The 57,671-nt window shown below is 40.3% G+C and carries 49 protein-coding genes (2 of these 49 running past the window's edge); 26 read left to right on the top strand and 23 right to left on the bottom strand.

Translation table 11 applies throughout. The features are described 5' to 3' along the window. The 4 genes from ABFU83_RS14420 to ABFU83_RS14405 all read right to left on the bottom strand — a co-directional run. Positions 1 to 161: the 5' end (the start) of a winged helix DNA-binding domain-containing protein gene (locus tag ABFU83_RS14420; RefSeq protein ID WP_347066941.1), read on the bottom strand. 919 nt of this gene lie to the left of the window's left edge; only the first 161 of its 1,080 coding nucleotides appear in the window; its start codon is at positions 159 to 161; its stop codon lies beyond the left edge, outside the window. A 40-nt stretch (positions 162 to 201) separates the two neighbouring features. Then, positions 202 to 1,008, bottom strand: coding sequence for an SDR family oxidoreductase (locus ABFU83_RS14415; RefSeq protein ID WP_347066939.1), 807 nt, complete (start codon positions 1,006 to 1,008; stop codon positions 202 to 204). A 62-nt stretch (positions 1,009 to 1,070) separates the two neighbouring features. Then, a complete protein-coding gene (locus tag ABFU83_RS14410) occupies positions 1,071 to 1,607 on the bottom strand; it encodes a YfiT family bacillithiol transferase (RefSeq protein WP_347066937.1) in 537 nt (178 codons plus the stop codon). A 7-nt stretch (positions 1,608 to 1,614) separates the two neighbouring features. Further along, positions 1,615 to 3,144 carry a bifunctional GNAT family N-acetyltransferase/carbon-nitrogen hydrolase family protein gene (locus ABFU83_RS14405; protein ID WP_347066935.1) on the bottom strand — a complete coding sequence of 510 codons (1,530 nt, stop codon included), beginning with the start codon at positions 3,142 to 3,144 and terminating at the stop codon, positions 1,615 to 1,617. A 254-nt stretch (positions 3,145 to 3,398) separates the two neighbouring features. Between ABFU83_RS14405 and ABFU83_RS14400 the strand changes: the two genes are divergently transcribed. Then, a complete protein-coding gene (locus ABFU83_RS14400; RefSeq protein ID WP_347066934.1) occupies positions 3,399 to 5,159 on the top strand; it encodes a T9SS type A sorting domain-containing protein in 1,761 nt (586 codons plus the stop codon). Between the two features lie 53 nt (positions 5,160 to 5,212). After that, positions 5,213 to 5,539: a single-stranded DNA-binding protein gene (locus tag ABFU83_RS14395; RefSeq protein ID WP_347066932.1), complete on the top strand. Its 327-nt coding sequence runs from the start codon at positions 5,213 to 5,215 to the stop codon at positions 5,537 to 5,539. 5 nt (positions 5,540 to 5,544) lie between these two features. Here ABFU83_RS14395 and ABFU83_RS14390 read toward each other — a convergent pair whose 3' ends face one another. The 5 genes from ABFU83_RS14390 to metG are packed head-to-tail and all read right to left on the bottom strand — an operon-like array spanning position 5,545 to position 10,303. Next, positions 5,545 to 6,447: a histone deacetylase gene (locus ABFU83_RS14390; protein ID WP_347066931.1), complete on the bottom strand. Its 903-nt coding sequence runs from the start codon at positions 6,445 to 6,447 to the stop codon at positions 5,545 to 5,547. A gap of 7 nt (positions 6,448 to 6,454) precedes the next feature. Next, positions 6,455 to 6,910: an NUDIX domain-containing protein gene (locus ABFU83_RS14385; protein WP_347066930.1), complete on the bottom strand. Its 456-nt coding sequence runs from the start codon at positions 6,908 to 6,910 to the stop codon at positions 6,455 to 6,457. Beyond that, positions 6,907 to 7,536: a chloramphenicol acetyltransferase gene (locus tag ABFU83_RS14380; protein ID WP_347066928.1), complete on the bottom strand. Its 630-nt coding sequence runs from the start codon at positions 7,534 to 7,536 to the stop codon at positions 6,907 to 6,909. The genes ABFU83_RS14385 and ABFU83_RS14380 overlap by 4 nt, the downstream gene beginning before the upstream one ends. Then, entirely contained in the window at positions 7,533 to 8,222 is a 690-nt protein-coding gene (locus tag ABFU83_RS14375; protein WP_347066926.1) for an HAD family hydrolase, read from the bottom strand. Before ABFU83_RS14375 ends, ABFU83_RS14380 begins: the two co-directional genes overlap by 4 nt. Before the next feature lie 20 nt (positions 8,223 to 8,242). Then, a complete protein-coding gene (metG, locus tag ABFU83_RS14370; protein ID WP_347066924.1) occupies positions 8,243 to 10,303 on the bottom strand; it encodes a methionine--tRNA ligase in 2,061 nt (686 codons plus the stop codon). 272 nt (positions 10,304 to 10,575) lie between these two features. On the opposite strand from metG, the gene ABFU83_RS14365 reads away from it, so the two are divergent. The 6 genes from ABFU83_RS14365 (at position 10,576) to ABFU83_RS14340 (ending at position 15,928) form a co-directional block, all read left to right on the top strand. After that, complete coding sequence (locus ABFU83_RS14365; protein ID WP_347070225.1) at positions 10,576 to 11,472, top strand: LD-carboxypeptidase; 897 nt, start codon at positions 10,576 to 10,578, stop codon at positions 11,470 to 11,472. A gap of 8 nt (positions 11,473 to 11,480) precedes the next feature. Next, complete coding sequence (locus ABFU83_RS14360; RefSeq protein ID WP_136403486.1) at positions 11,481 to 11,840, top strand: YraN family protein; 360 nt, start codon at positions 11,481 to 11,483, stop codon at positions 11,838 to 11,840. Between the two features lie 72 nt (positions 11,841 to 11,912). After that, the gene (locus ABFU83_RS14355; RefSeq protein ID WP_136403485.1) at positions 11,913 to 12,572 is read left to right on the top strand and encodes an aspartate kinase; all 660 of its coding nucleotides are present in this window, start codon (positions 11,913 to 11,915) and stop codon (positions 12,570 to 12,572) included. A gap of 98 nt (positions 12,573 to 12,670) precedes the next feature. After that, a complete protein-coding gene (locus tag ABFU83_RS14350; protein ID WP_347066922.1) occupies positions 12,671 to 14,866 on the top strand; it encodes a M12 family metallo-peptidase in 2,196 nt (731 codons plus the stop codon). A 103-nt stretch (positions 14,867 to 14,969) separates the two neighbouring features. Next, a complete protein-coding gene (locus ABFU83_RS14345) occupies positions 14,970 to 15,395 on the top strand; it encodes a hypothetical protein (protein ID WP_347066920.1) in 426 nt (141 codons plus the stop codon). Between the two features lie 71 nt (positions 15,396 to 15,466). After that, positions 15,467 to 15,928 carry a septal ring lytic transglycosylase RlpA family protein gene (locus tag ABFU83_RS14340; RefSeq protein WP_300484890.1) on the top strand — a complete coding sequence of 154 codons (462 nt, stop codon included), beginning with the start codon at positions 15,467 to 15,469 and terminating at the stop codon, positions 15,926 to 15,928. A 1-nt stretch (position 15,929) separates the two neighbouring features. On the opposite strand, the gene ABFU83_RS14335 is transcribed toward ABFU83_RS14340, so the two are convergent. Continuing rightward, a complete protein-coding gene (locus tag ABFU83_RS14335; protein WP_347066918.1) occupies positions 15,930 to 16,373 on the bottom strand; it encodes a YciI family protein in 444 nt (147 codons plus the stop codon). A 1-nt stretch (position 16,374) separates the two neighbouring features. Further along, on the bottom strand, positions 16,375 to 16,842 hold the full coding sequence (locus ABFU83_RS14330; protein ID WP_347066916.1) for a CYTH domain-containing protein: 468 nt from the start codon (positions 16,840 to 16,842) through the stop codon (positions 16,375 to 16,377). A 96-nt stretch (positions 16,843 to 16,938) separates the two neighbouring features. On the opposite strand from ABFU83_RS14330, the gene ABFU83_RS14325 reads away from it, so the two are divergent. Both ABFU83_RS14325 and dinB read left to right on the top strand, forming a co-directional pair. Continuing rightward, complete coding sequence (locus ABFU83_RS14325; protein ID WP_347066914.1) at positions 16,939 to 18,987, top strand: recombinase; 2,049 nt, start codon at positions 16,939 to 16,941, stop codon at positions 18,985 to 18,987. Between the two features lie 31 nt (positions 18,988 to 19,018). Next, positions 19,019 to 20,101 carry a DNA polymerase IV gene (dinB, locus tag ABFU83_RS14320; protein WP_347066912.1) on the top strand — a complete coding sequence of 361 codons (1,083 nt, stop codon included), beginning with the start codon at positions 19,019 to 19,021 and terminating at the stop codon, positions 20,099 to 20,101. 50 nt (positions 20,102 to 20,151) lie between these two features. Here the strand turns inward: dinB and pyk are convergent, their stop codons facing one another. From pyk to ABFU83_RS14295, 5 genes are all read right to left on the bottom strand, one after another. Continuing rightward, positions 20,152 to 21,582 carry a pyruvate kinase gene (gene pyk / locus ABFU83_RS14315; protein WP_136403477.1) on the bottom strand — a complete coding sequence of 477 codons (1,431 nt, stop codon included), beginning with the start codon at positions 21,580 to 21,582 and terminating at the stop codon, positions 20,152 to 20,154. Positions 21,583 to 21,587: 5 nt separating this feature from the next. Then, positions 21,588 to 22,073, bottom strand: coding sequence for an IPExxxVDY family protein (locus ABFU83_RS14310; protein ID WP_136403476.1), 486 nt, complete (start codon positions 22,071 to 22,073; stop codon positions 21,588 to 21,590). A gap of 95 nt (positions 22,074 to 22,168) precedes the next feature. Continuing rightward, positions 22,169 to 22,909, bottom strand: coding sequence for a ribonuclease III (gene rnc, locus ABFU83_RS14305; RefSeq protein WP_347066910.1), 741 nt, complete (start codon positions 22,907 to 22,909; stop codon positions 22,169 to 22,171). Positions 22,910 to 22,916: 7 nt separating this feature from the next. Continuing rightward, complete coding sequence (fabF, locus tag ABFU83_RS14300) at positions 22,917 to 24,170, bottom strand: beta-ketoacyl-ACP synthase II (RefSeq protein ID WP_347066908.1); 1,254 nt, start codon at positions 24,168 to 24,170, stop codon at positions 22,917 to 22,919. A gap of 198 nt (positions 24,171 to 24,368) precedes the next feature. Continuing rightward, on the bottom strand, positions 24,369 to 24,605 hold the full coding sequence (locus ABFU83_RS14295) for an acyl carrier protein (protein WP_019037482.1): 237 nt from the start codon (positions 24,603 to 24,605) through the stop codon (positions 24,369 to 24,371). Between the two features lie 174 nt (positions 24,606 to 24,779). On the opposite strand from ABFU83_RS14295, the gene ABFU83_RS14290 reads away from it, so the two are divergent. From ABFU83_RS14290 to ABFU83_RS14275, 4 genes are all read left to right on the top strand, one after another. Then, positions 24,780 to 25,343: a phosphoribosylglycinamide formyltransferase gene (locus tag ABFU83_RS14290; RefSeq protein WP_347066906.1), complete on the top strand. Its 564-nt coding sequence runs from the start codon at positions 24,780 to 24,782 to the stop codon at positions 25,341 to 25,343. A gap of 1 nt (position 25,344) precedes the next feature. Next, entirely contained in the window at positions 25,345 to 25,821 is a 477-nt protein-coding gene (gene rnhA / locus ABFU83_RS14285; protein ID WP_347066904.1) for a ribonuclease HI, read from the top strand. Between the two features lie 99 nt (positions 25,822 to 25,920). Beyond that, positions 25,921 to 26,850 carry a PfkB family carbohydrate kinase gene (locus ABFU83_RS14280; RefSeq protein ID WP_136403471.1) on the top strand — a complete coding sequence of 310 codons (930 nt, stop codon included), beginning with the start codon at positions 25,921 to 25,923 and terminating at the stop codon, positions 26,848 to 26,850. Positions 26,851 to 26,914: 64 nt separating this feature from the next. Next, positions 26,915 to 28,813, top strand: coding sequence for an amidophosphoribosyltransferase (locus tag ABFU83_RS14275; protein ID WP_347066902.1), 1,899 nt, complete (start codon positions 26,915 to 26,917; stop codon positions 28,811 to 28,813). Positions 28,814 to 29,040: 227 nt separating this feature from the next. On the opposite strand, the gene ABFU83_RS14270 is transcribed toward ABFU83_RS14275, so the two are convergent. After that, on the bottom strand, positions 29,041 to 29,649 hold the full coding sequence (locus tag ABFU83_RS14270) for a superoxide dismutase (protein WP_347066900.1): 609 nt from the start codon (positions 29,647 to 29,649) through the stop codon (positions 29,041 to 29,043). Between the two features lie 119 nt (positions 29,650 to 29,768). Here ABFU83_RS14270 and ABFU83_RS14265 point away from each other — a divergent pair, with 119 nt between their 5' ends. The 4 genes from ABFU83_RS14265 (at position 29,769) to ABFU83_RS14250 (ending at position 38,493) form a co-directional block, all read left to right on the top strand. Then, entirely contained in the window at positions 29,769 to 32,921 is a 3,153-nt protein-coding gene (locus tag ABFU83_RS14265; protein WP_347066898.1) for a UvrD-helicase domain-containing protein, read from the top strand. 33 nt (positions 32,922 to 32,954) lie between these two features. After that, positions 32,955 to 34,151 (top strand): glycine C-acetyltransferase, encoded by a 1,197-nt coding sequence (gene kbl / locus ABFU83_RS14260; protein WP_347066896.1) that lies wholly within the window; start codon positions 32,955 to 32,957, stop codon positions 34,149 to 34,151. 109 nt (positions 34,152 to 34,260) lie between these two features. After that, positions 34,261 to 35,664, top strand: coding sequence for an OmpA family protein (locus ABFU83_RS14255; RefSeq protein WP_347066895.1), 1,404 nt, complete (start codon positions 34,261 to 34,263; stop codon positions 35,662 to 35,664). 63 nt (positions 35,665 to 35,727) lie between these two features. Beyond that, positions 35,728 to 38,493: a PD-(D/E)XK nuclease family protein gene (locus tag ABFU83_RS14250; protein ID WP_347070224.1), complete on the top strand. Its 2,766-nt coding sequence runs from the start codon at positions 35,728 to 35,730 to the stop codon at positions 38,491 to 38,493. Here ABFU83_RS14250 and ABFU83_RS14245 read toward each other — a convergent pair whose 3' ends face one another. Both ABFU83_RS14245 and ABFU83_RS14240 read right to left on the bottom strand, forming a co-directional pair. Further along, on the bottom strand, positions 38,494 to 39,276 hold the full coding sequence (locus tag ABFU83_RS14245; RefSeq protein WP_347066893.1) for an alpha/beta hydrolase: 783 nt from the start codon (positions 39,274 to 39,276) through the stop codon (positions 38,494 to 38,496). A gap of 110 nt (positions 39,277 to 39,386) precedes the next feature. After that, positions 39,387 to 40,679, bottom strand: coding sequence for an aminopeptidase P family protein (locus tag ABFU83_RS14240; RefSeq protein WP_347066891.1), 1,293 nt, complete (start codon positions 40,677 to 40,679; stop codon positions 39,387 to 39,389). A 110-nt stretch (positions 40,680 to 40,789) separates the two neighbouring features. On the opposite strand from ABFU83_RS14240, the gene ABFU83_RS14235 reads away from it, so the two are divergent. From ABFU83_RS14235 to ABFU83_RS14210, 6 genes are all read left to right on the top strand, one after another. After that, a complete protein-coding gene (locus tag ABFU83_RS14235; protein ID WP_347066889.1) occupies positions 40,790 to 41,644 on the top strand; it encodes a ChaN family lipoprotein in 855 nt (284 codons plus the stop codon). Positions 41,645 to 41,697: 53 nt separating this feature from the next. Continuing rightward, positions 41,698 to 42,564, top strand: a complete 867-nt coding sequence (locus ABFU83_RS14230) for a hypothetical protein (protein ID WP_347066887.1) — start codon at positions 41,698 to 41,700, stop codon at positions 42,562 to 42,564. A gap of 177 nt (positions 42,565 to 42,741) precedes the next feature. Beyond that, positions 42,742 to 43,578 (top strand): succinate dehydrogenase cytochrome b subunit, encoded by an 837-nt coding sequence (locus ABFU83_RS14225; protein ID WP_300487549.1) that lies wholly within the window; start codon positions 42,742 to 42,744, stop codon positions 43,576 to 43,578. 20 nt (positions 43,579 to 43,598) lie between these two features. Continuing rightward, the gene (locus ABFU83_RS14220) at positions 43,599 to 45,599 is read left to right on the top strand and encodes a fumarate reductase/succinate dehydrogenase flavoprotein subunit (RefSeq protein ID WP_347066885.1); all 2,001 of its coding nucleotides are present in this window, start codon (positions 43,599 to 43,601) and stop codon (positions 45,597 to 45,599) included. Positions 45,600 to 45,643: 44 nt separating this feature from the next. Next, positions 45,644 to 46,387 (top strand): succinate dehydrogenase/fumarate reductase iron-sulfur subunit, encoded by a 744-nt coding sequence (locus ABFU83_RS14215; protein ID WP_136403459.1) that lies wholly within the window; start codon positions 45,644 to 45,646, stop codon positions 46,385 to 46,387. Positions 46,388 to 46,544: 157 nt separating this feature from the next. Then, positions 46,545 to 47,312 carry an amidohydrolase gene (locus tag ABFU83_RS14210; protein ID WP_347066883.1) on the top strand — a complete coding sequence of 256 codons (768 nt, stop codon included), beginning with the start codon at positions 46,545 to 46,547 and terminating at the stop codon, positions 47,310 to 47,312. Here ABFU83_RS14210 and ABFU83_RS14205 read toward each other — a convergent pair. Together ABFU83_RS14205 and ABFU83_RS14200 are read right to left on the bottom strand one after the other, a co-directional pair. Next, positions 47,299 to 48,912 carry an Ig-like domain-containing protein gene (locus ABFU83_RS14205; protein ID WP_347066881.1) on the bottom strand — a complete coding sequence of 538 codons (1,614 nt, stop codon included), beginning with the start codon at positions 48,910 to 48,912 and terminating at the stop codon, positions 47,299 to 47,301. The genes ABFU83_RS14210 and ABFU83_RS14205 overlap by 14 nt on opposite strands. 78 nt (positions 48,913 to 48,990) lie before the next feature. Further along, positions 48,991 to 49,674 (bottom strand): phosphoribosyltransferase family protein, encoded by a 684-nt coding sequence (locus ABFU83_RS14200; protein WP_347066879.1) that lies wholly within the window; start codon positions 49,672 to 49,674, stop codon positions 48,991 to 48,993. 62 nt (positions 49,675 to 49,736) lie between these two features. Here ABFU83_RS14200 and ABFU83_RS14195 point away from each other — a divergent pair, with 62 nt between their 5' ends. Beyond that, positions 49,737 to 50,531, top strand: coding sequence for a hypothetical protein (locus tag ABFU83_RS14195; protein WP_347066878.1), 795 nt, complete (start codon positions 49,737 to 49,739; stop codon positions 50,529 to 50,531). Positions 50,532 to 50,592: 61 nt separating this feature from the next. Then, positions 50,593 to 52,134, top strand: coding sequence for a glycine--tRNA ligase (locus ABFU83_RS14190; RefSeq protein ID WP_347066877.1), 1,542 nt, complete (start codon positions 50,593 to 50,595; stop codon positions 52,132 to 52,134). A 422-nt stretch (positions 52,135 to 52,556) separates the two neighbouring features. Here ABFU83_RS14190 and thiL read toward each other — a convergent pair whose 3' ends face one another. Next, the gene (gene thiL, locus ABFU83_RS14185) at positions 52,557 to 53,606 is read right to left on the bottom strand and encodes a thiamine-phosphate kinase (protein WP_347066875.1); all 1,050 of its coding nucleotides are present in this window, start codon (positions 53,604 to 53,606) and stop codon (positions 52,557 to 52,559) included. 89 nt (positions 53,607 to 53,695) lie between these two features. Next, positions 53,696 to 57,671, bottom strand: the 3' portion of a protein-coding gene (locus tag ABFU83_RS14180; protein ID WP_347066873.1) for a choice-of-anchor L domain-containing protein. The gene runs 77 nt beyond the window's last position; the window shows 3,976 of its 4,053 coding nt (coding positions 78-4,053); its start codon lies beyond the right edge, outside the window; its stop codon occupies positions 53,696 to 53,698.

Here is a 57,671-nt window from a genome sequence, read left to right as displayed (position 1 = left end):
GAAGTGCCGGGTTTTCGGATACCCAAAGCCCATTTCGACATGGCAAAATCCTGCGCCTGAAACGCACCCATTCGGGATACGATTTCCGTAATATCCAGTGCCGGACTTTGGTGTAACCACTGGTTGTTGAGACGAAGGCTAACGATATCTATTAAGTCCATTTGGGATTGTTTTAGCTATAAATGTACCGCTTTTTTTACATCATAATTCGGCAATCTGGAATTCATATTCTAAAATGTGCTGTACTTTTTCCGAGCTGATGCTTTTTCCGGACGATGGTTTTTCGTGACTGAATTGCGGTAACGGTAATCCGAATTCCAATGCTTTTCGGGTATAATATGCTTCCCGTGTAGGATGGGAAGGCGCGACGGCATTAAAGGTTTCGTTCCAGATTTCTTTTTCGATTATCGCCAGAAGAATACCGATACAATCCGTTTGATGGATAAAATTGATCGGAGCTTCGGGGTTTTCGATATTTTCCTTTCCGGCGAGGAATTTTACCGGATTCCGATCGTTCCCGATCAGTCCGCCAAATCGGACAATAGTCGTCTGAAGATTCGGATTCTCAAGTAAGTAGTTTTCGGCTTCCAAAAGTTGCTTTCCGTTTTCGGTATCCGGTTGCGGAATTGTGGATTCGGTTACCGTTGCATCGGTATCGGAATACACCGAAGTGGAACCTATAAAAAGGACTTTCGTAACCGTTGTTGTGACAATACAGGAAATCAAGGTTTGTATTTTGGCTACAAAATTCTCCCGGTTTTCACCTCTAAGTTTCGGCGGAATATCAATGATGACAATTTCTTTTCCGGAAAGTAAACCTTCCCAATTGCCTTCTACCTGATCTTCGTAGCATTTGATCAAAAAAGGATCGATTTGCGCTTCCTCTAATACCGACAATTTTTCGGGTGAGGTTGTAGAACCGCTCACCGAATAACCGTGTTGGATCAGTGTTTTTGCCAATGGAAGGCCAAGCCAGCCGCAGCCGACAATTGCGATAGAAGGTTTCATGCTGTTGTTTTTATCGGAACAAAGTAACTCCTTTTTTTGGTGACATTTGCTCTGCTATACGATTAAAAAATCCCTTTGTGTTGTAACGCCTGACGGATATGTGCCAAATGATGTCGGGAATGCCAATGGTATAATCCGATGGCTTCTTTTAACGAATAAAGGCGTTGGTGTTGCGGATGAAAATACAACAGATTCAAATCCTGTTCCGACAAATGATCAATCAGATAACTCCAACGACTGTGGACACCTTTGATGATTAGTAAGGAGGCCGAGATACCGTCGTCTTTTCCATCGGGCGTAGCGGCCCAAAGTTGTTCTTCATACGGTCGGATTGCCGGAACATTTTCGGTTAACGTTAGTTTAAAACGGATAAAACTGTTCATATGACTATCGGCCAAATGATGCACCACTTGTTTAATCGACCAGCCATCCGGTCGGTAAATCCAGTTTAGTTCCGTTTGAGGGAGCGCTTTTACCAGTTTTTCCAGTTCCAAAGGTAATTCCCGTATTGTCGTTTTCCATTCCCGTATATGATCCGTATCGATTTCCGTAGGAACGGTAAATTTCCCGATCGGATATTGTAATTGCTCGAGTTCCATTGTGTGTTTATGGTTTTAATTTTTTGATTTGATACAAATCTTTTCTCCGATCTTTCATAATGCGGACACTACCGTGTTCGTGCAATTCTTTCAATAAATCCACATCCACGTCTACTATTAACGTCATTTCGGTATTTGGCGTGGCTTCGGCCTTGATTCCGTTGGTTGGAAACGCAAAATCCGAAGGGGTAAAAACGGCCGCCTGCGCAAACTGTATATCCATATTGTTTACCTTGGGAAGATTTCCGACACAACCGGCGATGGCAACATAACATTCGTTTTCGATAGCCCGCGCCTGCGCACAATTGCGAACCCGTGTATACCCGTTTTGCGTATCCGTAAGAAACGGAACAAACAGAATATCCATCCCTTCGTCGGCCAGTAAGCGGGACAATTCCGGGAATTCCACATCATAACAAATCATAATACCGATTTTTCCACAATCGGTATCAAACGTTTTGATTTGCGAACCGCCTTTCATACCCCAATAAAACACTTCGTTTGGTGTAATATGAATTTTGGAATACATTTCGGATGTTCCGTCTCTTTTACACAGAAAACCGACATTGTACAAATTCCCGTTTTCCAGTAGCGGCATACTGCCGGTAATGATATTGATATTATAGGAAATCGCGAATTCCTGAAATTTTTTCCGGATCGAATCGGTATAGCGCGCTAATTCCCGAATCGCATCGGCTTCCGAAAGATGATTGTAATCGGCCATTAGGGGCGCGATAAACAACTCCGGAAACATGGCAAAATCGCTGGCATATCCGGAAACGGCATCAATAAAAAACTCGGCCTGTTCGAATAGTGCTTCCAGATTGTTGAGCGGTCGCATTTGCCACTGAATCAACCCTAGTCGGATGACACTTTTTCGTGTGTTGATCAGTTGTTGATGTTTTTCATAATAAATATTATTCCATTCCAAAAGCACGGCATATTCCTGCGAACTAACATCGCCTTCGAGGTAATTTTTCATCACCTTGATGACGTGGAAATCATTACTCAGTTGAAACGACAACACCGGATCGTGGATTTCCTTGGCACGTACTTTTTCGATATATTGTTTTGGCGTCATCTCTTTGGCATGTTCGGCATAACGCGGAATTCTTCCGGCGAAGATGATCGATTGTAAATTCAGTTTTTCACAGATTTCTTTTCGGGCATCATACAAACGCCGTCCCAAACGAAGTCCGCGATAATCCGGATGAATAAAAACATCGATACCGTATAACACATCGCCAAAAGGATCGTGAGTGGAAAAGGTATAATTTCCGGTGATTTTTTCATAGGTATGTGTCGCACTGGCCTTTCGGTTATCTACAATTAATGAAAGCGCCGAACCGACCACTCTGTCGTCGACCAGTATTACAAGTTGTCCTTCCGGGAAAATTTCCAGCAGGCGTTCGATTTGCTCTTCTTGCCAATAGGCTTCTTTTAGTTCGCTATAGGCTTCCACCATGGAATTTTTCAGTTCTTTATAATCTTCGATCTGTAGATTTCGTAACTCAACTTTATTGATGGCTTTTTGCATAGGGAGCGTATTTTTTAGAAAGTTACAAAAAATACCGTCTTTTTACAAACGAGCGAAAGGTGTTGCAATAGGAGATTTTCACACAAAAGAGACATTTAACAGGAGGGTGTTGTAATTTTAACACTATGCTAACATTGCGGATAATGCGGGTTTGCGGGCTATTCTGTTGTATTGTAAAAACATTTAACAGTATAGAGTCTTTGAAATTGTATTATTCTTATAAATTTGGTTAAAAAATAATCAAATACTACAACATGAGACTAAAACTACTTATTGCAACAACTCTTATTAGTTTTTGTGGCGCCCATGCCCAGAATTTTAACCAGAGTCAATGGCTTTGGAGTGCTGTAACCGAAAACAGCGGCTTGCAGGAAAATCAACCACAAGGTTTTGTTGACCGGTACGGCAACTATATTATGCTTGGAAATTTCAGAACCGATACGGCAACAATACAGGGTACTACGATACAAAACACCAGTGATGCGGCGGCTCCGGTTAAAGGGGATGCCTATATCGCCAAATTTGATACGAACGGAGTGCTATTAAATGTAAAGCATTTTAGCGGAAGCAAATACGAGCAATTTGCAGCGCTCGCCTATGATGGTAATGATCATTATTATGCTATAGGAAGTTATAACGGGAATATGCAGATTGGGACGACCACTTTGACAAACCCAAACACGTATGGAGATCGCAGTTTTATCGTAAAATTCACATTAGACGGTAATCCGGTTTGGATTAAGGAATTTCCGGAGTATATGGGAGGCGGTTATCTGCAATATAAAAACAACTACCTGTATTTAGCGGCCAATTATTCGTCGGATCAGTTATCTTTTGAGGGGCAAACCTTACCGATGGCCAATTATGCACCGACAATTCAAGGGATGGATAAAAACCTGGTGGCCAAATTCGATGCTAATACCGGTAATCTGATTTGGGTTTCGTCTTCGCGTTATACCGGAACGACCAGTTCGAACATGTCCGACCGAATCGGGGCACAGATGAAAGCCATGGTTGTAGACAACAATGGAAATGTTTATATCGCGGGCGATTTTCTGGCACGTTCGGTAACTTTTGGAAATATTACGCTAAACCGCAGTTCGAGTTCAAACGCAGGACTGTTTTATGTGCGTTACGATAATACCGGAGCGGTAGCTTGGGCAAAAACGGCTACCGTTGGGCCAAGTTCCGACACTAAGGCGTACAACCTTGCGGTAGATTCGGCAAACAACGTATATTTGGTAGGGATGGCCTATAACTCGACAATAAATTTTGATGGAACCATTTTACAGTTCCCTGGAAATTACGGTGGTTATATGGTAAAACACGGTACAGCCGGAAACCTGATATGGGCTAAAAAAGCGGGAATATCAACAGATCAGGCACCGGGAACCAATGCGAGTTCATCGTCAAAGTTTTCGAGATTGTATATCGATGCACAGGATAATATTTATGTAGGCGGAAATTTTTACCGATATGTCAATCTTTCCCCGGATTTTACCTATACTATCGATAATAATTTTTTCAACTTCATTGCCAAATATAATGCACAAGGAACGGTACAGGCGTGTGAGATCTATCCTGCACCGGCGAATGGTTCCTCTAATTTGAAAGTACTGGATTCCGATCCGGATAATTTTACGATTATTTCGACGGCTTCTGTAGACATACAGTTAAACAATCTAAACATTGTAACCAACGATAAACAATCGGTATATATTGCCAAAACAGGAGAATCGGCTCTAGGTCTTGCCGAATTTGGAACCGCAAATTTTGCAGTATATCCCAATCCGGCCAGCGAACGATTGTTTATTAAAAACAAGGAACAATTATCCGATCAGGCACAAATCGCGGTATATGACTTAAACGGGAGACAGATTTTTAAGGTAACAGGAGCTACTATTGGCGAAAAAGGAATTGAGGTATCCAAACTGGCCGCCGGAATTTATGTGTTGGGAATTGAAGATGCATCACAACAACTAAAAGAATATCAGAAATTTGTAAAAAACAAATAACCCTACACTCCCTTTTCCCCGAATTAAAAGTTAACCTATTAAAATTATGAGCCATGAACACATTGAGAAACCGAGTGCTATTGATCGGAAACGTAGGAAGTGATCCGGAAATTAAGACATTAGAAGAAGGTAGAAAACTGGCAAAATTGTCGGTTGCTACGAACGAAGTGTATTACAACGAAAAAGGTGAAAAAGTTACCGATACACAATGGCATGTTGTAAAAGCCTGGGGGAAGCTAGCCGACATTGTTGAGAAATTTGTAGAAAAGGGAAAAGAGGTTGTTTTAGAAGGCAAGCTGGTTCACCGAACCTGGGAAGACAAAGAGGGACATAAACGCTATTCGACAGAAATTGTCGTAAACGAGATTTTATTGCTTTAAACGAATTAGCTGTAAATGTAGGAAGCTACCCGGTAGGTATTGGTATGGGCCTGGATAATTGTTCGGATATCCGGCGAATAGCCGCCGCCCATACTACATTGAACCGGTATTCCTGCGGTATGGCAATGTGAAAATACAATTTCGTCCCGTTTTTTACAGGCATCGAGCGAACAGGCGAGTTTTCCGAGTTTATCGGAAGCCAATATGTCGACACCGCTAAGGTAAAAGATAAAATCAGGGCGTTCTGAGGCAATGAGTTGTGGCAACGTCTGATGTAACAGCGATAAATATGCATCGTCGGCCGTATGATCCGGCAGTGCGATATCCAAATCGGAACGTTCTTTTTTAAAAGGATAGTTCGACTGACCGTGCATCGAAAAGGTAAAAACGGAAGGATTGTGTTCGAAAATCGCAGCGGTTCCGTTTCCCTGATGTACGTCAAGATCTACAATCAGAATTTTTTTTGCCAACTTACGATCCAGTAAATACTGGGCCGCAATAGCCTGATCATTCAACAGGCAAAAAGCCTCACCATGGTCGGCATAGGCATGGTGCGTACCACCAGCGATATTAAAAGCAATTCCGGTTTGTACTGCTTTTTCGGCACCGGTTATGGAACCTTGTACCAATCGTAATTCCCGTTCGACCAATTCGGCAGATAACGGAAATCCTATTTTACGTACAGCCCTCGGATCCAATGTTAATCGGATCAAATCGTTTACATATTCTTTTTGATGTACAGCCAATATTGGTTGCATATCCGGCATGTCCGGTTCAAAAAAAGCATTGTCGGAAACAATGCCTTCATGTACCAATTGTTGTGGTAGTAATTCGTATTTGATCATCGGAAAGCGATGGCCTTCCGGTAGCGGATGTTTGTAAATCGGATGGTAGGCAATCGGGAGCATACCCTTTTTACGGATTTAATTCGTCGATCAATTCCAATAAGTTGAGTTCCGCATCATAACGGGCACTATAGGCAAAAGGCTGTTGGTTAAAAGCCTTTTCGTAAATGTGCAGATCCGTTTCCGGTGTCAGGATATTTTTCAGATTATCTTTATGAATCCATTCCAATATTCCTTCGTTACATTCGGGTGCCGGTTGGTATGGGATTTCGGCCAAATAGACAAAAGTAAGCCAGTTGTATTCCACGGGAGAAACCTCGAAAAGCGTTCCCATATAGGTAAAATGTTCCGGACGAATACCGGTTTCTTCAAATGTTTCGCGTATTGCGGCATCCAAAGGTGTTTCGTTAGGATCGAGCTTGCCGCCAACAGGTACGTAATAGCCTTTAAAGGGTTCTTTAAAACGTTTTAGTAAAAGCAACTCATCATTACATTTTAAGATGATAAAAGCGGCAATTTTTCTCATTTCTGATCCAGTTGTTTTTGTAATTCTTCAAAAAAAAGGCCTACATGATAGCCGTCGGCCAAACCATGATGCACATGTACGGAAACCGGCATTTCTCTTTTTCCGTTGGTTAGCGTCATTTTTCCAAAGGAAATTTTCGGACAACTATCCGGGAACGTAAAACTACGGGCATGTGATAATGACGTAAAGTTTACCCACGGAATGGAAGAAAAATGGATCAGATTATCCATTTCAAAACTTCGGGTAAAAAGCCCCGGCGTTTGACGAACCCTTTCGATTTCGTTTTGTGCAATGGTTTTAAACGTCTGAATATCGCGATCAAATTCGATCAGCGAAAAGCCAAAAGAATGATCTTCCCGCAAGATCGTCGAAGACGCATCGATACGATCGTAAATAACCACCTCATTGTCCTGAATCCGGTAGCGAAAAGCTTCGACAGCATTTACCGCTACGAGCGTTTTGTACAGGTAATAAATAAAAAACGGCACACCGGCTTCCTTGGCGTTATCGTAGGCTTTGGTACAGTCAACCGTTGCGATAAGGCCGAAAAAAGGCTCTTCGAAATTTTTAAAAAATTCGAAGTGTTCTTTTCTGCTCCAGTTGGCCAGGTCTAACTTTTGTTTCACGATACTAAAAGTGGTAGGATATCGGTTAATTTTTCAATGGTTCTAAAGTTGGGATGTTCCACTTTATGATCGATACGTTCGTGCGCCCAGGTGGTGTGGAACGGCACGTGTACGGCATGACCACCAATTTCCAATACCGGTAATACATCCGATTTCAACGAATTTCCAATCATAAAAAACTCCTCCGGTTTTAGATCCAAACGGCTTACCAGTTTTTGGTAATCCAAAGGCTGTTTATCGGACATTACTTCAATATGGTGAAAATAAGCCCCGAGTCCGGAATCGTGTAATTTGCGATGCTGGTCTTTCAGATCGCCTTTAGTAGCAACCACTAAACGGTATTTTCCTTTTAAAGCATCGAGTGTTTCCTCAACACCATCGAGTAACTCGATTGGTTTTTCCAGTAATTCTTTTCCCAATTCGATGATTCGGCCAATGATGGCCACATCGATGGTATTATTTGAGATTTTTAAGGCCGCTTCGATCATCGAAAGAATATAACCTTTGATACCGTAACCATAGGCTGGTAAATTCTGGATTTCAATTTTGAATAACTCCTGCGACAATCCCTGATGGGATAAATAATCTTCCATCAGACCGCAGAATTTTTTTTCGGTTTCTTCAAAATAAGGCTCATTTACCCAAAGGGTATCATCTGCATCAAAGGCTATAACTTTTAGTGCCATTCTATTTTATTTTTAAGGTCTTAGTTAATCGTCGCTCCGTTTTTCACACCATCGGTATCCGGGTTTACAAAAACCAGCTTACCTTCGGCATTTTCCGTCATCAGGATCATTCCTTCGCTTTCGACACCACGTAAGGCTCTTGGTGCCAGATTGGCTAAAACGGTCACTCTTTTTCCGATAATAGCTTCCGGTGCAAAATGCTCGGCAATACCCGAAACGATCGTACGAACATCAATTCCGGTGTCGACTTTAAGTACCAGTAATTTGTTTGCTTTTGGCATTTTTTCGGCCGAAACAATGGTTCCTACACGTAAATCCAATTTGGCGAAATCGTCAAAAGTAGCCACTTCTTTTTGTGGTGTTACCACTTGATTTTCGGCTTTATTGGCCACTTTTGTAGCCTCTAGGCGGTCGATTTGTTTTTGAATTTCTTCATCCTCAATTTTAGCGAATAGCAATTCCGCTTGTCCGATCTGATGACCTGCCGGTACTAAATCGGAATTTTGAGCGATATCATTCCATCCGAAAGCATTGTCAATTTTTAAAATTGATTTTAATTTCTGAGCGGTAAACGGAAGGAACGGTTCGGCTAAAACGCTCAATGCCGCAGCAATCTGTAAGGCTACATACATTTGCGTTTTTACTCTTTCCGGATTTTCTTTTACAATTTTCCACGGTTCTTCATCGGCCAGGTATTTGTTTCCTAAACGCGCCACATTCATCAATTCACCTAAAGCTTCGCGGAAACGGTAGCGCTCAATTGAACTCGAAATAACCGCCGGATAGGCTTTTAATTCGGTTAAAGCCGCTTCGTCTGCTTCGGTTAGTTCGTTAGGTTGCGGAATGATACCGTCGTAGTATTTGTTGCTTAATACCACTACACGGTTGATAAAGTTTCCGAAAATAGCAACCAGCTCATTATTATTACGTGCCTGAAAATCTTTCCAGGTAAAATCATTGTCTTTGGTTTCCGGAGCATTGGAGGTTAAAGCATAACGCAATACGTCCTGTTTTTCCGGGAAATCGATAAGGTATTCGTGTAACCATACCGCCCAGTTTTTGGATGTCGACAGTTTGTTACCTTCCAGATTCAGGAACTCATTGGCCGGAACATTGTCCGGTAGAATATAACTGCCTTCGGCTTTTAACATCGCCGGGAAAATCACACAGTGGAAAACGATGTTGTCTTTTCCGATAAAATGCACCAGTTTGGTATCCTGGTCTTTCCAGTACGGTTTCCAGTCTTTTCCTTCTCTTTCGGCCCATTCTTTTGTGGATGAAATATAGCCAATAGGTGCGTCAAACCATACATATAGTACTTTTCCTTCGGCACCTACAACCGGAACCGGAATTCCCCAGTCCAGATCACGCGTAACGGCACGCGGTTTTAAACCGTCGTCCAGCCATGATTTTACCTGTCCGAAAACATTCGGTTTCCAGTCGTTTTTATGACCTTCCAAAATCCATTCTCTTAAAAACGCATCATATTGATCTAATGGCAGGAACCAGTGTTTGGTTGATTTTAAGATTGGTTTTGTCCCGGTTATGGTTGATTTTGGATTGATTAAATCGGTTGCGTTTAAAGACGTGCCACATTTTTCACATTGATCGCCATAGGCATCTTCATTGCCACATTTTGGACAAGTTCCGGTCACAAAACGATCGGCCAGGAATTGTTGGGCTTTTTCGTCGTATAATTGTTCGGTAACTTCTTCGATAAATTTACCGTTGTCGTATAATTTTCTGAAAAAATCAGAAGCGGTATCGTGGTGTATTTTAGCTGAAGTTCTGGAATAATTGTCAAAAGAGATTCCGAAATCAGCAAAAGATTGTTTAATAATCCCGTTATATTTATCGATAACTTCCTGAGGTGTAATGCCCTCTTTTTTTGCTTTCATCGAAATGGCCACACCATGTTCGTCACTTCCACAAATAAAAGCTACATCTTTACCTTGCTGACGTAAAAAACGCGCATAGATATCAGCCGGGACATATACTCCAGCTAAGTGGCCAATATGAATCGGACCGTTCGTATACGGTAAAGCAGCTGTAATGGTATATCTTTTAGGATTTTGTATCATAAAAAAAAGATTATATTTTGAATGTATTTCAAGATGAAATGCAAAAATAGGCTATTAACCACGAATTTGAATGTTTTTTTCATTCAAATTGTGCAAAAAAGCGTTGACAAATCCTTTAACAGATGTTTATCGGATTGTTTTAAAAACGCTAAATTTGTTAGAAACGATTTCAAATGAAAACAAACCACCTCCATACGTATGCTGTATTTTTGAGATCATTTTTGATTTTACTGTTATTTTTTACAACGACCGATTTATATTCACAACGAAAAATGAAAATTCCATCCTATTTAAAAAAAGGTGATACCGTAGCCATTGTTTGTACCGCAAGAAAATTTTTTCCAGAAGATGCCGAACCCGCCATAGCATTGTTAAAATCGTGGGGATTGGAAGTCAAATTAGGGCGTACGATAGGATTGGATAGTTGTCAGTTGGGCGGTACGGATCGCGAGCGTATCGATGATTTTCAGCAGATGATGGACGATGATAATATCAAAGCGATATGGTGTGCCCGAGGTGGTTATGGAACGGTTCGCATTATAGACGGATTGGATTTTACGAAGTTTAAAAAACATCCAAAATGGATCATTGGATTTAGTGATGTTACCGTTTTGCATAGTCATGTCCATAATATGAAAGTGGCAACCCTGCATAGTATCATGCCGTTTACGGTGCCACGAACGGAAGAAATTTCTAAAGAAACCTTACGTAAAGCGCTATTTGGAGAGAAAATCCGATATGAAGTTCCGGCGAAAGGATATGAAATTAAAGGAAAAGCAACAGGACAATTGGTAGGAGGTAACCTTTCTATATTATACAGTTTGTTAGGATCAAAATCCTCAATTGATACAAAAGATAAGATATTATTTATAGAAGATCTGGACGAATATTTATATCATATAGATCGAATGCTGTATAATTTAAAAAGAAATGGTTATTTTGACGGACTAAAAGGACTTGTAGTAGGAGGGATGACAGATATGCATGATAACGAAATTCCTTTTGGGCAAAATGAAGTAGGTATTATCACTTCCATCGCAAAAGAATATAATATTCCGGTATGTTTTTACTTTCCGGCCGGACATGTTAAAGATAATCGGGCACTAATTTTAGGGGCTACGGTTAATTTTGAAATAACCGACGATCAAGTTGTGTTAGAATTCCAATAAAATAAAAAATGGCACGTCATAATGAACTTGGAAAAGAAGGAGAATCGCGTGCAGTAGCATTTTTGATACAGAACGGCTACGAAATTCTGGAGCGAAACTGGATATTTTGTAAAGCCGAGATTGACATAATTGCAAAAAAAGGTACAACTTTAGTAGTTGTAGAAGTTAAAACTCGTTCTAAATTAGAGTATGGATTACCACAAGAATTTGTGAAATCGAAGAAAATTCAGCTTTTAGTGAAAGCTGTTAATGAATATGTAATACTAAGGGACATCGAATGTGACGTCCGTTTTGATATAATTGCTATTCACAAACAGGGAGCTGTTTTTGATATTAAGCATTATCCTGATGCATTTTATTATTTCTAATTTATTTTTGTTAAAGTTTTAACAGATTGTTTTTTTTGTAATTTTACGAGATTTTTAAAACCCACTATAATTATGAAAACTATTTCCTCTGTAGTTGAACATTACATTAAAACGAAACCCTTTTTGCTCAATGGCCTCTCCCAGGGTATTATTAATCTGACCTCCTTGGCAAGAGTAATGATGCCGGAATTAGAGCAGGAATTAGGGAAAAACATTAAACAAGGAGCAGTCGTAATGGCTCTGAAACGATTATCGGAAGAACTTGGTTTCCGGATGAACCACAAACTGGATAAAGTTCTGAAGAATCTGGGAGAAATTACTGTACGTTCCTCATTGACGGATTATAATTTCGCAATTACTCCCAAAGTATTGAGTTGTCAATCGGATTTAATCGCAGAAATTAATAACTATACAGATATATTCTATACTTCTTCGCGAGGGGTAAATGAAACCAATATCATTGTAAGTGATTCCCTAAACCACTTAGTAGAGAAATACTTTGCAGAAGAAAAATGGGCTCATAAAACCGAAAACCTTGCTTCGATTACGGTAAAGCTACCTAAAGATAACCTTTCTGTACCGGGATTGTTTTACTATGTATTTCAACGTTTGGCATGGGAAGGTGTGAATATTTGCGAAGTAGTTTCCACAAATTACGAATTCACCATTATTGTTAGCGATGATCAAGTAGATATTGCTTTCAAAGCTATTAAAGATCTTAAAAGTTTGTAGTTAAAAGGTTAAAATTGTGTAGTTAAGCCGGGAATGTGAGTCAGAACCTAAATATTTTTTATATTTGGACTGACTAAAATACTAACTAACCCCGCAAAATGAAAAAATTTACACTTTTTTTAGCCCTTTTAACCGGGCTGACTGTGTTTTCGCAAAACAGGGTCGCCCAAAGGGTCGCCGAGTTACGCTCACAGAACACAGACTTTAAAAAATTTTCAGTATTAGAAGCGTCGACTAAAACTCCAGGTAAAGAAATTGCCAGAGTTGTAAACGACGCTTCTTTTGCTATTATAAAAGAAGCTGCTGTCAATGAAATCGTGTCCAAAAAACCCAACGCGATCGAATTGAATCTACCGTACCATAACGAAACGGTAACACTACAACTTTATCGAGTAGACTTGTTAGCAGAAGGTTTTCATCTGGATACCGATAAAGGAAAAAACATCACTTACGAACCAGGAGTGTATTACCGTGGTATCGTGAAAGGTGACTCTAACTCCTTGGTGTCTTTTAACTTTTTTAAAGGAGAACTGAATGGAATTGCTTCTAGTTCAAAATTAAGCAATTTGACAGTAGGTAAATTGGACAAAAAAGGAAACAAATCAGACTACATCATCTATGAAGATCAAAAGATGAATGTAACCCACGATTTTGAATGTGCTACGGATGATAGAGTTGAAGAGTTTAAAAACGCTCCAACAACTCCATCAGCAAGTCCGGCCAGTAATAAATGTGTAACAGTTTATTTTGAAATCGATTATAATTTATACCAATCAAACGGAAGTAATACAACGACAACTTCCAACTGGATGACTTCGGTTTTTAATAATGTACAGACCTTATATAATAACGATGGAATTACGACAGCATTAAAATCGGTATACATCTGGACCTCACAAGATCCATATGAAGGTGTAGGTAACAGTTCTGGTGATTACCTGGCAAAATTTAATGCAGTACGACCTGTTTTTGACGGTGATGTAGGACAATTGGTGGGAATCGACCCAGGAGGATTAGGTGGAGTGGCAGTAACAATCGGAGGATTGTGTACCGCGAATAACTACTGTTATTCAGACGTGAATTTTAGCTATAGTACTGTACCAACCTATTCTTGGACGGTTCAGGTAGTTACACACGAATTAGGGCACTTACTAGGTTCAAGACATACGCATGCTTGTGTATGGAATGGAAACAATACTGCTATTGATAACTGTGCGCCGGCAGCTTTAGGAGCAACATCCGAAGGATATAGCTGTATGACCAATCCGCCAACTATTCCTTCTTCTAGTACAAAAGGGACTATTATGAGTTATTGTCACTTAGTGAGTGGTATCGGAATTAGTTTTAACAATGGATTCGGATCACAGCCTTCAGCGGCGATTATAAACCATGTTGATTCCAGAACTTGTTTAAGTACGGATTGTATCAGTACTTGTATTAATACGGTTACGGATATTAATTCGACTATGGGTGCCGGAAATACATCGGCTGTGATTACCTGGTCGGATGCAGGAAGTGCTACCTCATGGCAAATTGTTGTGTTCCCGTATTCAGGAACGGCAGGTCAGTATACTACGGTAAATGCCAACTCATTTACGGCACAAAATTTAACACCAAATACGTATTACAGAGTGCGAATCCGTCCGGTTTGTGGCTTTGGAATGACCGCATTGTCCAGAGATTTTATATTATTGACTGGAGCAGATTACTGTAACGGAATTCAATTGACCGATACGGGTGGAACATTTGGACAATATGGTAACAATCAGGTGTTTGTTAGAACGCTTATTCCAAATCTGGCAAACAATAAAGTAAAACTAACCTTTACTGCTTTCAGACTGGAAGATGGTTATGATTTCTTATATATCTACAACGGATCAAGTACAGAAGCACCATTAGTAGGCGGAGCTGGTTTAACCGGATTAACGTTACCGGCACCAATCGAATCGACTGCTGCAGACGGTGCTTTAACTATGAAATTCGTTTCTGACGGAGGTGTAACCGAAGCAGGATGGGTGGCAACAACCTCTTGTACGCCTTCTTTAGGATTGGAAGATGCTGTGTATATGGATTATTCGTATTACCCGAACCCGGTTAACGGTTTTGTAAATATTACATCAAAAGATGCAATAACAGCAATTCAGGTATTTAATGTTCAGGGACAATTGTTATATAACAGTCAGTTGAACGACCTGGCAACAAAAGTAGACATGACAGCCTATGCGACCGGAACCTATCTTTTCAAAATGAAAATCAACAACCAGACCGTTAATTTTAAAGTTGTTAAATTATAATTAAAAATAACGAAATCGGATGATTAAAGCCGTTTACCACTTTGGGTAAGCGGCTTTTTTAGTTTCAATTCCTTATCTTTGTTTTGAAAACAAAAAACTAACTATGTACGAAATTATTCAAAAAGGCCATTCCGGATTGGCTTATTTAGCTTTATTGGCTTTATTCATCGCTGTAATCAACGCTTTTTTAGGAATGAGTTCCAAAAGAGATTTTGAACCAAAAGACAGAAGAATTTCACTTTTTGGCTTGATCTTTTCTCATATTCAGTTGCTTTTCGGTTTTATCCTATATTTTGTTTCACCACTGGGTTCGGCATCATTCGGACAAATGAGTAACAGTGCGCTTCGATTAACTTCTTTGGAGCATCCGCTAATCAATATCATTGCTATAGCATTGATCACGGTTGGTTGGTCGAAACATAAAAAAGCAGCTACCGGAACGGATAAATTCAAAAAAATAGCCGTTTTCTATGCGATAGGATTGCTTTTAATACTAAGCAGAATACCATGGAGTTTATGGTTTAAATAAAATGAAGGCCCGTAAGGGCCTTTTTCAACTTGGCATATTTCTTGCCCTTCATCATCTAAAAAACGAATAGAATGAAAAAAGTAATAGTTTACATCGTATTTGTTACACTCGCTGTTTTGTTAATCAGTACAACAACCGGAAGGGTTTTCGCTTTTCAGGCAGATCCGAAAGTGAAAGTGAACGATACGATAAAAAAAGATTCTATCACGATTCAGGGAGGTCTTAAGCTTAAGAATTATAAAAAAAATGTACATGCATCGTATTATGCCGACCGATTTAATGGAAGAAGAACCGCAAGTGGTAGAAAATTTGACAATGCAAAATATACTGCTGCGCATAGAAATCTGCCTTTCGGAACTAAAATAAAAGTAACGAATGTAGCCAATAAAAAAGCCGTTATCGTAGAAGTAACCGATCGCGGACCATTCTCACGAGGACGGGAAATTGACCTTTCTAAAAAAGCGTTTATGGAAATCACACACGGAAAAGGCCGTGGATTTGTAAACGTAAATATTGAAGTGATTCAGGATTAAACTATTCGAGTTTACTTCCTTTTGCTGCCCACCATCCCATAGTTTCCACTTCCAGTCGTCCGGATTTTACCGCCGGATCCAATTTTGCAAGACTGTCGGCTTCGCGTAATGTAGGCGTGTTAAAAACCAGAATGCCCGAAATGGTTTCGTGTTTGTCCATAGGACCGGCAAGGCTGATTTTTCCGTTTTGATGCAACCAGGAAAGATGTTCCATATGCTTTTTCTGAATTTCCTCAGCGTCCTCTTTTGATTGGGTTCTGTTGGGACCTTTTTTTAGTAAGACCAGGAAATATTTTTGCATCACATAGGTGGTACCATTGTCTTGATAACTAAAAGTCTCCGGTACAGGTCTGGCTGGAATAGATGGCGTTTGAACTGTTTTCTGAGGACTGCTACAGGATAAAACCGCAAGCAGAAAAAGTAACGTATACTGCGGCATTTTCATTTTACCAGAGTTTATAAGGGTTGTTGCTTAAAAAAGCATTGTAAAACCGTTTGTCGCCGGTAACCTCGGAACCGAGCCAGTCCGGCTTTTCAAAGAGCTCGTTTTCCGATTGCAATTCCACTTCGGCAATAATCAGTCCTTCATTGGCCCCGAAAAAAACATCCACCTCAAAAGTGTGGTTTCCTTTTCGGATCTCATAACGAACTTTGTCGATAACACCTTTTTCGCAGAGTGGCAGGAGCATTTCGGCATCGGAAACCGGAATTTCCGTTTCCCATTCCAGGCGTGTCGTTCCGGAAGCATTTCCGATACCTTTAACGGTTAGAAAACCTTTTTCGCCCTTAATACGAACGCGAACGGTTCGTTCCGGATCCGAATTAAGATAACCTTGAACAATCCTGTTTTGATGGTGCGATTCGGTAATAAAAGCCTCGGATTTGACTAAAAACTTTCGCTCGATTTCCTGCATTTTCTGGAGAAATTAATATAAATTAGGAGCAAGTTAAGAAAATTATAGCTCCCGGATCGTAATTTTGCCACAGAATAATTTACCAAAAACAAGCGCATGAATTTAAGACATAAGCTACAATCTAAGACAACGATAGGAAACCTGTTTGATAAACATTTTGAGAACCAGCGGTATGTCTCTGAAGATAGCTTACATTTTTTAGTGGATCTGGTACATTTGTTTCGGCCGAAAAAGCCGAAGAAAGAAGTAACGGTTTCCATCGAAAAATTGCTTTATTTTCTCGAAGAACACCCGGATAAACGCGAATTGCTGATTGGCTACCTGGCACAGTTGTTTAAAGAACGAAAATTCAGTCGGATGTTATCGGACGCTGCGATTTTACAGGATGCCGATTTTGTCTTCGAAGTCAAGAAAAGATTATTGGCTAAAGTACTACCGTATCAACCGCAAAAAGACACCCTTCAATATATCCTGAATCAGGTTTTTTATCTGAATTCAGATGGTATTTGGATCAAAAAAGTTCCAATGGAAGAATTATTGCGATTATTTGATCTGCTTTCGTTTCGGGATATCTATGTTTCGGTTAAAGAAAAATCACCATTATCCGAATTGCTTAATGTGATGAACCTGATTCCGCAGCGTATGAGCGGAAGAGCGATGGAAAATGACGTGATCAAAATGGTGCCGGAATACAGTCAGTTTGAAAGTCCGTTTACAGCTTTTGAAAAAGAGTTGCAGGAAATTATCGAAAAAATACGTACCGGAGAACAACATGCCATTACTTCCGATGATTTGTTGTATAAGCAACTGCTAATCCTGCACAAACAATGCGAAGAGTATGTCGACAAAGCTTTTGCCAACAGTTCCAAATACGGGATTTCGATTAAGGTAAACCAAAGTTTGTTACGCATTCGACAGCAATTGTACCGTATGAAAATCCTGATTCCGTTATTGGTAGTCAATAAAGAAGAAGACAAAAAACACAATACGATTCAGCTGGCATTACAACTCATTAAATTCAACTGTTATAAAAACAACGTTGGTCAGCTGATCAATGAAAGTACGCAATTGCTTTCGTATGAGATCACACAACATACGGCCAAAACGGGAGAGCATTATATTACCGAAAGTCCGAAAGAGTATTTCGGGATGCTAAAAGCTGCTTTAGGAGGAGGCTTTATTGTGGGGATATTGTGTATCATCAAATTGTTGTTTTCCAAAATAGAAACCAGTGCTTTCGGACATGCATTTCTGTATAGTTTAAACTATTCGCTTGGTTTTATTGCCATTTATCTTTGTGGCTTTACATTGGCGACCAAACAACCGGCGATGACCGCAGCGACCATCATTCAGGCCTTGGAAAAAGGGATGAAAAAACAAGGGAAAACAGAAAACAAACACAGTTCGTTTGCCAAATTATTCGCCCGTTTGTTCCGATCTCAGTTTATCGCATTCGTCGGAAATGTTGTTATGGCTTTTCCGGTTTCCTTATTGGGAATTTGGGCGATCGATCAGGTTTTCGATTACAATATTGCTGAAACAAAATGGCCCAAACTATTAGGCGATCTGAATCCGATTTTTTCACCGGCGATTTTTCACGCTTCGATAGCCGGAGTATTCCTGTTTTTATCGGGAATCATTTCCGGAAGTATTTCCAACCGAAACAAACACAATCAGGTGTATTACCGTATTCAGGAGCATCCGTTTCTGAAAATGAGTTTCGGTGTCGAAAAAACAAAAAAAATAGCCAACTGGTTTGAACACAACTGGGCCGGTATCGTTTCGAACGGCTGGTTTGGAGTTTTCCTGGGAAGTACGGCGTCGATAGGGATCTTTTTGGGGTTAAATCTGGACATTCGACACATTACATTTGCGAGTGGAAATTTTGCCTTAGGATTATACGGGATGAATTTTAAAGCCGATTTATGGATGATTGGCTGGAGTATTTTAGGAATCGGACTTATTGGTTTTATGAACTTTATTGTCAGTTTTGGTTTGTCAATCGGATTAGCGTTCCGTTCCCGAAATATACCGCTTTCGGAATTCCGACTTTTAAACAAGGCCATCTGGATTCATTTTAGAAAGCGACCGCTATCGTTTTTTATCCCGGTAAAAGACAAGCGGGAGGAAGAATCCGTTTCCTGATTTCGTCTGTTTTATAGCCTATATTTACTTTATGGAAACGACCCCGAATTTCAGAAAGATTATTCACGTGGATATGGATGCGTTTTATGCTTCTGTAGAGCAAATGGATAATCCGGAATTAAAGGGGAAGCCGGTAGCCGTTGGCGGAAGTGAAGTCAGAGGAGTGGTTTCAGCAGCGAGTTATGAAGCCCGTAAATTTGGCGTTCGAAGTGCGATGAGTGGTTATATGGCGCGCAAAAACTGTCCGGAACTTATTTTTGTTCGTCCCCGCTTTGACCGGTATAAAGAAATCTCTAAAAAAATCCGGAAAATATTTTACGAATATACTGATCTGGTAGAACCGCTTTCGCTGGATGAGGCCTACCTGGACGTAACGGAGAATAAAAAAGGGAATCCGAGTGCCACGCTAATCGCGCAGGAAATCCGGAAACGTATTTTTGAGGAAATCGGACTAACGGCTTCAGCGGGAATTTCGGTAAATAAATTCCTGGCAAAAGTAGCCAGTGACTATAACAAACCCAACGGACAAAAAACAATTAATCCTGAAGAAGTAATCCAATTTCTCGAAGACCTGGATATTAAAAAATTCTACGGTATTGGGAAAGTAACGGCCGAAAAAATGTACCAGAACGGGATTTTTACCGGAAAAGATTTAAAGGCAAGATCGCTGGATTATCTGGAGGAACATTTTGGAAAAAGCGGAACCCATTATTACAATATTGTAAGAGGTATTCATAATAGTGCGGTAAAACCGGATCGAATGTTAAAATCGGTTGGTGCCGAAAGAACCTTTAATACCAACTTATCATCCGAAATTTTTATGATTGAAAAGCTGGAAAATATCGCAAATGAATTAGAAAAACGGCTGAAGTCTCATAAAATAGCCGGAAAAACGGTAACGTTAAAGATCAAATATTCCGATTTCACACTGCAAACGCGAAGCAAAACGCTACCGTATTTTATAGCCGACAAAGCTCTGATTCTGGAAGCGGCGAAAGAATTGCTATATCAGGAAAAAATGAAAGATTCCGTACGCTTACTTGGTATTTCGTTACACAACCTGAATACGGAAATCAAAAAAACTGTTGCCGTACAATTGCGGTTTGACTTTTAAAAAAAACCTGCCGATTTCGACAGGTTTGTACTATTTTATAATCATATGGATTAGCTGATTTGAGAAATACGCAGGGTGTTAACCATCCCTTTGTCAATTACCGGCATGGCGGCCAGATTAATCATCATATCGTCTTCTTTTACAAATCCTTTTTCTTTTGAAATGCGGTTGATGTCTTCTACGGTATCATCGGTACTCACCAATTTGTCGTAGTAGAACGTATGAACACCCCAAAGTAAACCCAGTTGGGTCACAATTTTTTTATTGGACGTAAATACCAAAATGTGAGAATGAGGACGCCAGGCCGAAATCTGGAAGGCCGTATAACCACTATTGGTTAGTGTTGAAATCGCTTTTGCATCGATATCATTGGCCATTAAAGCGGCGTGATAACAGATCGATTTGGTAATATAGCGTTTGGTTCGAACTAATGGCGGATTTTGCGGAACCTTGATTAGCGGTGAATTTTCAACACTTTCGATAATCTGCGTCATTTTTTCAATTACTTGCACCGGATAGTTTCCTACGGAAGTTTCTCCGGAAAGCATCACTGCATCGGCACCATCCATAACCGAGTTGGCTACGTCGTTAACTTCGGCACGGGTTGGTGTTAAACTGGTGATCATCGTTTCCATCATCTGTGTTGCGATAATAACCGGAATACGGGCTGTTTTGGCACGGTGAACCAGTTTTTTCTGAATCAACGGAACCTCCTGAGCCGGAATTTCCACGCCAAGATCCCCACGGGCAACCATTAGTCCGTCGGCAAAAGCAACGATTTTATCAATATTTTCAACCGCTTCTGGTTTTTCAATTTTAGCGATAATCGGAATTTTATGATCGGAATGTTTGGCAATTAGATCCTGAAGATCCTCCAGATCTTTTGGCGTTCTGACAAACGATAAGGCAATCCAGTCCACTTGATTTTCGATAGCGAAAATTGCATCACGGATGTCTTTTTCCGTTAAAGCCGGTAATGAAACTTTAGTATTTGGGAGGTTTACTCCTTTTTTCGATTTCAAAGGACCACCTTGAATTACCACGGTTTTTACCTCAGTGTTTTTATCGGTTTCCAGTACTTCAAAAATCAGTTTTCCGTCATCCAAAAGAATACGCTCTCCGGGATTTACATCTTTTGGAAACTCTTTGTAATTCATATACACCCTTTCGGCAGTTCCCAGAATATCTTCTGCAGTAGTAAACGTAATGGTATCACCTTTACTCACTACTACGTCTTCTTTCATGACACCGACGCGAAGTTTTGGGCCTTGCAGGTCGGCAAGAATAGAAGTGGTATAACCAAATTCATCGTTTAGTCCTCTAATAATATCGATACGTTCTTTAACATCCGTATAATCAGCGTGAGAAAAATTAATTCGGAAGACATTTACTCCTGTATCAATCATTTCTTTTATTATTTCTCTTGTACTACAAGCAGGGCCAAGTGTCGCTACGATTTTTGTCTTTTTTCTTGTCAGCATTGGTATTAGAAAATTAAATTATTTTTCGATTTTAGTTTGTTTTGTTCAATTTTATAGGCCGTGGTAATCTGTTTGATTGTCAACAGCTGATCAATCAATTGGTCCAGGTCAAAAAAATCGTCTGTGTTTTCAATTTTTATGATATAATCCACTTTTTTGAGTTCCGGCAACAGGTATATGTTGGTTGCGATATCAAATTCCGTTTCCTCAAAAAGGGATGTGGCTTTCGTTTGTCGGGTAACCAGTGTTGTTTTATTTGGAATCAGATTCCAAAATAATTCATGTGCTTCGTCGTCGAAAATAAAGCGGGTAAAATGACTTTTTCCTTCCGGTACCTGAATACCGATATCCTTGCTGCTTTTTTCGAATGTAACGGGAAGCTTCTGGTTGATAAAATAGGCTAACCGATAGTCTTCCAGAGTCGAATGAATTGCAATCAATTCATAATCTTCGGAGATAAAATCGTTAATCAGTAGTTTATGAATAGCCATATTCTTTGAAAAAAATCCAAGGGTAAAGATACTACATTAAAGATTTAAAAAACAGGAAAGTAAGGTTGTTAACGATAATTTAGCAAAGACTGCACTTACTTTTTGTTAATTTTTTCCTGTAATGCGAAATAGGCGCGTTGTGAGGCTTTTTCCTCGGCCTTTTTCTTGGAAGTAGCTCTGGCTTTGGCTATGATTTTATTGTCGATCTTTAGTTTTACGCCAAAATATTTGATTCCTTCGTTACCGTTATCTTCGAAAACGTCGTACTGGAAGGTATGTTTTTCTTTCTGACACCATTCGATAAGCAGGCTTTTGTAGCTGATTACTTTTCCTTCGAGTTTGGCAATATCCACATACGGAACGATCACTTTTTTATGGATAAATTTCTCGCAATAGGTAAAGCCGCGATCCAGATAAATAGCGCCGATTAAGGCTTCAAATAAATTGCCGTGAATGTTTTCGCCAAAGTGCTGTGTCGATACTTTGCTTTCCACATGTCGGATCAGGTTCAGGTCTTTGCCGAGTTCGTTCAAATGTTCGCGACTCACAATTTTAGACCGCATTTTGGTCAGATAACCTTCGTCGCCGGTTGGAACTTTATTGAACAAATGTGCCGCAATTACCGATCCCAGCATGGCATCGCCTAAAAATTCCAGCCGTTCGTAGTTCATCGGATTGCCCTCATCATCAGATTTATTCATCGAACGATGGGTAAATGCCTTGCGGTAATGAATCATGTTTAGGGGTTTGAATCCCAGTATTTTAGAAACTTCATCAAAAAAAATCCCGTCTTCATTAGAGCGGGAATTTGAAAATATTTTTTTGATAATACTCATTACAAGACTACAGATCCAATTTTTTTACAAGTACACAAGCATTGTGACCACCAAAACCAAATGTATTGCTCATAACCACTTTCATATCTCTTTTCTGAGCCTGGTTAAAAGTAAAATTCAATTTATTGTCGATGTTTTCATCGTCTGTAAAATGGTTGATGGTTGGCGGAACGATTCCGTGTACAATCGAAAGGATAGAAGCGATGGCTTCTATAGCTCCGGCAGCACCTAACAAGTGACCGGTCATCGATTTGGTAGCGTTCAGGTTTAGGGTATAGGCATGTTCACCAAATACGTGTTGGATTGCTTTACTTTCGGCAATATCACCAAGAGGTGTCGATGTACCGTGCATATTCACACCGTCTACGTCGGTAGGTTGTAAACCGGCATCGCGTAAACAGTTTAACATTACATTTTTTGCACCAAATCCTTCCGGATGCGGAGCCGTAATGTGATGTGCATCGGCCGACATACCACCGCCGCCTATTTCGCAATAGATTCGGGCGCCACGGGCTACTGCGTGATCGTATTCTTCCAATATCAAAGCACCGGCACCTTCACCTAAAACAAAACCTTCACGATCTTTGTCCATCGGACGGGAAGCCGTTTTTGGGTCATCATTTCGGGTTGATAAGGCATGCATGGCGTTAAAACCACCCATTCCGGCAATAGCTACAGCTGCTTCAGATCCGCCGGTAACCATTACATCGGCATGTCCTAAACGGATGTAGTTAAAGGCGTCTATAAGCGCATTTGTGGAAGAGGCACAAGCCGAAACCGTAGTAAAGTTTGGTCCTCTAAAACCATATTTGATGGAAATATGACCGCCTGCAATATCGGCAATCATTTTAGGGATAAAGAACGGGTTGAATTTCGGGATACCATTACCTCTCGCAAAATCGGTCACTTCCTGTTGGAACGTTTCCAATCCGCCAATTCCGGATCCCCAGATCACACCTACTCTGTCTTTGTCTAATTTATCAAAATTGAAATTCGCATCGTTAACGGCTTCTTCGGATGCCACCATTGCATATTGTGCATAGCGATCCATTTTTCGAGCTTCTTTACGATCTATGAAATTCTCAACATTAAAACCTTTTAATTCGCAGGCAAATTGTGTTTTGAAGTTGGAGGCATCAAAATAAGTAATTGGAGCGGCTCCGCTTACACCGTTAATAAGACCATTCCAGTATTCTTGAATATTGTTTCCAATAGGAGTAAGAGCACCTAATCCTGTTACTACAACTCGTCTTAATTTCATACGTTCAATTTTATAGTTTCAATTTAAACAAAAATACCCATGTTGTTTTCTTTTATAAACTAAAGGAAACATGGGCAATTTGATAGTATATTTAATGATTGTTACCAATCAGTTGTATTTCTTAACCAAATACCGTTGAAAAATAATAACACCCATGTATTCACAGTAAAACCGGAATACATGGGATTAATGAGGTTATTATTTTTTAGCTTCTTCTATGTAAGAGATAGCTTGGCCAACAGTAGAAATGTTTTCAGCTTGGTCATCTGGAATTTGAATATCGAATTCTTTTTCGAACTCCATAATAAGCTCAACAGTGTCTAATGAATCAGCTCCTAAATCGTTAGTGAAGCTTGCTTCCGTTACAACTTCGTTTTCGTCAACACCTAATTTGTCTACGATAATCGCTTTTACTCTTGATGCAATGTCTGACATAATCTTTAATTTTAAAATTTAATTTGTTGGCAAAAATAAAAAACTTTATTTTAAAACAACATTTTAGTTAATAAATGTAGCTACGAAAATAAAAAATTAATTTGAAAAGGCTCTCAAAAACTGTTTAATATCATTTATTATTCTTTTTTTTGCGGTCTGAAAAACAAAGGATAAATGAGAAAGATCGTCATATTTGCCTCGGGTTCGGGAAGCAATGCAGAAAAAATAATTTTACACTTTAAAAATAGTAATTCAGGGGTTGTTTCGGCTGTTTTTTCGAACAAACCGGACGCAAAAGTGTTGGAGAAATCCCAAAATTTAGGAATTTCGACTGTTGTTTTCGACAAAAATGCGCTTTCCGACGGTACGGTTTTGGCAAAAATTGACGCGATCGATCCCAATTTAATCGTTTTGGCAGGTTTCCTTTGGAAGTTTCCGGAATCGATTATCGAACATTATCCGGGGAAAATAATTAACATTCATCCGGCCTTATTGCCAAAATATGGTGGAAAAGGAATGTATGGAATGAATGTACACCGTGCCATACTCGAAAATGGCGAAAAAGAAACCGGAATTACCATACATTATGTAAACGAACACTATGACGAAGGCGGTATTGTGTTTCAGGCAACCGTATCGGTGGAAGATTGTACCACACCAGAAGCCATCGCGGCCAAAGTTCACGAACTGGAACACGAACATTTTCCGACAGTAATTGAAAACCTATTAAAAGCATAATTTGAATTCTCACGAAGTACATATATATACAGACGGCGCAGCCAAAGGAAATCCCGGCCCGGGCGGTTATGGTGTAATCCTGGAATGGGTTGGTAAACCGTATAAAAAAGAATTTTACGAAGGATTCCGGCTAACAACGAATAATCGAATGGAATTGCTGGCGGTAATTGTTGGTTTGGAAAAACTTAAAATACAGGGAACAAGTGTTTTGGTAGTTTCGGATTCCAAATATGTGGTCGATTCCGTTTTAAAAGGATGGGTCTTCGGATGGGAAAAGAAAAACTTCGACGGTAAGAAAAATCCCGACCTGTGGATGCGTTTTCTAAAGATATACCGCAAGCACCGTGTCGATTTCAGATGGATCAAAGGACATAGTAATCATCCTCAAAATGAGCGTTGTGATCAATTGGCGGTCATGGCTTCGCAACAGGAAAAACTTTCGGTAGATACCTATTACGAAAAAGTGCAGCACGACTAAGCACAGTTTTGTAAAACTTTACGATTACTTTGTGAGGCTGAACCGTTGCAACTCTGAAACTTATGAAGTATATTTGCACCCTAATTTTCAACACGTTTTATGAACAAACTATTAATTGTAGGTACCGTTGCGTTTGATGCGATTGAAACGCCATTCGGAAAAACTGACAAGATTCTAGGTGGAGCGGCAACGTATATCGGATTGTCGGCTTCATTTTTTAATATAAAATCAGCTATCGTTTCTGTAGTAGGGGAAGATTTTCCGGAAGCGTATTTGGACTTGCTTCGAAATAAAAACATCGATATTTCGGGAGTAGAAGTGGTTAAAGGTGGAAAAACGTTCTTTTGGAGCGGACGTTACCATAACGATTTGAATTCCAGAGATACCTTAGATACCCAATTAAATGTACTGGCTGATTTCCAACCGAAAGTACCGGCCGATTATACCGATGCCGATGTGGTGATGTTAGGAAACCTGCACCCAATTGTACAAAGCAGTGTTCTGGATCAGATGACAACACGTCCGAAGTTGGTGGTATTGGATACCATGAATTTCTGGATGGATTGTGCACTACCGGAATTACTGGACGTAATGAAACGAGTAGATGTAATTACCATTAACGATGAGGAAGCGCGTCAGTTATCAGGAGAATATTCCTTGGTTAAAGCGGCTGCCAAAATCCATACAATGGGACCAAAATATGTAGTGATCAAAAAAGGAGAACACGGCGCGTTATTGTTCCATGATAAAGACGTTTTCTTTGCGCCGGCTTTACCGCTGGAGGAAGTTTTTGATCCGACCGGAGCCGGAGATACTTTCGCAGGTGGATTCTCAGGATTTATTGCACAAAGCGAAAACATTTCGTTTGGCAATATGAAAAATGCAATTGTATACGGTTCGAATTTAGCTTCGTTCTGTGTAGAAGAATTCGGAACACAACGTATGGAGCGTTTGGAAAAACACGAAGTACTATCCCGACTACAACAGTTTAAAGCGTTGACACAGTTCGACATCGCATTACAAGATTAACGGAAACATCCGAAGCCTCGAAACGGGGCTTTTTTTATTAATACACAACAACAACACAACAACTATGAGTGACGCAATAAAACACGAGTGTGGCATTGCCCTTTTACGATTAAAAAAACCATTATCCTTTTATAAAGAAAAATATGGTTCTGCATTCTACGGAATACAGAAAATGTATCTCTTAATGGAGAAGCAACATAACAGAGGACAGGATGGAGCCGGTTTGGCAAGTATTAAACTGGATGTGGAACCGGGAGAGCGCTACATTAGCAGAATCCGTTCCAATCAGTCGCAGCCGATTCAGGATATTTTTGCGCAAATCAATCAGCGTATTAACGAAGAATTGACCGCGCATCCGGAGTATAACGACAACGTGGATTTGCAAAAACAGGAAATTCCATATATCGGAGAATTGTTTTTAGGACACGTACGCTATGGAACTTTTGGTAAAAACAGTATCGAAAGTGTGCACCCGTTTTTACGTCAGAACAACTGGATGCATCGCAACCTGATTGTAGCCGGAAATTTTAACATGACCAATGTTAAAGAATTGTTCGACGATTTGGTTCGATTGGGACAACATCCAAAAGAAATGGCCGATACTGTTACTGTAATGGAAAAAATCGGACACTTTTTGGATGATGAAGTAACCGATTTGTACCAGCAATGTAAAAACGAAGGATTAAGTAAAAGAGAAGCGTCACCGGAAATTGCAGAACGTTTGGACATTGCCCGTATTTTACGACGCGCGTCCAAAAACTGGGACGGTGGCTATGCTATGGCGGGACTTTTAGGGCATGGCGATGCATTTGTAACCCGTGATCCGGCTGGAATCCGTCCGGCATTCTATTATCAGGACGACGAAATCGTAGTTGTGGCATCCGAAAGACCGGTAATTCAAACCGTATTTAATGTGCCGTTTGAAGCTATCCGTGAAATCACACCGGGACATGCGATTATCGTTAAAAAAGACGGACGCGTACTGGACGAGCAAATTCGCGAAGCCTTACCGTTAAAAGCCTGTTCGTTCGAAAGAATTTATTTCTCCAGAGGAAGTGATGCCGAAATTTATCAGGAACGTAAAGAATTAGGAAAATTGATCATGCCGGCGGTTCTGGAAGCCATCGGAAACGATACCGATAATACGGTGTTTTCGTATATTCCAAATACGGCAGAAACCTCTTTTTACGGAATGGTTGAAGCCGCACAGGACTTTTTGAACCAACGTAAGATTTCTGATATTTTAGCGAATAAAGAAGCGTTGACCGCCGAAAAATTACAGGAGATTTTATCGGTAAAACTCCGAACCGAAAAAGTAGCGATTAAAGATGCGAAACTCCGCACCTTTATTACCGAAGATAGTAGTCGCGACGATTTGGTAGCGCACGTATACGATGTAACTTATGGTGTGATCAAACCAAGTGATAATCTGGTGATCATCGATGATAGTATTGTACGGGGAACAACCTTAAAAAAGAGTATTATCAAGATGATGGATCGTTTGCACCCGAAGAAAATCGTAATTGTCTCTTCGGCACCGCAAATCCGTTATCCGGATTGTTACGGAATTGACATGGCGAAGTTGGAAGGTTTAATCGCTTTTCAGGCGACATTAGAGTTGTTAAAAGAACGCAATCTATACCATTTGGTAGACGAAGTGTACCAAAAATCAAAAGCGCAGGAAAACTTCCCGGATAGTGAAGTGGTCAACTATGTAAAAGAAATTTATGCACCGTTTACGGATCAGGAAATTTCGGATAAGATAGCTGAGATGCTAACCTCTTCGGATGTTAATGCTGAAGTGAAAATCATTTTCCAGACCGTGGCGAATTTACACACGGCTTGTTCGAAAAATTTAGGGGATTGGTATTTCACAGGTGACTATCCAACCAATGGTGGTAATCGCGTAGTGAACCGTGCTTTTATGAATTTTTACGAAGGTAAGGACGCCCGCGCATACTAACAAGTAGTTAAAAACACGCTTTTTATCGAATTTATTAGTAGATAATCTGATTTTTTTGATAGCAAAAAGCATTGACAATACATTTGTATCACCATAGCATTAGTAGGTTAAGTTTATGGTAGATTTGGGGCAAAAAGGGTGGAATTCTATTCCACCTTTTTATTTTAGGATCAATAAAAAACCCCGACAGTAGTACCATCGGGGCTATTTGTAGTTGCTATTTTAGATTATTTTGCAGCTGCATAACGTTTTGCTACTTCAGCCCAGTTAATCACATTGAAAAACGCCTCAATATAATCCGGTCTTCTGTTTTGATAGTGCAAATAGTAAGCATGTTCCCAAACGTCCATTCCTAAAATAGGAGTTCCGCCACATCCGATACCGGGCATTAACGGGTTGTCCTGATTTGGAGTGCCACAAACATCCAGTTTTCCACCTTTCTGAACACATAGCCATGCCCATCCGGAACCAAATTGTGTTGCGCCAGCTTTTGAAAACTGTGCTTTAAATTCGTCAAAAGAACCAAAAGAAGCGTTGATCGCGTCTGCTAATTCTCCAGTTGGTAATCCGCCACCGTTTGGCGACATTACTTCCCAGAATAAATTGTGATTGTAAAAACCACCACCATTATTACGAACAGCTGCTTTAGACAAATCAAGACCGTTAAGGATTTCTTCAATCGTTTTGCCTTCTAAATCGGTTCCGGCAATTGCAGCGTTTAAATTCGTAGTATAAGCATTGTGATGTTTAGAATGGTGAATCTCCATTGTACGGGCATCAATATGAGGCTCTAAGGCGTCATAAGCATATGGAAGTTTTGGTAATTCGAAAGCCATAGTCTTTTTATTTAAAGATTAGTATTAATTTTATTCAAAATTATAAATTATACTTTGGAATAAAAAATAGTAATTTTCTATTCCGATATTGGTAATGCCAATATAAACATTTCTTAATTGTGGAGAAAACTGCTTTTTCAATTTATGACGCTTCCGCCGGATCGGGAAAAACCTATACGCTTGTAAAAGAGTATCTTAAAATTTTGTTGACAGCCGACTCGAATGATGCGTATAAAAAAATTCTGGCCATAACCTTTACCAATAAAGCGGTAGAGGAAATGAAAACCCGGATTGTAAACGGTTTGTCGGAGTTTTCAAAACCCGACACCAATGACAAAGCGTTGGAGTTGATGAAGGACATTTCGGCGGAAACGCGGTTAAGTCTGGCGACAATTCAGGACAAATCGAAAGCGATCATCAAAAATATTATCCATAATTATGCGTCTTTCGATATTTCTACGATTGATAAATTTACTCATAAAGTAATTCGTGCTTTTGCACACGATCTGAATTTACCGGTAACCTTTGATGTTTCGCTCGAAACCGATTCGCTTTTAATGGAAGCCGTGGATGCCATAGTGGCCAAAGCGGGTGAGGAGAACGAACTGACAAATCTATTGGTCGATTTTTCGGTGGATAAAACCGATAACGACAGAAGTTGGGATGTGACCGGCGAATTGTTGGATGTAGGGCGATTATTACTCAATGAAAACAACCGGAACGAGATTCATAATTTCGAGGATAAATCGATCGGGGAGTTTCTGGAGGTTAAAGCTAAACTAAAAGAAGCCGTGTCGCATCTCGATGCGGATAGTGTTGCAAAAGCAGATGAAGCCATGGCGCTGATCGAAAGTAAAGGAATCGATCTCAAATCATTTTCCCGCGGAACGTTTCCCAATCATTTGGGGTATATTCAGAAAGGCGAATTAAAAAGTTCGCATAAAAAGTTTCGGGAGATCGATGATATCGCGGTTAATAAAACAGCAAAAGATAAGGATGTAATCGAGTCGATTTCCGGAGAGTTGATTGCTATTTTGGGTGCGGTCTATAAAAATTACGAAAAAAAGAATTTTTATACGGCTTTCTTAAAAAACATAACGCCATTGTCGTTGTTAAACTCGATTAGTCAGGAGTTGGAACGGATTCAGAAAGAGCAAAACATACTGTCGATTTCGGAGTTTAACGCGATCATTTATAAAGAAATTCAAAACCAGCCGGCGCCGTTTATTTACGAACGTCTGGGTGAACGCTACCGTCACTTTTTTATCGACGAATTTCAGGACACGTCCGAAATGCAGTGGCATAATCTGATTCCGCTAATCGACAATGCACTGGCCAGTGAAGATTTGTCGGGTGTACGCGGATCGCTAATGATTGTAGGTGATCCGAAACAGTCCATTTACCGTTGGCGCGGTGGAAAAGCAGAACAGTTTATTGCGCTGAGCAAATGCCATAATCCGTTTTCAAACCCGGATAAAAAGCTCGTCCGACTGGAGAAAAACTACAGAAGCTACTCGGAAATCATTCAGTTTAACAACGCTTTTTTTGCGATGTTGGCCGATGAATTTTCAAACGAAGATTACCAGGATTTGTATCGCAATCACAGTCGCCAGGAAAACAATTCCAAAATAGGCGGCTATGTCAATATCTCATTTATTCCCGAAGTGACCGAAGTAAGCGATGAAGACGGAGAAGAAACCAACGACAAGGAACAATTGTATCTGAAAGCGACCTTAAAAACGATATATGAGGTTGCTGCAAAAGGCTATGCCTATAAAGACATTGTGTTGCTTACGCGAAAACGATCGTCGGGTGTGGCGTTGGCCAATTACCTGACGGAAAACGGGATCAAGATATTATCGTCTGAAACGCTGCTGATCGAAAATGCCACCGAAGTACGACTGATTTTAAACGTGCTGCGGTATCTGAAAAACAACAACGACAAAGAAGCTAAAGCGGCCTTTTTGTATTTTGTAGCGCGCTATCGTCAAAACCAGTTGCAGATTCACGATTGTATCGAACAGGGGATGCAGCAGGAAACAGAAGTCGCATTGGAAAGTTGGCTGCGGGAACTCGGCATCGAAATTTCATTTGATGAGTGTCGGAAAAAATCGCTCTATGAAACGGTCGAAATTATAATCGCCGTTTTTATAAAAGAAAAAAGTACGATTTCCTACGTGCAGTACTTTTTGGATCTGGTATTGGAACGAGACGTGCGAACCCAGTACGGGATTGCGGATTTTCTCGATTACTGGGAAAAAAACGGATCCAAATTTAGTATTCCGTCGCCCGAAGGGAACAATGCGGTTCGTATCATGACGATTCATAAATCCAAGGGGTTGGAATTTCCGGTGGTGATTTTTCCGTTTGCGGAAGAAAACTATGCGGCCGCACCGCGGAATAAGATGTGGCTCGAAATGGAAGAAGACGAATTTGCGATTTCCAGAGCCTTGGTCGATGCCAAAAAAGAAGTATCGGAATACGGTGGAAAAGCCGCCGAAGTCTATGAAGAAAAAAGTCAGCAGGACATTCTGGATAACATCAATGTGTTGTATGTGGCGTTAACCCGTGCCGAGGAACAGCTGTATATTATTTCCGGGCGGAATGTGAGCAGTAAAGGGGAACTGCAAAATAACATGTCGTCGTTCTTTATCAAATACCTCGATTTTCAGGGTGTTTATAATGAGGATAGCATGGTGTTTGAATTCGGAGAACCGAACCGGCAATCGGTGGGAGGAAGTTATACCGATACACAGCAGCTAATCGTGGAAGTAAACGAAAAGTTAAATCCGAAAGCGATTAAGATTGCTCAACGGGAAGCATTGATGTGGGGAACGACACAGGAAAAAGCAATTGAATTTGGAAATATACTACACGAAATACTATCGTTTATCAAAACCAAAAACGACATTCCGCTGGCGTTGATCAAAGCACAGGAAACCGGATTGATTGTCCGGATGCAAAAAGAAACCGTCGAACAGACGTTGCATACGATTGTAGATCACGAAGAGCTGGGGCTGTTTTTCGAAGAAGCTGATGCGGTTTACAACGAACAAAGTATCATTAAAAAAGACAGTAGAACCATTAAACCTGATCGCGTGGTTATACGCGGGAAAACAGCCTATTTGCTGGATTATAAAACCGGAGCACATCAGGCCAAATACGCCCGTCAGCTGGAGGAATATGAATTGGCTTTACAGGAAATGGGATTTGAGGTTGCGAAAAAAACACTGGTGTATATAGGCGAAACGTTAAATGTAATACATTTGTAACCGGAATAATAATAACCGAATAAACAGCATATCATGTACGGAAAAATCAAAGAGCATTTACAAAACGAATTAAATGCCATTCAGGATAACGGATTGTTTAAAAAAGAACGCATTATCACGTCGCCACAAGGTGCGGAAATCACCATTTCGACCGGAGAAACCGTGTTAAATTTTTGTGCGAACAACTACCTCGGATTGTCATCGCATCCGGAAGTGGTTCAGGCGGCAAAAGATGCTTTGGATACACACGGATTCGGAATGTCGTCCGTTCGTTTTATCTGTGGTACGCAGGATATTCACAAAACATTAGAGCGAAAAATTGCCGATTTCTATGGTACGGAAGATACGATACTGTATGCGGCTGCTTTTGATGCCAATGGAGGTGTTTTTGAGCCGCTATTGGGAGAAGAAGACGCGATCATTTCGGATAGTTTAAACCACGCTTCGATTATCGATGGTGTGCGTTTGTGTAAGGCGGCCCGTTACCGTTATGAAAACAACAATATGGCCGATTTGGAACAGCAGTTAATCAAAGCAAATGCAGAAGGAAGACGCTTTAAACTGATTGTAACCGACGGTGTTTTTTCGATGGACGGTTTGGTAGCGCCATTGGATAAAATCTGCGATTTAGCCGACAAATACGATGCGATGGTGATGGTAGACGAATGTCATGCGGCCGGATTTATCGGAGCGACCGGAAAAGGTACGTTGGAAGCTAAAAATGTAATGGGGCGTGTGGATATTATAACCGGAACATTAGGGAAAGCCTTAGGTGGCGCTATGGGTGGTTATACAACGGCCAAAAAAGAAATAATCGAAATTTTAAGACAACGTTCAAGACCGTATTTGTTTTCAAATTCATTGGCACCGTCTATCGTGGGCGCGTCGATTAAAGTTTTTGAATTGTTGGAAAAAGATACTACATTGCGCGACAAACTGGAGTGGAATACGAACTATTTTAAAGCAGGAATGAAAGCGGCCGGATTTGATATCATCGATGGCGACTCAGCAATTGTGCCGGTAATGCTTTATGATGCAAAACTTTCGCAAGTAATGGCAGATGAATTACTTAAAAAAGGAATCTATGTAATCGGCTTCTTTTTCCCGGTGGTTCCAAAAGATAAAGCAAGAATTAGAGTACAATTGTCTGCAGGTCATTCTAAAGCGCACTTAGACAAGGCGATAAGTGCATTTACAGAGGTCGGAAAGGCATTGGGAGTAATTCAATAAGAAGTTTTTAGTAAGAAAAAGCGAATTTTTTAACAAATTGCTTTGTAGTTAATATTTTACATCTTACTTTTGCTGTAATTATAACGTATTGTAATTAAATAAAAAAAGTATGAGACATCTAAACAAATTATTCGTAGCAGCATTGATGTTTGCGGGTCTAAGTTCGCAGGCTCAGGATAGCAATAACCCTTGGGCTATTACTATTGGTGCGAATGCTGTAGACACTAGATTCAGTGCTAGCAAGAAATTAGAAGACCAGTTTTCACAGTATTTTAACGCAAAAGCCAACTGGAACATTATTCCATCAGTATCTTTTGTTAACGTTTCCAGACACATTGGAGATAACTTCTCTTTTGGCGTAACGGGATCGGTAAACAAAATCACTAAATTTGTTGAGCCAAGAGTTACAGTTCCTGGTGATTACAATGTGGTGAATCCTGGAGATTTATCTTACTACGGAATTGATGGGGTTATTAACTATAGCTTCATGAACCTTATCGGATCTAAAGTTATTGATCCGTCTGCACACATCGGTGGAGGTTATACTTTCTTTGGTGATGCTAGTACAGGAACCGTTAACGGAGGTTTAGGATTAACTTTCTGGTTCTCTGAAAACGTAGGTTTATCGTTCCGTTCAACTTACAAACATTCATTTGATGAGACAAGAGATCCGTCAGTAGACGTTCCTTCTCACATGCAACACTTCGCGGGTATTACTTTCAAATTTGGAGGTAAAGATACAGACGGAGACGGAATCTATGATAAAGATGACGCTTGTCCGGATGTACCTGGTTTAAAAGAATTCCAGGGTTGTCCTGATACAGACGGAGACGGAATTCCAGATAAAGATGACGCTTGTCCAGATGTAGCTGGTCCTAAAGAATTCCAGGGTTGTCCTGATACAGACGGAGACGGAATTCCTGATAAAGACGATGCTTGTCCTGAAGTAGCTGGTCCAAAACAATTCAACGGATGTCCTGATACAGACGGTGATGGTGTGCCAGATAACGTAGACAAATGTCCTACTGTAAAAGGTCCTAAAGAAAACGGTGGTTGTCCTTGGCCAGATAGAGATGGTGACGGTGTAGCTGATAAAGATGATAAATGTCCAGATGTAAAAGGAACTGTTGCTAACAACGGATGTCCTGAAGTTTCTGACGAGACTATCAAAAAATTAAATGCTTACGCTAAAACGATCTTGTTCAACTCTGGTAAAGCTTCTTTCCAAAAACAAACTTTCCCTGTGTTACAGTCAATCACTGCAATCTTAAAAGAGTATCCAAACTCTAGATTCAGCATCGAAGGACACACAGATAGCGATGGTAAAGATGCATTCAACCAAAAATTATCTGAAGACAGAGCTAAAGCTGTTAAAGATTATTTAATCGAAAACGGAATTGACTCCGATAGATTGTCTTCAATCGGATATGGTGAGTCTAAACCAATCGATACAAACAAAACAGCGAAAGGTAAAGCAAACAACAGACGTGTTGAGGTTAAATTAATCAAATAATTTCCCACACAAATAAATATGGAAAACGCCCCGTTTATCGGGGCGTTTTTTTATTTTTATACTATGGCAACGTTTTCCTTTTTAGACAAACTCAGTAGTGCGATTATCGATCAGTATCAGGATACTATCTCTAATATAGTGATCATCCTTCCCAACAAACGAGCCCGTATTTTCCTGATAGAAGCCTTGAAAAAGCAATTGCCGGGTACCTTATTTGCACCGGAAATCGTCAGTATCGAAGATTTTATTCAGGATGTTGCGGGAATACGAACCTGTGATAACATCGAATTGTTATTTGAATTCTACGACGTCTACCTCGAAGTAACACCACCGGAAAAACAACAATCGTTTGAACTGTTTGCCAACTGGGCCAAAACACTGATACAGGATTTTAATGAAATCGATCGCTACCTGCTAAAACCGAGTCATATATTTTCATATCTAAAAGATATTGAAGATATCAAACACTGGTCGTTGGATCTGGAGAAAAGAACCACGATGATTGAAAATTACCTGGAATTCTGGAAGCTTTTACCGTTATACTACGAATCGTTGTATGATCATTTATTGCGGAAAGGAATTGGATATCAGGGATTAATTTATCGGGAAGCGGTAGAAAACCTGAATCATTTTTCGGAAGCGCTCGGATCTAAAAAACTCATTTTTGCCGGCTTTAATGCCTTAAATCAGGCCGAAGAAAAAATCATACAGCATTTATTGTTTAATGATCAGGCGAAAGTCTATTGGGACATCGATGCTGCTTTTTTAAATGATTCATTTCACGATGCCGGTTTGTTTGTACGCCGATTTAAAAAAGAATGGAAACAATATACTACCCAGCCTTTTGAATGGATTGTAAGCGATTTTAGTCAGGAAAAAAATATCCGGATCATCGGAACACCTAAAACCGTAGGACAGGCTAAAATAGCCGGAAAATTAATAGAAGAAATTCAGCTTGAAACCGAAAGTCTGGACAAGGTTGCTTTGGTTTTAGGGGAAGAAAATTTGTTGATTCCGGTGCTTTATGCTTTACCGTCATCAGTGGAAAGCCTCAATATCACCATGGGGTATAATAGTAAAAATAACCCGGCTCAGATCCTGATCAATAAGCTGTTTAAACTTCATACCAATGCTGTTCAGCGAAACGAAAAAAGTTACGTTTTCTATTATAAGGAAGTGTTGGATATACTCACGCATCCATTGGTGGAGCCCTATGTGAAAGCCGGATCACTGGTTCAGGTGATCAATAGAAATAATATCACGTTTTTAACGTATAAAAAGCTTTTTGAAATCCAGGAAAAACCCTCCGCATTGTTCCAGTTGTTGTTTGAAAAATGGGATAATAATGATGTCGGACAAGTATTGGATCGATTGTCACAAATCATATTGACAATCAAATCGTTTTTAAATAACGATAAGGAAGAAGACAAGTTGTCAAAGACCTTTTTGTATTCGATTTTTAAAGTCATTAACAAGTTGATCAACTACCACGAAGCGCATCCGAAACTGGATACGGTGAGTACGCTTTATACGGTGTACAAACAAGTGATCGATCTGGCGGAAGTTTCCTTCGAAGGAGAACCGCTAACCGGACTTCAGATCATGGGGGTATTGGAAAGTCGTGTTCTTGATTTCGAAACTGTAATCGTAACGTCCATGAATGAAGGGAAATTTCCGGCCGGAAAAACCATGAATTCGTTTATTCCGTACGATGTAAAACGCGAATTGGGATTGCCTACGTACAAAGAAAAAGACGCGATTTATAGTTATCACTTTTATCATTTGCTGTTGCGCGCCAAAAACATCTATCTGTTGTACAATACGGAAAGTGAAGGTTTGGATGCAGGTGAACGAAGCCGATTTATAACCCAATTGGAAATCGAAAAGCAACCGGCTCATAACTTGTCGCATCAAATTTATAATGCCTTTTTACCGGACAAAGCCTACGAACCGGTAGCGGTACCAAAATCGGATCGGGTGATACTGCGTTTAAAAGAAATCGCAACCGGAAAAGGATTTTCGCCTTCCGGACTGACGACCTATATGCGGAATCCAATTCAGTTTTACAACCAGCGAATTCTGCGTATTTCGGAGGTGGAAGAAGTAGAGGAAAATATTGCTTTGAATACACTGGGAACGATTATTCACGCCACTTTGGAAGAATTGTACAAGCCGTATGTTGGCAAATTCCTATCGTTTACCGATATGGATTGGTTGTTTGCGATGGCCGATTCGGAAGTGGAAAAACAATTCCGATTGGTATATAAAGAAGGAGAAATTTCGAAAGGAAAAAACCTTCTGGCATTTGAAGTGGCCAAGCGGAATGTATACAATTTTTTAAAAGAGGAAAAGCGTCAACTGGAAGCCGGTGATGCGGTTAAAATAATCGCTTTGGAAACGCCGTTGGAACGAACACTGGAAGACAGTCGGCTACCGTTTTCGGTAAAAATTGCCGGAAATGTCGACCGGATCGAACAGCGCAACGGAAAAATCAGGATTGTCGATTATAAAACCGGAAAAGTTTTAAAAAACAACGTACAGTTAAAAGAGTGGACGGGGTTAACGGAAGATATCAAAAACGACAAAATCATACAGTTGCTTTGTTATGCATTTATGTATGAAGAAAAAACAGCAGGCTTAGAAATGGAAGTCGGAATTGTATCGTTTAAAAACATGCGTGGCGGCTTTATGCCTTTTGGTAGAAAAGTAGAAAAAGACTACGAAACGATTGTAACCCCGGATATACTTGCCGATTTCAGAACGCAGCTTGTTATACTGATCAACGAAATTTTGAATCCCGAAATTCCTTTCGAAGAACAAATCAAATAATTAAACGGTTTTAAAAAAATCGCGTAACGCGTTTACCAGTTCGTCCCGATTTTCCAGATGACTCATATGACCGTCGTTAAACGTCACCAGTTTTACGTTGGTATTTTCGATTTGCTCCAGACTATCCTGATAATTTAAAACCGGATCTTTTTTACCGAGAATCAGCATAATCGGATAGGGTGCAAAATGCAAAATCACTTCCCGGTCGTTACGGGTTTTCATGCCTTCGAGTGCGGCAATAATCCCTTGTAACGGTGTTTTTAAAGCTTCCGTTTTGGCGGTTTCGATTGCATCAGTCAATCGGTCGCGGTTGTCTTCGCTAAAAAGATTGGCGATCGACATTTTAATAAAATTCGTATAACTCTGCTTAACGGCAACGATAGCCCGGTCGCGGTTGCGTTTTCGTTCGTCACTGTCGGCTCTGGAAGTCGAATTTAAAAGTACCATTCCTTTTACGTGATCCGGATATAGTTCGGCAAAAGCCAGCGCCACATAGCCACCCATCGAATGCCCGATAAAAACGGCCTTCCGAATCCGGAGTTCGCTTAAAACCGTCTGAACGGCATCAGCCATATCTTCCATACTATGAATATAGCCAATCGATTCCGATTGTCCATGCCCTAAAAGATCAATGGTAATAACGCGGTATTTTTTAGAAAATTCAGCCGTATAAAAATCCCACATTCCGGCATTTTCAAGGAAACCGTGCAAAAAAACCAATGCGGTTCCTTTTCCGGTATCCGTATAGGCAATCCTGGCGTTTTTAAAAAGGGTAAACTTCAAAGTAAGCGATTTTGATACTGCAAAAATAAAGAATAAAGCGAGACGGCCGAAAAAGAAAACGGTTTGCAACCAAAGCTACAAACCGTTTTTATGATCCGTTTGATATTGTATTACGAATGCATCAGGCTTTCGATTTCATCCGCCTCGATAGGAATATTGCGCATCAGATTAAATGGTTCTCCATTAGCCTGGATCACCACATCGTCTTCAATACGGATTCCAAATCCTTCGGCCGGAATATAAATTCCTGGTTCGATAGTGAAAACCATGTTTGCCTGCATCGGTTCGTATAGTAAACCGTAATCGTGTGTATCTAATCCCATATGGTGTGAAGTACCGTGCATAAAATATTTTTTATATGCCGGCCATTCCGGATTTTCGTTTTGAACATCCGCTTTGTCAAGCAAACCTAATCCCAATAACTCAGACGTCATAATTTTGCCAACTTCCACATGGTATTGTTTCCAGAAATTACCCGGAACCAACATTTTGGCAGCTTTGTTTTTAACGCGTAATACAGCGTCATAAACCTCGCGTTGTCTTTTGGTGAAACGTCCCGAAACCGGAATCGTACGGGTCATATCGCTGGAATAGTTGGCATATTCGGCACCTACGTCCAATAACAATAAATCACCGTCGTTACATTGTTGGTTGTTTTCGATATAGTGTAAAACGTTCGCGTTGTTACCCGAAGCGATAATTGGTGTATAGGCAAAACCTTTGGAACGGTTTCGTAAAAACTCATGTGCAAATTCGGCTTCCACTTCATATTCCATAACGCCTGGTTTAACAAACGATAAAATACGACGGAATCCTTTTTCGGTAATATTACATGCCTGTTGAATCAGATCCAGTTCTTCGCTTTCTTTTACCGAACGAATGCGCTGTAAAATAGGATTGCTCTTTTCTACTTTATGTGCCGGATACGTTTCTTTCCACCATTTGATAAAACGAGCCTCACGTGTTTCCGTTTCTACAGAAGCGCGGTAGTGTTCGTTGGTGTTGATGTATATCGTATCGGCATAGGTCATCAGTTCGTATAACACTTTTTTGAAATCCTGTAACCAATACACCGTTTTGATACCCGACACTTCTAAAGCGCGTTCTTTGGTAAGTTTTTCACCTTCCCAAACAGCGATGTGTTCGTTGGTTTCTCTAAGGAAAAGCATTTCTTTCTGATGTTCGTACGGAGCATCCGGGAAAAGCACTAAAATACTTTCTTCCTGATCTACGCCCGACAGATAGAAAATATCGCGGTGCTGAGCAAACGGAAGCGTACTGTCGGCACTAACCGGATAGATATCGTTGGAGTTAAAAATGGCAATGCTGTTTGGTTTCATAGCCGCAGTGAATTTCTTGCGGTTTTTGATAAAAAGGTTTCGGTCAATCTGATGGTATTTCATAACGAAATAAATTTAAGTATAGAACTTCAAATTTAAAGATTTTAGGTCGAAATGGTGTTAATGCCAATTTAAAATTTTGAAGAATTCATAATAATGGGTAATTTTCTGCCATGAAAAAAATACGATCCCTCTTTATCTTCCTGTTTTTTGTGACAATTTTGCAGGCGCAGGACAAAATGCCGTATCAGTTATTTGATAAAAAAGGAAAAAAGTCAACCTATAGCAAACTGCTAAAAGCAGCTGAAAAAAACGATGTAGTTTTATTTGGTGAGCATCATGATAATTCGGTGGTACACTGGTTACAGCTGGAACTGACAAAAGATCTGGGTGAAAAAAAAGACGTGGTATTAGGTGCCGAAATGATCGAAGCCGACAACCAAAAACAATTGGATCAGTACTTGCGTGGTGAAATTGATCAAAAAGCATTTGATACACTGGCAAGACTTTGGAACAATCATAAAACCGATTACAAGCCATTGGTAGACTATGCGAAGGAAAATCACAAACATTTTGTAGCTACCAATGTGCCGCGCCGTTATGCCAGTATGGTTTTTAAAAAAGGACTTGAGTCTTTGGAAGCATTGACACCGGAAGAGAAAACCTGGATCGCACCATTGCCGATAGCCTATGATGCGCAATTACCGGGTTATGTAAAGATGATCGAAATGATGGGGGGTCATGGTGGTGATAAGTTGCCAAAAGCACAGGCGATTAAAGATGCTACGATGGCCTATTTTATCCAAAAAAATCAAAAACCGGAATCGATATTTATCCATTATAACGGAACCTATCATAGCGATAATTTCGAAGGAATCTATTGGTATTTAAAGAAAGCTAATCCGGAAAGTAAGATAATTACCATTGCTACGGTTACGCAAAAAAATATTTCACTATTAGAGGTGGAACACTACAATAAAGCCGACTATATTCTCGTTGTAGATGAAGATGTAACCAAGACCTATTGATTTAACAAAATCTTGGCAGGATTTTTGTTGGTAATATTGTGTTAATCCAGACTATGAAACTTAAAAGCATCATATTAGTATTTCTACTTGCCATCGCATTCTTTTCGTGTGATGACAATGATGATGTGAAAAATGCTGAGCCACACTTGGTGATGCGATTTAAGTTTGATGCGACACAGCCAAGATTGAACAATTTGGGACAACCTGTGGCTGTTGCCGAGGGTAATGCGGCACAATCCCCTTCGTTTAATGCAATCAGTTCGCATTATATGGAACTGGCGCCCAATGCTAATACGGCCTTAGGTATGGGTACGATACTGTACCATGCGCCCGAAACAATGGCAGGAGGGGCGAAAGCGATCGATTTCAGTCAGTCGAAAATTGTTGGTGAAAACGAAATCTTTTTGTCGATACCCTTAAGTCAGGTAGCAACAGGAAGCTACGAATGGATACGGACATCGCTTTCGTATCAAAACTACGATATCAATATTTTGCATCAGGGAACCGATTATACCGGTACGCTGGCTAGTTTTGTCGGTTTTAAAACCTATTTGACCACACATCATATCGGGAACAGCAGTTTTCCGGTAAACGGAAACCGCGAACAGGGTTATTGGGCTTTGAGTGTAAACGGAATGCCGTTTTCGGGTCAGACCGAAGCCGGAGCGACCACGGTTCCGAATCCGCTTTATGCGACGTCTCCAATTCCGCCTAAATCGTGTGTCGTAACCGGTAAATTTGCTACGCCTTTGGTGATCACCGGAAATGAAACCCGCGACGTTGAAGTGACGCTTTCGCTGTCCGTAAACAACAGTTTCGAGTGGAAAGAAGTCCATGTGGATGGAAAATACGAGCCATCGGCCGGGGAAAATGTGATTGATATGGGCTTAAGAGGTTTGTTGCCGACCTATCAGAAATAAAACTCCAAAAGTTATTCTGCTATAATTTAATAAGATAGAAAAATGAGAATATGTTTTTCTCAGTGCTATCGGATAAATACTTTAAATTCATTATAAATAAGCCTGAAAGGGTTGCGGTTAATTTGAAATAGCCTTATTTTTGTTTGATTTTTTTAAAAACTATTACAATCAAACACTATGGCGAAATCTGCACTTTTAAAGTCATCTATTGGAAAGAAATACTGGATGGCTCTTACGGGTTTATTTTTATGCTTGTTTTTGGTGGGACACTTAGCAGGTAATCTACAGTTATTGTTCGGTACACAATTGCAGTTCAACGAATATGCATTGTTTATGACAACCAATCCAGCGGTAAAAATTCTATCTTATGTTACCTACATTTCGATCCTTTTCCACGCGATCGACGGTATTCTTCTAACTATTCAAAACAAAAAAGCGAGGCCTATTGGTTATGCGAAGAACAATGCTGGAGCAAACAGTGCCTGGGCATCTAGGAATATGGCTGTTTTAGGGACATTGATTTTGATTTTCATTGCAACGCACATGGTGAACTTCTGGGCAAAAATGCACTTTACAACGATGCCGTTACAAAAAATTACGGTTGAAGCACAACCGGGAGCGACTCAGGATTTTTACCTGACTTCAGGATGGGGACAGGATAAATTTATTCCGGTACAAAGTGTTGATGGTGAAAATATCGTTATTGACGGACGTGATTTCTACTACACAAAACCACTTAAAGTGAAATTTGCAGAAGGATATAAAGATTTGCATACGATTACAATTGAATTCTTTAAAGATCCGAAATGGGGATTGGCATTCACAATTTTCTACGTGTTTTCGATGGCGGTATTAGCGTTCCACTTACTACACGGGTTTAACAGTGCATTTCAGTCGTTAGGAGCGAACAATCCTAAATACACCCCGGCGATCAAAGTTTTCGGAAAAGGATTTGCAATTATTGTACCGTTATTATTTGCTATTATTCCTTTATATATTCACTTCTTTAAATAATCCTATAATAGATAAAGATTATGGCATTAGATTCTAAAATACCTCAAGGTCCTATTTCGACGAAATGGACAGACTATAAAGATCATATAAACTTAGTGAACCCGGCCAACAAACGTAACATCGATGTAATTATCGTTGGAACCGGATTGGCAGGTGGTTCGGCTGCAGCAACTTTAGCAGAATTAGGATATAACGTAAAAGCATTTTGTTTTCAGGATTCTCCACGTCGTGCGCACTCGATTGCGGCACAGGGGGGTATCAATGCGGCAAAAAACTATCAGGGAGATGGTGACTCAACTTTCCGTTTATTTTATGATACGGTAAAAGGAGGCGATTACCGCGCCCGTGAAGCAAACGTACACCGTTTGGCGGAAGTTTCGGCTAATATTATTGACCAGTGTGTGGCTCAGGGTGTGCCTTTGGCTCGTGAATATGGCGGATTATTGGATAACCGTTCTTTCGGGGGAACTTTGGTATCGAGAACGTTCTATGCAAAAGGACAAACAGGACAACAGTTATTATTGGGGGCTTATTCTGCGATGAACCGTCAGATCGGACGTGGAAAAATCCAAATGTATAACCGCCACGAAATGTTGGATCTTGTAATCGTTGATGGAAAAGCAAGAGGAATCATTGCCCGTAACCTGGTTACCGGAGAAATCGAAAGACATTCGGCTCACGCTGTAGTGATTGCTTCCGGAGGTTATGGAAACGTATTCTTCCTTTCCACAAATGCGATGGGAAGTAACGTAACGGCAGCCTGGAAAATCCACAAAAAAGGAGCGTATTTCGCAAACCCTTGTTATACGCAAATTCACCCAACCTGTATTCCGGTTTCGGGTGATCACCAGTCAAAATTAACATTGATGTCCGAGTCATTGCGTAATGATGGTCGTATCTGGGTACCTAAAAAATTAGAAGATGCACAGGCAATCCGCGAAGGTCGTTTAAAACCGACGGATCTTGCTGAAGAAGATAGAGATTACTATTTGGAAAGACGTTATCCATCTTTTGGTAACCTTGTACCACGTGACGTAGCATCGCGTGCGGCAAAAGAAAGATGTGATGCCGGTTTCGGAGTAAACAAAACAGGAGAAGCGGTTTATCTTGATTTCGCCTCTGCGATCCAGCGTTATGGAAAAGAGCAGGCAAAAATCAAACACTTAAATCCAGAGGATGCGGCTCTTGTTAAAAAATTAGGAACAGAAGTAGTAGCCAATAAATATGGTAACTTGTTCCAGATGTATGAGAAAATCGTTGACGATAATCCATACGAAACACCAATGATGATCTATCCTGCGGTTCACTATACTATGGGTGGAATCTGGGTAGATTATAACCTGATGACGACTATCGAAGGTTGTTATGCTATTGGTGAAGCCAACTTCTCTGATCACGGAGCGAACCGATTGGGAGCGTCTGCTTTGATGCAGGGTCTTGCCGACGGATATTTCGTATTACCGTACACTATCGGAGATTATCTGTCTAAAGATATCCGTACCGGAAAAATCTCAACCGATTTACCGGAGTTTATCGAGGCAGAGAAAAACGTTAGAGAACTGATTGAAAAATTAAGTAAAAATAACGGAACACATTCCGTAGACTACTTCCATAGAAAACTTGGAAAAGTAATGTGGGATAAAGTAGGAATGGCGCGTAACGCTCAAGGATTATCAGAAGCGATGGAAGAAATCAAAGCTATCCGTGAAGAATTCTACAGAGACGTTCGTGTACCAGGTGATGTTAACGGATTCAACCAGGAACTGGAAAAAGCATTACGTGTAGCCGATTTCCTTGAATTAGGAGAATTATTCGCGAAAGATGCTTTACATCGAAACGAATCATGTGGTGGACACTTCAGAGAAGAATATCAAACCGAAGAAGGAGAAGCACAACGTGATGACATTAACTTTGCATACGTAGCTGCCTGGGAATACAAAGGAGATCCAAGAGAAGCCGTATTACACAAAGAAGAGCTGAAATTCGAAAATGTGAAACTGGTACAAAGAAGTTACAAATAATGTAATGTGTTAAGGGATCCTCTTAATACTTAATACTTAAAGTTATGAATTTAACGTTAAAAATATGGCGTCAGAAAAACGCTCAAGATAAAGGACAATTAGTTGATTATAAAATCAGCGATGTGTCACCGGATATGTCTTTCCTTGAAATGTTAGATGTATTAAACGATGGATTAGTTGAAAAAGGAGACGAACCGGTAGCATTCGACCACGATTGTCGTGAAGGAATCTGCGGAATGTGTTCCCTTTATATCAACGGAGAAGCTCACGGACCGGACAGAGGTGTAACAACATGTCAGTTACACATGCGTATGTTCAAAGATGGTGATACGATTTTTATCGAACCATTCCGTGCCAAAGCATTCCCGGTAATTAAAGATTTAGTAGTAGACCGAAGTGCTTTCGACAGAATCCAGCACGCTGGTGGATTTATTTCGGTAAATACTTCCGGAAATACACAGGATGCCAATGCTATTCCAATTCCAAAACACGATGCCGACAGAGCTTTTGACGCGGCAACTTGTATCGGATGCGGTGCTTGTGTGGCAACTTGTAAAAATTCATCTGCTATGCTATTCGTATCGGCCAAAGTTTCCCAGTTTGCCTTATTACCACAAGGTAAAGTTGAAGCAGCCGAGCGTGTACTAAACATGGTAGAGCAAATGGACCATGAAGGATTTGGAAACTGTACCAATACAGGAGCCTGTGAGATCGAATGTCCAAAAGGTATTTCGCTTGAGAATATTGCTCGTATGAACAGAGAATACTTTAAAGCAAGTATCAAATAAGTTTTAAAAAAATCACGATTCAAAAACGCATCCTTCATTCCGTTGGGTGCGTTTTTGTTTTTTACATCGAAATTATGTGTAGAAACGGTTTCTTTTGACAGAACTTTTATATTTTTATTAGATAAAAACGCGCCAACCCTAAAATTAACAACACGAGATGAAAATCAGTATCATTCAGGCACCGCTATTTTGGGAAAACCCGGAAGTGAACAGAAATTATTTTGCAGCTAAAATTCAGAATATACCAGAAGACTCCTTGCTAATTGTTTTGCCGGAAATGTTTAGCTCTGGTTTTACGATGAATCCTGGCGAAGTCGCCGAACCGATGGATGGTACAACGGTAAACTGGATGAAACAGACGGCTACGGAAAAAAACTGCGCCATAACGGGTAGTCTGGTGATTAAGGAAGATGGGAATTTTTATAATCGTTTGCTTTTTGTCTTTCCAAACGGCGATGTCGAACACTACGACAAACGCCATTTGTTTTCTTTGGCGGGAGAACATAAAACCTACACTTCCGGAGGAACCGAACGTTTGGTGGTGAACTATCTGGGCTGGCGTATTTGCCCGTTAATTTGCTACGATTTGCGATTCCCGGTATATTCCCGGAATAATGACGATTACGACTTACTGATTTATGTAGCCAATTGGCCGCAGGTACGAATTCTGGCCTGGGATACGCTTTTAAAAGCAAGAGCAATCGAAAACATGTCGTATGTGATTGGTGTTAACCGTATTGGCGACGATGTGAACCATAATTTTTATTCCGGACATTCACAGGTCTTGGATTATCTGGGAAATGCATTAGTAGAACCGTTGGAAAAAGAAGTGGTCTTTTCGGTACAACTGGATAAAGAATTGATGCTGGCGAACCGAAATAAACTGGGCTTTCTAAGAGATCGGGATAAATTTAATCTGCTTTAAAAACCTGATCGACATCCCAATTGGCGCGCACATCCACTTCCCCCGGAAAATAGAGAACTTCTTCTGGTAGTTCTTTTTTTAGGAAATTACCGGTATCCCATTTGCGGTTTTTATTATCGTCGTAAATAAGACGTAAGGTATAGGTGCTTGGTTCCAGTAAATTGAAATCAATGACCGTCTCTTTTTCGCTATACTCCGTGGCGAGTATCTTTCCGTTTTTATCCAATACTTCCAGTAAAACCGGAAAGCGTTTTACATTTTCAAGGCGGACACGCAAATTACCAAAATCGGTATTGCTACGCGTACCTAAGGTATACTTTAAAGTATCGTTTTTGGTTTCGTAAAAATCGGTCAAAGCACCCGGTAAGAGGGTTAGTTTATACCGTTGATCGGCTTCTTTTTTAAAGTCGATTTCCAGTTTCTTTTCATATTCAAGATATTTAAGCTGGAATGGTACTGCTGCTGTTGAATCTTTAACGTTGATGAGTTTGATTTTTGAATTATCGATTTTAGACAAAGGTATCGAGGGTGTAATGGTGAAAATATCTCTAAAACCGATTGAGCCGGTTGGTTTGGCTTCAAAAGACAAGGTGTCGCTTTTGGTCTTCATTTCTTTTAGTTTTGCGACAAACTCTTTGGTATAATCGCCATTGCTAACATGAATCTTCAGGGAATCGGCTTTTACTTTAGGAAACCAAATGTTTAAGGAATCTTTGGAAGGATATTTTGTGATAACCGAAGTCAGCGGTTCACCACCTTTGAAAACCGTAATCTTTGTGTTTTTTGCTTTTTCCTTACCTTCAAAACCCATGATCAGTTTATTGGATGTTTCCTGTGTCGGCTTTTCGGCTTTAAAAGCCAGTTCTTCCTTAAACAAATCCAAACGGAAGATAGTATCGTTAGGAATCCGTATCGGTTTTTTAAAGAACGCGATTTTATCCTCTTTCGGGTTGAATTTATAATCGTTGTTTTTGTCTTTAAGTGCAACAAGATAATAATCGCCTTCTTTTAAGTTTTCCAGTGTAAAAACCTTTAAACTGTCCAGTGTATTGGTTATATAACGAGGTTGTTGTTTAAAAACGGTAGAATCGGCAAAAGTAGCCGCTTCGTAAAGCATTACGGAAACAAAGTGGTCAACTTTTTTATCGTATGCATCACGAATGATCCCGCCAATTTTTAAAGAATCGATATACGATCCGGTCGAAAAAACATATTTAAACTGGGAATACGGGTTTTGCTCATTATTATCGGAAATACTTTGCCCGAAATTAAAACTGTAAGTGGTATTCGGTTGTAGCGTGTCTTTGATTTTAATCGTGATATATTTACTGGCATAGCCCATTGGAACGATATCCGGAGCTTTTTTCATTGGAGGTGAAATAATTAACTGCTTGTTGATGTCTTTTACCTTAATATATTCACTAAAATTGATTTTGATAAAATTACCGGTAAAATTAGTGCTGAAATTCTTAGGCGTACTAAAAGTAATCGTCGGCGGAATAGTATCTTTCGGTCCACCGGAAACCATACCTCTTTTGGCACAACTGGTTAGTAGTAGCGAAAAAACAACAATAAGAAAAGCGATGCGGTATTTCAACATGTTAGCAGTGATTTTAACAGCACAAAATAACGATTATATTCAGTGGAAAGAAAATCTTTTTAGAAAATCTTTGTAAAATTACGAGTCGGTATAGGCAATGGTGGCAATACTTAGTCTGGCTCCCGGTATTTTTAATAATTGTTTGCCACAGGCTTCCAGCGTCGAACCCGTGGTTATCACGTCGTCGATTAACAGGAAATGGTTTCCATGACAGTAATTGGTATCGCGAAGCGCAAAGAGTTCTGCATCGGTTTCGGTTCGCCCGAAAAGCGTCTTTTGGGTTTGGGTTTTTGAGTACCGTTTCCGGTATAAGAGTTGGTCGTTATAAAAAGTATGTAAACCGTCTGCCAGAGTGCGGCCAAATGTGGTCAGCTGATTATAGCCGCGTTCGCGTAACCGTTTTGGGTGTAGCGGAACGGGAATGATATCGGTCACGGTTTGTAAATCCGAATTGGCTTCAAAACGAAACAGATACCATTCGGCCAACAAAGCGCCAATTTCCTGTCGGTTTTTGTATTTCAAATGGTGAATAAGTTGCTGCGTAATTCCTTTTTTCCGGTAATATAAAAGGGATGATCCATGAACTAAGGGTAGTCGTCCGTAGAACTTTTCAAAAGTCGTATTGGAGTTGGTAAACGGATGATTCGTGTAAGGGAGCTCGTGACGGCATTTTAGACATACAATCTTCTCATTTTGCAATAAAACGGAATTACAGCCAACGCAAATTGGCGGAAAAAGTAAGTTTATCAAGTTTTTTATCATTTCGTCGATTATTTTTTTTGTATTACGGAAGGTGGAATACTTTTAGTGATTATTAAATACAAATGGTCCGTAAAAACGCTACAAAATTAATTCAGGTAAGTGTTGGTGTTCTGCTCATCGGAGTGTTCACCCTGTCTTTTAATTTATATCGGTTATCCGTTGAAAATAAGACGCTTAAAGATAAGCTTTCTCTGGAGAATTCCCTTCATAAGAACGAACTTCTGGAAATTTTAAAGCGGTACGATTCGGTCAATAACATGCTGGTTGGCCGAACAAAGGCAATGATGGCTCCTTTTAAATCGGAATTACCACCCAATACCCTTTTAAAAACGGTCGGAACCAGTCATCTTAAGACAGAAGTTGTCAAAAACAAACCCCTAAGTGCTAAAGTCAAAAAGGAAAAACGAAAACCGGTTAAAGCATTAGCCGAATCCGACGCCTCCTCCGATACTTCCGACGCCTCTTCGAAATACTTAAAAGCGCTCAATGTTAGTGTGAGAGGCGTAAAAATCATCTACAATGACATCCTCGAAACCAATCGTTCCAAAAAAATAGACCAGATCCGCATTTGTTATACCTTAGGTTATAACGAAATCGTTCCGAAAGGAAATCAGGAAATCTTTTATCAGATTGTAAATCCGGAACATATGGTACTGGCCAACTGCTCGCATCCGGATGAAAAATTCAACTGCGATTTAAGCTGTACGGCAAGAGGAATCGTATTCTACGAAAATAAATCCACCGACGTTTGTGCCTTTGTCGATGTGGATAAAAAAAAGCTGATTCGCGGCGATTATGAAGTGAACATAATCCATCAGGACCGTATAATCGGAACCGCGAATTTCCAATTTAGATAATTGGTGTAAAAAGTTAAAATTTCCCCTGTTTTATACAATCTCTTTTTCCTATTTTTGCAACATGGCAAAACAAGACGACTTATTTAAAAATGTAGTTTCGCATGCAAAAGAATACGGATTTATATTCCCTTCAAGCGAAATCTATGATGGTTTGAGTGCAGTTTACGACTATGCTCAGAACGGTGTTGAATTAAAGAAAAATATACGGGAATACTGGTGGAAATCCATGGTTCAGATGCACGAAAATATAGTTGGTATCGACGCGGCTATTTTTATGCACCCAACAACCTGGAAAGCTTCCGGCCACGTAGATGCGTTTAACGACCCGTTAATCGATAATAAAGATTCCAAAAGAAGATATCGTGCCGATGTTTTAATTGAGGATTATGCCGAAAAATTAAATCAGAAAGCACAAAAAGAAATAGATAAAGCCCGCGAACGTTTTGGCGAAGCTTTTGACGAAGCCCAATTTGTAGCGACCAATGCACGCGTAATCGAATACCGTTCCCGTCAGCGAGAAATCCTGGAGCGTATGGCGCGTTCGTTGGAAACCGAAAACCTGGCCGATGTAAAAGCACTGATCGAAGAGCTTGAAATCGCTTGTCCGGAATCGGGATCTAAAAACTGGACAGAAGTACGTCAGTTTAACCTGATGTTCGGAACAAAATTAGGTGCTTCTGCCGATTCGGCGATGGATTTGTATTTGCGTCCGGAAACGGCTCAGGGAATTTTTGTAAACTTCCTGAACGTTCAGAAAACGGGACGTATGAAAATACCTTTTGGTATTGCACAAACCGGAAAAGCTTTCCGAAATGAAATTGTAGCCCGTCAGTTTATTTTCCGTATGCGTGAATTTGAACAAATGGAAATGCAGTTTTTCGTTCGTCCGGGCGAAGAAATGAAATATTACGAATACTGGAAAGCAACCCGATTGAAATGGCATCTTTCATTAGGACTTGGAAAAGAGAATTATCGTTTCCACGACCATGAAAAATTGGCGCATTATGCCAATGCTGCTGCCGATATCGAATTTAATTTCCCATTCGGATTTAAAGAATTAGAAGGAATTCATTCCCGAACCGATTTCGACCTTAAAGCGCACGAATCGCATTCCGGAAAAAAATTACAATATTTTGACAACGAAACCAATTCCAGCTATGTACCGTATGTAGTGGAAACATCTGTTGGATTGGATCGAATGTTCCTGGCGGTTTTCTCCAAAGCCTTACGGGAAGAAACGTTGGAAGACGGATCGACGCGTACGGTATTAAAATTACCGTCGGTGTTGGCGCCTACCAAAGCAGCCGTTTTGCCATTGGTTAAAAAAGATGGTTTACCGGAAGTTGCCCGAAATATTATTGACGATCTGAAATGGGATTTCAATGTATCGTACGACGAAAAAGATGCTGTAGGACGTCGTTACCGTCGTCAGGATGCTTTGGGAACACCATTCTGTATTACGGTTGATCACCAGACATTGGAAGACCAAACCGTAACGATCCGTCATCGAGATAGCATGAAGCAGGACCGCGTTAAAATTTCCGAATTAAGAAGCATTATTAGTGAAGAAGTTTCGATGCGCAACTGGTTAATGAAAATGTAATACCCTATATCGAAAAAGCTTTCCGTAATTGGGAAGCTTTTTTCGTTACGGTTGCGAACTAACTTGGGGTTAAAATTACGGTTCGGGTAGCCTTTTTGGGACAAAACAGGAGTTTTGAAAGCCATTAAAAGTGTTAAAATGGACAAAAAAGCTAAAAAAAAAGTCAAACCGTAAAAAAAACTGAAAAAAACCGTAAAATGCTTGTGTGGGAAACAAGTACTTTTACAGTGTCATTAAATACTTAATTAAGTTAGTTTATACAGTATAAGGTAAATATAGTGGATTACCTTCTTTAGCCCAGCCTGTAAAAGGTCTTGCTACAGCCCAGCCAAATAGAGGATTTGGTTTAGCTCATTAAAAATCAAGCGTTAGTAATGTACTAACGCTTTTTTTATGGATTTATTTTAATTTTGTAAGAATTTCTACTCGTTTTCCAAAGCATTCCATCCTCTCGCTTTTAATGGGATCTTGGTGTTGGCTCTGGTAATCAGGTGAATTCCATCGTTTTCCGGTGTCATATGACCAATTACCGTAAAATTCGGATTCGCTTTGATTTTGTCGTAATCGTCCATTTTAATAGTAAACAATAATTCGTAATCTTCACCGCCATTAATCGCGATTGTTGTACTATCGACATTAAATTCCTCACAGGCATTGATCAATTGTGGATCCAAAGGCAATTTGTCTTCATATAAATTACAGCCTTTTGAAGAATTCTTACAAAGATGAATGATCTCAGACGATAACCCGTCGGAAACATCAATCATCGAAGTTGGTTTTAAATCCAAAGCCTCCAATAATTCTTTAATATCCTTACGGGCTTCGGGTTTTAACTGACGCTCGATTAAATAAGTATACGCATCCAGATCGGGCTGGTTATTCGGGTTTACCTGAAAAACCTGTTTTTCGCGTTCCAAAACCTGTAATCCCATATAGGCTGCGCCGATATCGCCGGTCACAACCAATAAATCGGTTTCGTTGGCACCGTTACGGTAAACCAGTTCTTCTTCCTTAGCCTCGCCAATAGCGGTGATGCTTATAATCAATCCTTTTTGAGAGGAAGTGGTATCACCACCAATCACATCTACATCATATATTTTGGAAGCCAGTGCAATTCCGTCATACAATTCTTCCAGTGCTTCCAGCGGGAAACGGTTCGAAACGGCAATCGACACCGTAATTTGTGTCGGCTTGGCATTCATCGCACAGATGTCGGAAAGATTTACCACAACGGCTTTATAACCTAAATGTTTTAAAGGCATATAGGCAAGGTCAAAATGAACACCTTCTACCAGTAAATCGGTAGAAACCACCACTTTTTTATCCTTAAAATCCAGTACGGCCGCATCGTCGCCAATCCCTGTTAATGTGGATGGCTGATTGATTTTGAAATTTTGGGTCAGATGACTTATTAATCCAAATTCGCCCAGTTGCGACAAACTGGTTCTTTGAGGTGTTTTGTCTTCTATCATCGAAATAAAGTATAAGGTACAAAGTTGCGAAGGTTTTTTAAATAAAAAAAACGCATCCGGTTAAATGGCGGGCTTTAAAAATGAAAGTCCTACCGTTTCATCGAAAAATGGGACTTAAATTCTTTTTCTTCTCCGTTATCTTTAAAGATTACCTTAAACCAATAATCGGTCGACGGAAGCGGATAGCCGTTATAGGTTCCGTCCCAACCCGGTCCGTCCGGTCGAAGTTGTTTTAGGAATTTACCATAGCGGTCGAAAATATAAATCCGTGCATCTTTTTGATTTCGCAGGTCGCGGATATTCCAGGTGTCGTTATAGCCATCGCCATTAGGTGTGAAAAAATTCGGGTATTTCAGAATAAAAGCTCTTAGTCGGATATTGCCGCAATTGTTTTTGGTATCGGTAATGGTTACCCAGTGTTCGCCACCGGAAACATTAGTGAAATAATTGGAAGATTGCGGATTGCCATCGTCCAGTTGATATTCGTAGTGACCATATCCACCGGTTATGTTAACGGAAATCGAACTGTCATCAGAAAAAGGTTCTCCAACGGAAAGTGTAGCTACGGCTATACTGGATGGTTCAATGGTTACAGTCGTTGGATTATAATTGCAATCGTTACCCGACTCCGGAGTGAGTTTTATGGTGTTGATCGTATACTGCCCAACCTGAGTAGCGGTATAGTTTGGTCCGGTATGAATCAGTTGGTTGTTTTGATACCATTCTACCGTAAACAAAGCAGGATTTAATCCGGTTGTAATCGTATAGGACGTCAGCGGATTCTGGGTCAGCGGATCCACACAAATGATACCGTCTGGTATATTCAGGTCTAATAAAGGATATATGGTAACCAGAAACGGTTTTTCGATAAAACAATTTGCATTATCGGGAGCTGCAAGATATACATATACGGTTTGTGAGGTCGTTATATTGTCGCCCGGTTGGTAGGCCGTGCCCGTTCCGCCGCTACCGCTAAAATAACCGCCCGAAGGCAATGGCGGTAAGGTATAACTACCGCAGCGTTCTACGTTGTTGAAATTCGGAAGTGTTGGAGTGGTGGAAATCGTAACGACAAAATCATCTTCGTCCGTACAATTAATACGGTTTCCGGAAATGGCATATACATATACCGTTTGACTGGTGGTTAAAACAGTTCCATCCGGAATAATAGCGCCCTGACCATTTGGTTGCGCGTAATAATTTCCTACGGTAAGATTGGGTAGCGTATAGCTGTCGCAGGCTTTAATGTCGTCAAACGTACCGACCTCAACACCAATTGCATTTACGGTGAATACCGTTTGATTACTACATTGCGGAAAATCGTTCCAATTGTTATAGATATACAGCGTTTGCGTAGTCGAAATTTCCGTACCAGGACTTAACTGGGTTCCGGTTCCACCTGGTCCTGTAAAATAGTTTCCGTTGTTTAAAGGAGGTAATGTAAAAGTGGTGCAGGTATAGACATCGGTAAAACTATCGATTGGAGGAACGGGCCGGATGGTTACGGTAAATGCATGTTCGTTGGTACAACCGTTGGCTGCGACAGCATAAACATAGATTGTTCGTGTGTTGATCAGCACTTGTCCGGCACTCATTTGTGTTCCGGTTCCACCGGTTCCGGTATAATAGTTTCCATTCGTTAATGGAGGTAAAATATATTGACCGCATTCCATTCGGTCGGCTGGTGTGTCGACTAAAGGTTTTGGAAGTATGGTAATTTGATAATTTAAAAAATCCGTACAATTGGGTGTGCTTGTGGTTGGCGCGTAATAGTAAACGGTTTGTGAATTGTAAATCACCGTGCCGGCCGGAATTGGGGTGCCACCACCTAAGGGTTGGGTATAATAATTTCCGACTTCAATAGCAGGTAATGTATATTCGCCACAAGCGGTTACCGGTTGGAAAGACGGGCCGTCGATGATGGTTACCCGGAAAAGATGCTCGTCATCACATTCTCCGTCAAAAGCATAAACATAGATATCCTGAGACGTAGTAATAACGGTTCCAGGCTGTATTTGGGGCCCCACACCACCCGGTTGGGAATAGTAATTGCCAAAGTTCAACTGTGGTAAAACATAGGAATTACAAGTGATCACATCGTTAGGTTTGTCGACAACGGGTTTTTGTAAAATCCGGATATTATATATTTTTTCCTGACAAACATTTCCGTTGACCACTGCATAAAAATAAATCGTCTGATTGGTGGTTAATACCGTTCCTACGGGTAAAAGCGTTCCTGTTCCGCCTGGTCCGGTATAAAAATGACCCGCCGGAGCACTACGGATAATATATTGTTCGCATCCTACTTCCGGGAAGCTTAGCTGATCAATTAATGTTACAACAAAGGTAGTTTGATCGGCGCATCCCAAAGGTCCGGGGGCGGTATTGTATATATAATAGGTGCCTTGTTGGGTAATGGTATCGCCTGGGAAAAGTGGCGTTCCTGATCCGCTGGAACCCGAAAAATAATTTCCGTTGGTAATAGGCGGTAATACATAGCTGCTACATTCGATAACATCCGGATGGACATCCACCAATGGAAGTGGTAATATTGTGATGGTAAAACTGGTAAGCGCATAACAATTTAGATTATTAACATCGGTCATTCGTACCCATATGGTAACCGGCGATTGTGATGCATTTACGATAAAAGCCGTCGGATCGGTAATACTGTTAGTGTTGCTATCGGCGCTGCTTTGCGAGGTGAAATATTGGATACTAAAGTCACTAAGGCTTTGCCCGTTTAGGACAATTGGTGTTTCCACCGTCAGGTCAAAGCTTAGCTGACCATTGCGATTGCTGCACTTGGTCATGTTTAAAGCCTGTCCTGGAGTAATGGTGTTGTTAACGATCAGGTCGAACGATGTGAGATTGTCGCAAATAACGTTTCCGTTATGTTTGCGTACCTTAATATAGATAGTTTGTCCGCCGGTGCTTAAATAGTTATTAATGTCGGAAGCCGGAATTGGATTGTTGGCATTGGCATCGGCCAAAGAGGCATAATATAAAACATCGAAATCAGCAGGATTCAAGCCTAAGACTGTGGCATTATTTTGAGTTAGATTGAAAGGATAATTGGTCGATCCGTTATTGCAAACCCGTATATCTTGTGGTGTACCGATGGTCAGATCGGTAATCTCAATTTCGTCGGTCATTTGGCAGGTACCGTTTGTAGTAGTGGCGATCACACTATAAAGTCCGGCTTGCGTAACACTTAGGGATGATGACGTGGCGCCTGGAATAATATTGTGATTGAAAGTCCATACATGATTGAATTGTGGTCCTAACCCGGATTGTAATACGATGGTTTCGCCCTGACAAATAGTAGTGTCGGAACCTAAGTTAGTATTGGTCGTAAAACTCTTTCCGGCGATAAAAACAGCCGAGTCAAAATTGGAATCGTTATAATCGCCAATGGCTAGCTTGATCCGGTAGGGATTGTTAGGTGTAACCGTTGACGAAGCAGTTAATAAAGTGGTTTGTCCGCGCATATTGATTGCCGAAGTGCCCGGATTGTTCACATTATAACGGCCAAATAAACCCGGATTAGACGAGGTGCAGCCTGAATTGTATTGGTTGTCTCGAATCGTTTTTATGGAAATCGGAATATTGGTATTGGGAATCACCGCCAGGTTTGTGGTAACACCGGTGGTAAGATCGGTTAGCAGAAAAGCAAAGATATCGTTGAAACCACATTGGTATTCGCCATATTCGTTGGAAGCAAATAGAAAATCAAAACTAAAACTACTGGATAAAGGTGTAAAATCGAACTGTATATAAGCGACATCCCGAATCGGAAGTGTTTGTCCACTGGCATTACTGATATTTTGTAGATCGGGATCGCCAGCGTTGGTGAGAAAAGAACTTTCATTTAACCCGGTATATTGCCCTTCGGTATATTTGGCGATACCGTTTCGTATCACAATGCCTTCCTGAATCGGGAAATTGGGATTGGTATTGGTAAACTGTCCGATACCGCGATGAGACGAAAACTGGAAATTCGTTTCGTTAAAGCAGGAATTTTGCAAAAGAATGTTGCTCACTAATTGCGGAACGGTTTGTGAT

It is taken from the genome of Flavobacterium sp. WV_118_3, assembly GCF_039778605.1.
In the GTDB taxonomy this organism is placed as follows: domain Bacteria; phylum Bacteroidota; class Bacteroidia; order Flavobacteriales; family Flavobacteriaceae; genus Flavobacterium.
Note: the sequence above shows the minus strand (reverse complement) of the source record. Positions and strands in the feature narration are given on the sequence as shown.

What these genes read in the sequence shown, in the direction of transcription:
- ABFU83_RS14340 (WP_300484890.1), top strand. Translation starts at nt 15,467, where the DNA reads ATGAAAAAAGTAATAGTTTACATCGTATTTGTTACACTCGCTGTTTTG.
- ABFU83_RS14230 (WP_347066887.1), top strand. Translation starts at nt 41,698, where the DNA reads ATGAAACTTAAAAGCATCATATTAGTATTTCTACTTGCCATCGCATTC.
- ABFU83_RS14225 (WP_300487549.1), top strand. Translation starts at nt 42,742, where the DNA reads ATGGCGAAATCTGCACTTTTAAAGTCATCTATTGGAAAGAAATACTGG.
- ABFU83_RS14255 (WP_347066895.1), top strand. Translation starts at nt 34,261, where the DNA reads ATGAGACATCTAAACAAATTATTCGTAGCAGCATTGATGTTTGCGGGT.
- ABFU83_RS14275 (WP_347066902.1), top strand. Translation starts at nt 26,915, where the DNA reads ATGAGTGACGCAATAAAACACGAGTGTGGCATTGCCCTTTTACGATTA.
- ABFU83_RS14400 (WP_347066934.1), top strand. Translation starts at nt 3,399, where the DNA reads ATGAGACTAAAACTACTTATTGCAACAACTCTTATTAGTTTTTGTGGC.
- thiL (WP_347066875.1), bottom strand. Translation starts at nt 53,606, where the DNA reads ATGATAGAAGACAAAACACCTCAAAGAACCAGTTTGTCGCAACTGGGC.
- ABFU83_RS14360 (WP_136403486.1), top strand. Translation starts at nt 11,481, where the DNA reads ATGGCACGTCATAATGAACTTGGAAAAGAAGGAGAATCGCGTGCAGTA.
- ABFU83_RS14345 (WP_347066920.1), top strand. Translation starts at nt 14,970, where the DNA reads ATGTACGAAATTATTCAAAAAGGCCATTCCGGATTGGCTTATTTAGCT.
- ABFU83_RS14195 (WP_347066878.1), top strand. Translation starts at nt 49,737, where the DNA reads ATGGTCCGTAAAAACGCTACAAAATTAATTCAGGTAAGTGTTGGTGTT.
- ABFU83_RS14310 (WP_136403476.1), bottom strand. Translation starts at nt 22,073, where the DNA reads ATGGCTATTCATAAACTACTGATTAACGATTTTATCTCCGAAGATTAT.
- ABFU83_RS14295 (WP_019037482.1), bottom strand. Translation starts at nt 24,605, where the DNA reads ATGTCAGACATTGCATCAAGAGTAAAAGCGATTATCGTAGACAAATTA.
- ABFU83_RS14190 (WP_347066877.1), top strand. Translation starts at nt 50,593, where the DNA reads ATGGCAAAACAAGACGACTTATTTAAAAATGTAGTTTCGCATGCAAAA.
- ABFU83_RS14220 (WP_347066885.1), top strand. Translation starts at nt 43,599, where the DNA reads ATGGCATTAGATTCTAAAATACCTCAAGGTCCTATTTCGACGAAATGG.
- ABFU83_RS14200 (WP_347066879.1), bottom strand. Translation starts at nt 49,674, where the DNA reads ATGATAAAAAACTTGATAAACTTACTTTTTCCGCCAATTTGCGTTGGC.
- ABFU83_RS14375 (WP_347066926.1), bottom strand. Translation starts at nt 8,222, where the DNA reads ATGGCACTAAAAGTTATAGCCTTTGATGCAGATGATACCCTTTGGGTA.
- ABFU83_RS14235 (WP_347066889.1), top strand. Translation starts at nt 40,790, where the DNA reads ATGAAAAAAATACGATCCCTCTTTATCTTCCTGTTTTTTGTGACAATT.
- ABFU83_RS14240 (WP_347066891.1), bottom strand. Translation starts at nt 40,679, where the DNA reads ATGAAATACCATCAGATTGACCGAAACCTTTTTATCAAAAACCGCAAG.
- ABFU83_RS14270 (WP_347066900.1), bottom strand. Translation starts at nt 29,649, where the DNA reads ATGGCTTTCGAATTACCAAAACTTCCATATGCTTATGACGCCTTAGAG.
- ABFU83_RS14210 (WP_347066883.1), top strand. Translation starts at nt 46,545, where the DNA reads ATGAAAATCAGTATCATTCAGGCACCGCTATTTTGGGAAAACCCGGAA.
- ABFU83_RS14385 (WP_347066930.1), bottom strand. Translation starts at nt 6,910, where the DNA reads ATGAGAAAAATTGCCGCTTTTATCATCTTAAAATGTAATGATGAGTTG.
- ABFU83_RS14350 (WP_347066922.1), top strand. Translation starts at nt 12,671, where the DNA reads ATGAAAAAATTTACACTTTTTTTAGCCCTTTTAACCGGGCTGACTGTG.
- ABFU83_RS14390 (WP_347066931.1), bottom strand. Translation starts at nt 6,447, where the DNA reads ATGCTCCCGATTGCCTACCATCCGATTTACAAACATCCGCTACCGGAA.
- ABFU83_RS14355 (WP_136403485.1), top strand. Translation starts at nt 11,913, where the DNA reads ATGAAAACTATTTCCTCTGTAGTTGAACATTACATTAAAACGAAACCC.
- rnc (WP_347066910.1), bottom strand. Translation starts at nt 22,909, where the DNA reads ATGAGTATTATCAAAAAAATATTTTCAAATTCCCGCTCTAATGAAGAC.
- ABFU83_RS14250 (WP_347070224.1), top strand. Translation starts at nt 35,728, where the DNA reads ATGGCAACGTTTTCCTTTTTAGACAAACTCAGTAGTGCGATTATCGAT.
- metG (WP_347066924.1), bottom strand. Translation starts at nt 10,303, where the DNA reads ATGATACAAAATCCTAAAAGATATACCATTACAGCTGCTTTACCGTAT.
- ABFU83_RS14290 (WP_347066906.1), top strand. Translation starts at nt 24,780, where the DNA reads ATGAGAAAGATCGTCATATTTGCCTCGGGTTCGGGAAGCAATGCAGAA.
- ABFU83_RS14330 (WP_347066916.1), bottom strand. Translation starts at nt 16,842, where the DNA reads ATGCAGGAAATCGAGCGAAAGTTTTTAGTCAAATCCGAGGCTTTTATT.
- ABFU83_RS14395 (WP_347066932.1), top strand. Translation starts at nt 5,213, where the DNA reads ATGAACACATTGAGAAACCGAGTGCTATTGATCGGAAACGTAGGAAGT.
- fabF (WP_347066908.1), bottom strand. Translation starts at nt 24,170, where the DNA reads ATGAAATTAAGACGAGTTGTAGTAACAGGATTAGGTGCTCTTACTCCT.
- ABFU83_RS14280 (WP_136403471.1), top strand. Translation starts at nt 25,921, where the DNA reads ATGAACAAACTATTAATTGTAGGTACCGTTGCGTTTGATGCGATTGAA.
- ABFU83_RS14405 (WP_347066935.1), bottom strand. Translation starts at nt 3,144, where the DNA reads ATGCAAAAAGCCATCAATAAAGTTGAGTTACGAAATCTACAGATCGAA.
- ABFU83_RS14215 (WP_136403459.1), top strand. Translation starts at nt 45,644, where the DNA reads ATGAATTTAACGTTAAAAATATGGCGTCAGAAAAACGCTCAAGATAAA.
- dinB (WP_347066912.1), top strand. Translation starts at nt 19,019, where the DNA reads ATGGAAACGACCCCGAATTTCAGAAAGATTATTCACGTGGATATGGAT.
- pyk (WP_136403477.1), bottom strand. Translation starts at nt 21,582, where the DNA reads ATGCTGACAAGAAAAAAGACAAAAATCGTAGCGACACTTGGCCCTGCT.
- ABFU83_RS14325 (WP_347066914.1), top strand. Translation starts at nt 16,939, where the DNA reads ATGAATTTAAGACATAAGCTACAATCTAAGACAACGATAGGAAACCTG.
- ABFU83_RS14335 (WP_347066918.1), bottom strand. Translation starts at nt 16,373, where the DNA reads ATGAAAATGCCGCAGTATACGTTACTTTTTCTGCTTGCGGTTTTATCC.
- ABFU83_RS14205 (WP_347066881.1), bottom strand. Translation starts at nt 48,912, where the DNA reads ATGTTGAAATACCGCATCGCTTTTCTTATTGTTGTTTTTTCGCTACTA.
- ABFU83_RS14410 (WP_347066937.1), bottom strand. Translation starts at nt 1,607, where the DNA reads ATGGAACTCGAGCAATTACAATATCCGATCGGGAAATTTACCGTTCCT.
- kbl (WP_347066896.1), top strand. Translation starts at nt 32,955, where the DNA reads ATGTACGGAAAAATCAAAGAGCATTTACAAAACGAATTAAATGCCATT.
- ABFU83_RS14365 (WP_347070225.1), top strand. Translation starts at nt 10,576, where the DNA reads ATGAAAATTCCATCCTATTTAAAAAAAGGTGATACCGTAGCCATTGTT.
- ABFU83_RS14415 (WP_347066939.1), bottom strand. Translation starts at nt 1,008, where the DNA reads ATGAAACCTTCTATCGCAATTGTCGGCTGCGGCTGGCTTGGCCTTCCA.